At 72.1% G+C, this 57,671-nt stretch carries 47 protein-coding genes and 1 tRNA gene (1 of these 48 running past the window's edge); 36 read left to right on the top strand and 12 right to left on the bottom strand.

Features of this window, described 5'->3' with window-relative positions; all coding sequences use genetic code 11:
- A protein-coding gene (locus ACG2DA_RS02595) for a transglutaminase family protein (RefSeq protein WP_395253904.1) crosses the window boundary here: on the top strand, nt 1–199 show its end. Its footprint begins 1,376 nt before the window's first position; only the last 199 of its 1,575 coding nucleotides appear in the window; the start codon falls outside the window, past its left edge; it ends in the stop codon at nt 197–199.
- Nucleotides 196–801, top strand: a complete 606-nt coding sequence (locus ACG2DA_RS02590) for a Maf family protein (protein ID WP_395253903.1) — start codon at nt 196–198, stop codon at nt 799–801. The genes ACG2DA_RS02595 and ACG2DA_RS02590 overlap by 4 nt, the downstream gene beginning before the upstream one ends.
- 121 nt (nt 802–922) lie before the next feature.
- Here the strand turns inward: ACG2DA_RS02590 and ACG2DA_RS02585 are convergent, their stop codons facing one another.
- From ACG2DA_RS02585 to ACG2DA_RS02555, 7 genes are all read right to left on the bottom strand, one after another.
- Nucleotides 923–1,687 carry a DUF1080 domain-containing protein gene (locus ACG2DA_RS02585; protein ID WP_395253902.1) on the bottom strand — a complete coding sequence of 255 codons (765 nt, stop codon included), beginning with the start codon at nt 1,685–1,687 and terminating at the stop codon, nt 923–925.
- Between the two features lie 56 nt (nt 1,688–1,743).
- Nucleotides 1,744–2,496 carry a DUF1080 domain-containing protein gene (locus ACG2DA_RS02580; RefSeq protein ID WP_395253901.1) on the bottom strand — a complete coding sequence of 251 codons (753 nt, stop codon included), beginning with the start codon at nt 2,494–2,496 and terminating at the stop codon, nt 1,744–1,746.
- Between the two features lie 53 nt (nt 2,497–2,549).
- Complete coding sequence (locus ACG2DA_RS02575; protein ID WP_395253900.1) at nt 2,550–3,929, bottom strand: MATE family efflux transporter; 1,380 nt, start codon at nt 3,927–3,929, stop codon at nt 2,550–2,552.
- A gap of 108 nt (nt 3,930–4,037) precedes the next feature.
- Complete coding sequence (locus ACG2DA_RS02570; protein ID WP_395253899.1) at nt 4,038–5,336, bottom strand: hypothetical protein; 1,299 nt, start codon at nt 5,334–5,336, stop codon at nt 4,038–4,040.
- Nucleotides 5,326–6,570 carry a hypothetical protein gene (locus tag ACG2DA_RS02565; RefSeq protein ID WP_395253898.1) on the bottom strand — a complete coding sequence of 415 codons (1,245 nt, stop codon included), beginning with the start codon at nt 6,568–6,570 and terminating at the stop codon, nt 5,326–5,328. The genes ACG2DA_RS02570 and ACG2DA_RS02565 overlap by 11 nt, the downstream gene beginning before the upstream one ends.
- Nucleotides 6,567–7,658, bottom strand: coding sequence for a hypothetical protein (locus ACG2DA_RS02560; RefSeq protein WP_395253897.1), 1,092 nt, complete (start codon nt 7,656–7,658; stop codon nt 6,567–6,569). Before ACG2DA_RS02560 ends, ACG2DA_RS02565 begins: the two co-directional genes overlap by 4 nt.
- 4 nt (nt 7,659–7,662) lie before the next feature.
- A complete protein-coding gene (locus tag ACG2DA_RS02555) occupies nt 7,663–8,010 on the bottom strand; it encodes a histidine triad nucleotide-binding protein (RefSeq protein ID WP_395253896.1) in 348 nt (115 codons plus the stop codon).
- Nucleotides 8,011–8,160: 150 nt separating this feature from the next.
- Between ACG2DA_RS02555 and ACG2DA_RS02550 the strand changes: the two genes are divergently transcribed.
- The gene (locus ACG2DA_RS02550) at nt 8,161–8,613 is read left to right on the top strand and encodes a TadE/TadG family type IV pilus assembly protein (RefSeq protein WP_395253895.1); all 453 of its coding nucleotides are present in this window, start codon (nt 8,161–8,163) and stop codon (nt 8,611–8,613) included.
- A gap of 24 nt (nt 8,614–8,637) precedes the next feature.
- On the opposite strand, the gene ACG2DA_RS02545 is transcribed toward ACG2DA_RS02550, so the two are convergent.
- Nucleotides 8,638–10,092, bottom strand: coding sequence for an Nramp family divalent metal transporter (locus ACG2DA_RS02545; RefSeq protein WP_395253894.1), 1,455 nt, complete (start codon nt 10,090–10,092; stop codon nt 8,638–8,640).
- Nucleotides 10,093–10,109: 17 nt separating this feature from the next.
- Complete coding sequence (gene trpE / locus ACG2DA_RS02540; RefSeq protein ID WP_395253893.1) at nt 10,110–11,720, bottom strand: anthranilate synthase component I; 1,611 nt, start codon at nt 11,718–11,720, stop codon at nt 10,110–10,112.
- Nucleotides 11,721–11,919: 199 nt separating this feature from the next.
- Between trpE and ACG2DA_RS02535 the strand changes: the two genes are divergently transcribed.
- From ACG2DA_RS02535 to ACG2DA_RS02420, 24 genes are all read left to right on the top strand, one after another.
- Complete coding sequence (locus ACG2DA_RS02535; protein ID WP_395253892.1) at nt 11,920–12,990, top strand: protein arginine kinase; 1,071 nt, start codon at nt 11,920–11,922, stop codon at nt 12,988–12,990.
- 56 nt (nt 12,991–13,046) lie between these two features.
- Nucleotides 13,047–14,036, top strand: a complete 990-nt coding sequence (locus tag ACG2DA_RS02530; RefSeq protein WP_395253891.1) for a 2-hydroxyacid dehydrogenase — start codon at nt 13,047–13,049, stop codon at nt 14,034–14,036.
- Between the two features lie 39 nt (nt 14,037–14,075).
- On the top strand, nt 14,076–15,014 hold the full coding sequence (locus tag ACG2DA_RS02525) for a hypothetical protein (protein WP_395253890.1): 939 nt from the start codon (nt 14,076–14,078) through the stop codon (nt 15,012–15,014).
- A gap of 135 nt (nt 15,015–15,149) precedes the next feature.
- Nucleotides 15,150–15,503, top strand: a complete 354-nt coding sequence (locus ACG2DA_RS02520) for an STAS domain-containing protein (RefSeq protein WP_395253889.1) — start codon at nt 15,150–15,152, stop codon at nt 15,501–15,503.
- A 93-nt stretch (nt 15,504–15,596) separates the two neighbouring features.
- On the top strand, nt 15,597–16,019 hold the full coding sequence (locus ACG2DA_RS02515; protein WP_395253888.1) for an ATP-binding protein: 423 nt from the start codon (nt 15,597–15,599) through the stop codon (nt 16,017–16,019).
- 168 nt (nt 16,020–16,187) lie between these two features.
- Nucleotides 16,188–16,259: transfer RNA gene (locus tag ACG2DA_RS02510), tRNA-Asn, on the top strand.
- A 309-nt stretch (nt 16,260–16,568) separates the two neighbouring features.
- Nucleotides 16,569–17,804 (top strand): NRAMP family divalent metal transporter, encoded by a 1,236-nt coding sequence (locus ACG2DA_RS02505; RefSeq protein WP_395253887.1) that lies wholly within the window; start codon nt 16,569–16,571, stop codon nt 17,802–17,804.
- Nucleotides 17,805–17,829: 25 nt separating this feature from the next.
- Nucleotides 17,830–18,570: a glucosamine-6-phosphate deaminase gene (locus ACG2DA_RS02500; RefSeq protein WP_395253886.1), complete on the top strand. Its 741-nt coding sequence runs from the start codon at nt 17,830–17,832 to the stop codon at nt 18,568–18,570.
- Nucleotides 18,567–19,517 (top strand): N-acetylglucosamine-6-phosphate deacetylase, encoded by a 951-nt coding sequence (locus ACG2DA_RS02495; RefSeq protein WP_395253885.1) that lies wholly within the window; start codon nt 18,567–18,569, stop codon nt 19,515–19,517. Before ACG2DA_RS02500 ends, ACG2DA_RS02495 begins: the two co-directional genes overlap by 4 nt.
- A 71-nt stretch (nt 19,518–19,588) precedes the next feature.
- Nucleotides 19,589–22,444, top strand: coding sequence for an Hsp70 family protein (locus ACG2DA_RS02490; protein WP_395253884.1), 2,856 nt, complete (start codon nt 19,589–19,591; stop codon nt 22,442–22,444).
- 114 nt (nt 22,445–22,558) lie between these two features.
- Entirely contained in the window at nt 22,559–24,115 is a 1,557-nt protein-coding gene (locus tag ACG2DA_RS02485; RefSeq protein ID WP_395253883.1) for a hypothetical protein, read from the top strand.
- A gap of 113 nt (nt 24,116–24,228) precedes the next feature.
- On the top strand, nt 24,229–25,986 hold the full coding sequence (locus tag ACG2DA_RS02480; protein WP_395253882.1) for a hypothetical protein: 1,758 nt from the start codon (nt 24,229–24,231) through the stop codon (nt 25,984–25,986).
- Entirely contained in the window at nt 25,976–27,043 is a 1,068-nt protein-coding gene (locus ACG2DA_RS02475; RefSeq protein WP_395253881.1) for an extracellular solute-binding protein, read from the top strand. Before ACG2DA_RS02480 ends, ACG2DA_RS02475 begins: the two co-directional genes overlap by 11 nt.
- Complete coding sequence (locus tag ACG2DA_RS02470; protein WP_395253880.1) at nt 27,040–28,500, top strand: hypothetical protein; 1,461 nt, start codon at nt 27,040–27,042, stop codon at nt 28,498–28,500. Before ACG2DA_RS02475 ends, ACG2DA_RS02470 begins: the two co-directional genes overlap by 4 nt.
- Nucleotides 28,497–30,395, top strand: a complete 1,899-nt coding sequence (locus ACG2DA_RS02465) for an ATP-binding cassette domain-containing protein (protein ID WP_395253879.1) — start codon at nt 28,497–28,499, stop codon at nt 30,393–30,395. The genes ACG2DA_RS02470 and ACG2DA_RS02465 overlap by 4 nt, the downstream gene beginning before the upstream one ends.
- Before the next feature lie 105 nt (nt 30,396–30,500).
- Complete coding sequence (locus ACG2DA_RS02460) at nt 30,501–33,671, top strand: glutamine amidotransferase (protein ID WP_395253878.1); 3,171 nt, start codon at nt 30,501–30,503, stop codon at nt 33,669–33,671.
- A gap of 46 nt (nt 33,672–33,717) precedes the next feature.
- Nucleotides 33,718–34,797 carry an AAA family ATPase gene (locus ACG2DA_RS02455; protein ID WP_395253877.1) on the top strand — a complete coding sequence of 360 codons (1,080 nt, stop codon included), beginning with the start codon at nt 33,718–33,720 and terminating at the stop codon, nt 34,795–34,797.
- Nucleotides 34,794–35,696: a DUF58 domain-containing protein gene (locus tag ACG2DA_RS02450; RefSeq protein WP_395253876.1), complete on the top strand. Its 903-nt coding sequence runs from the start codon at nt 34,794–34,796 to the stop codon at nt 35,694–35,696. The genes ACG2DA_RS02455 and ACG2DA_RS02450 overlap by 4 nt, the downstream gene beginning before the upstream one ends.
- A gap of 118 nt (nt 35,697–35,814) precedes the next feature.
- Nucleotides 35,815–37,743, top strand: coding sequence for a VWA domain-containing protein (locus tag ACG2DA_RS02445; RefSeq protein ID WP_395253875.1), 1,929 nt, complete (start codon nt 35,815–35,817; stop codon nt 37,741–37,743).
- A 98-nt stretch (nt 37,744–37,841) separates the two neighbouring features.
- Nucleotides 37,842–39,815, top strand: coding sequence for a hypothetical protein (locus tag ACG2DA_RS02440; RefSeq protein WP_395253874.1), 1,974 nt, complete (start codon nt 37,842–37,844; stop codon nt 39,813–39,815).
- The gene (locus ACG2DA_RS02435) at nt 39,812–40,861 is read left to right on the top strand and encodes an ABC transporter ATP-binding protein (protein WP_395253873.1); all 1,050 of its coding nucleotides are present in this window, start codon (nt 39,812–39,814) and stop codon (nt 40,859–40,861) included. Before ACG2DA_RS02440 ends, ACG2DA_RS02435 begins: the two co-directional genes overlap by 4 nt.
- A 78-nt stretch (nt 40,862–40,939) precedes the next feature.
- Nucleotides 40,940–41,323, top strand: a complete 384-nt coding sequence (locus ACG2DA_RS02430; protein ID WP_395253872.1) for a four helix bundle protein — start codon at nt 40,940–40,942, stop codon at nt 41,321–41,323.
- Between the two features lie 51 nt (nt 41,324–41,374).
- Nucleotides 41,375–42,952: a hypothetical protein gene (locus ACG2DA_RS02425; protein ID WP_395253871.1), complete on the top strand. Its 1,578-nt coding sequence runs from the start codon at nt 41,375–41,377 to the stop codon at nt 42,950–42,952.
- A 72-nt stretch (nt 42,953–43,024) separates the two neighbouring features.
- A complete protein-coding gene (locus ACG2DA_RS02420) occupies nt 43,025–43,510 on the top strand; it encodes an ASCH domain-containing protein (protein WP_395253870.1) in 486 nt (161 codons plus the stop codon).
- 63 nt (nt 43,511–43,573) lie between these two features.
- Here the strand turns inward: ACG2DA_RS02420 and trpA are convergent, their stop codons facing one another.
- Together trpA and trpB are read right to left on the bottom strand one after the other, a co-directional pair.
- Complete coding sequence (gene trpA, locus ACG2DA_RS02415; protein ID WP_395253869.1) at nt 43,574–44,380, bottom strand: tryptophan synthase subunit alpha; 807 nt, start codon at nt 44,378–44,380, stop codon at nt 43,574–43,576.
- A 470-nt stretch (nt 44,381–44,850) separates the two neighbouring features.
- The gene (trpB, locus tag ACG2DA_RS02410) at nt 44,851–46,101 is read right to left on the bottom strand and encodes a tryptophan synthase subunit beta (RefSeq protein WP_395253868.1); all 1,251 of its coding nucleotides are present in this window, start codon (nt 46,099–46,101) and stop codon (nt 44,851–44,853) included.
- 205 nt (nt 46,102–46,306) lie between these two features.
- Between trpB and ACG2DA_RS02405 the strand changes: the two genes are divergently transcribed.
- From ACG2DA_RS02405 to pyk, 3 genes are all read left to right on the top strand, one after another.
- Nucleotides 46,307–47,260, top strand: a complete 954-nt coding sequence (locus ACG2DA_RS02405) for an AAA family ATPase (RefSeq protein ID WP_395253867.1) — start codon at nt 46,307–46,309, stop codon at nt 47,258–47,260.
- 113 nt (nt 47,261–47,373) lie between these two features.
- The gene (locus ACG2DA_RS02400) at nt 47,374–47,970 is read left to right on the top strand and encodes a hypothetical protein (protein WP_395253866.1); all 597 of its coding nucleotides are present in this window, start codon (nt 47,374–47,376) and stop codon (nt 47,968–47,970) included.
- Between the two features lie 47 nt (nt 47,971–48,017).
- Nucleotides 48,018–49,502 carry a pyruvate kinase gene (pyk, locus tag ACG2DA_RS02395; protein ID WP_395253865.1) on the top strand — a complete coding sequence of 495 codons (1,485 nt, stop codon included), beginning with the start codon at nt 48,018–48,020 and terminating at the stop codon, nt 49,500–49,502.
- Between the two features lie 94 nt (nt 49,503–49,596).
- On the opposite strand, the gene ACG2DA_RS02390 is transcribed toward pyk, so the two are convergent.
- Complete coding sequence (locus ACG2DA_RS02390) at nt 49,597–50,994, bottom strand: MBL fold metallo-hydrolase RNA specificity domain-containing protein (protein WP_395253864.1); 1,398 nt, start codon at nt 50,992–50,994, stop codon at nt 49,597–49,599.
- Between the two features lie 245 nt (nt 50,995–51,239).
- Here ACG2DA_RS02390 and ACG2DA_RS02385 point away from each other — a divergent pair, with 245 nt between their 5' ends.
- The 6 genes from ACG2DA_RS02385 to ACG2DA_RS02360 all read left to right on the top strand — a co-directional run.
- Complete coding sequence (locus ACG2DA_RS02385) at nt 51,240–51,896, top strand: RNA polymerase sigma factor (protein ID WP_395253863.1); 657 nt, start codon at nt 51,240–51,242, stop codon at nt 51,894–51,896.
- A gap of 69 nt (nt 51,897–51,965) precedes the next feature.
- A complete protein-coding gene (locus tag ACG2DA_RS02380; RefSeq protein ID WP_395253862.1) occupies nt 51,966–52,511 on the top strand; it encodes a hypothetical protein in 546 nt (181 codons plus the stop codon).
- A gap of 21 nt (nt 52,512–52,532) precedes the next feature.
- Entirely contained in the window at nt 52,533–52,769 is a 237-nt protein-coding gene (locus tag ACG2DA_RS02375; protein ID WP_395253861.1) for a zinc ribbon domain-containing protein, read from the top strand.
- Between the two features lie 38 nt (nt 52,770–52,807).
- Complete coding sequence (locus ACG2DA_RS02370; RefSeq protein ID WP_395253860.1) at nt 52,808–53,767, top strand: GNAT family N-acetyltransferase; 960 nt, start codon at nt 52,808–52,810, stop codon at nt 53,765–53,767.
- Between the two features lie 199 nt (nt 53,768–53,966).
- Nucleotides 53,967–55,460, top strand: coding sequence for a DnaA ATPase domain-containing protein (locus ACG2DA_RS02365; RefSeq protein ID WP_395253859.1), 1,494 nt, complete (start codon nt 53,967–53,969; stop codon nt 55,458–55,460).
- Between the two features lie 269 nt (nt 55,461–55,729).
- A partial coding sequence (locus ACG2DA_RS02360; RefSeq protein ID WP_395253858.1) for a PAS domain-containing protein occupies nt 55,730–57,671 on the top strand: 1,942 nt, incomplete at its 3' end.

Raw genomic sequence — 57,671 nt, 5'->3', positions numbered from 1 at the left:
CGCCGACGGCCCGGCCGGCCCCGCCGAGGCCCTGTGGGTGCCGCTGGACCCCACGATCACCGGCGGCGGCATCGGCGGCGGCCATCTGCTGCTGGGCCGGAGCGACCTGAGCGACGACGACGCCTCCCCGGTCGCCAGCTTCCTGCCGATGCTCGAAGTCATCGGCCGGCTGACCGTGACGGTCGTCGAGTCGAAATGAGCGGAGCCGAATCCCCCGCCCCGCCGTTGATCCTCGCCAGCACCTCGCCCTACCGGGCGATGCTGCTGGACCGCCTCGGCGTGCCGTACGCGCAGCAGTCGCCGGGGGTGGACGAGGAGGCGGTGACGGCGGTAATGACGGACCCCGCCGCCCTCGCCGAACGCCTCGCCGTGATGAAGGCGGCGGCCGTCGCGGAGCGGAACCCGCACGCGGCCTGCCTCGGCAGCGACCAGGTCGCGGTGGCGGGGGGCGAGATCGTCTCCAAGCCCGGCACGCCGGAGCGGGCGCTGGCCCAACTGATCGCCGCCCGCGACGGCGGGCTGAGCCTGTTCTGCGGCGTCGCCCTCGCCGGCCCGGGTGCCCGGCGGCGGGCGACCGTGGTGCGGTCCGACCTCACCCTGCACCCGCTCTCCGACGACCGTCTGCGGGCGTACGTGGCGAAGGTGAACCCGGTCGACTGCGCCGGCAGCTTCAAACTGGAGGAGCCCGGCGGGCTGGCGCTGTTCGAGCGGATCGACGCCGCCGACTGGACCGCCGTCATTGGCCTGCCCCTGCTGACCGTCGCCAAATGGCTGCGGGAAGCGGGGTACGAACTGCCGTAGCCGAGTCGGCGAGCCCCGACCGTGAGGGAGGGGCCTTTCACACGGGACCGACCGGCGTTGCAGGCGTCCCGATGTTCGCACACCGGCGTACGGCCCCTTCCTCACGGTCGGGGCTCAGCGGCTAGGCATCCGGGTAGGTCTCGCCGCGATCTAGTTCCAACTCCCGCACCCAGATGTTGCGGAAGCTGACCTTGTCGCCGTGCCACTGGAGGTTGAACGACTCCTTCAGCGGGTGGGCCTCGTAGACGTGTCGGCGGCCCAGCCGCGGGTTGCGGGCGGTGGCCCCGCGGAGCTGTTTGCGGACCTGCACCACGACGCCGTTGTGCAGCACCGTGGCATAGGCCGGGCGGACGACGACGCCGTTCTCGTCGAACCGCGGGGCCTCGAACAGCACGTCGTAGGTCTGCCAGGCGCCGGGCGGGCGGCAGGCGTTCACCAGCGGCGGGCTCTGCTTGTAGAGGGCCGCGGCCTGGCTGTCGTACGAGGTCTTATTCTCGTACGAGTCCATGATCTGCACCTCGTAGCGGTTCATCAGGTACAGCCCGCTGTTGCCGCGGCCCTGTCCCTGGCCCTCCACCTCGGCGGGGGTGCGGAACTCCAGGTGCACCTGGACGTCGCCGAACTTTTGCTTGGTGCGAATGCTCCCGCCGCCGGCGGTGGCGACGCCGTGCTTCACCTCCCACTTCTCGCCGCCGTGGAAGGCGTCGAGGTTCGTCCCGCCGAACAGGATGATCGCGTCCGAGGGCGGGTCCGCCGCGGTCTCGCCGGGCGTGACGAGCGGGGGCTCCCGCCACTCGATGCCGCTTTTCCACTCCTGAAAGCCGACCGCGGTGGCGGCGAGCGCCGGCAGACAGAAGCCGGCGAGCAACGTGGAGCGACGGATCATCGGGGCGAACTCGGCGAGGGCGGCGAAGCGGATCGGCAGTGAACGGGAACCGGGCGTCAGGCGTCCGGGTACTCCTCGCCGCGGTCGAGGTCCAATTCCCGCACCCAGATATTGCGGAAGCTGACCGGGTTGTTGTGCCACTGGAGGGTCATCGGGCCCTTCTCGGCCGTGCTGTCGTAGCTGGGCGGCTTGTGCCAGGCGGTCCCGCCGAGGATCTCCTGGTGCACCTGCGTGGCGACGCCGTTGTGCAGCACGGTGACGTACGCCGGGCGGACAAGGGCGCCGTTCTCGTCGAACCGCGGGGCCTCGAAGACGATGTCGTAGGTCTGCCAGGTACCGGGCGGGCGGGAGGCGTTCACCAGCGGCGGGCTCTGCTTGTAGATCGCCGAGGCTTGGCCGTCGTAGTAGGTGGTGTTGTCGTAGGAGTCGAGGATCTGCACCTCGTACTGACCCATCAGGTGCAGACCGCTGTTGCCGCGGCCCTGCCCGCTGCCCTTCACCTCGGCGGGGGTGCGGAACTCCAGGTGGACCTGGCAGTCGCCGAAGGACTGCTTCGTCTTGATCGTGCCGCCGTTCACCGTGGCGACGCCGTGTTCGATCTTCCACTTGTCGCCGCCCTCCCACGCCGACAGGTCGGTGCCGCCGAACAGGATGATCGCGTCCGAGGGCGGAGCGGCGGCGGTCTCGCCCGGGGTGACGATCTCCGGCTCCTGCCACTTGATGCCGCTTTTCCACTCCTGAAAGCCGGCCGCGGTGGCGGCGAGCAGCGGCACGCACAGGCCGGCGAGCAAAACGCGGGAACGGAGCATCGGGCGGAACCTCAAACGGCAACGGGAAGGGCGAACGCATCCAATGTGGCGACTCAGACCTCCTTCCGCCACCACCCGCCGACGCGGAACCAGATCCCGCCCGCCGTCGCCCGGAACAACACGTCCCCGAACATCCCCAGGTACGCCCCCGGCAAACCCCAGCCCAGCCACACGCCGCCGAGCCACGCCAGCGGCAACCGCAACCCGTACATCCCCGCCAGGGTGAGCAGCAGCGGCGCCCGCGTCTCGCCCGCCCCCCGCAGCGCCGTCACGTACACGATGCTGCCGGTCAGCGGGATCTGGCAGAGCCCCAGCGTCCGCAGGGCGGGGGCGGCCTCGGCCCGCACGGCGGGGTCGAGGTGCATGAAGGCGACCAGCGGCTCCGCCGCCAGCAGGAACAGGGCGCTGATGAGCGCCCCCAGCGCCGCGCACTGTCCCGCGGCCACGTGCCCGACGGCCTTCGCCCGCCGCAGCCGCTTCGCCCCGAGGCTCTGCCCCACGATCGTCGCCGCCGCGGCCCCCCAGGCGACCGAGGGCAAATAGGTGATCGCCTCCAGCCGCACCGCGACGATGTGGGCGGCGAAGGTCGTTTCCCCGCCGTCTTCGGTCCCCGAACCGCTCCCGGTCCCCGCCGCTGCGGTCAGCGGCAGGCCGGCGATCAGGGCGAGGAAGACGAAGTGTCCCGCCCAGCGGATCGCCCCGTCCACGGCCGCCGGCAGACCGATCTTCAGCACGCGGGCGGTCGTCGCCCGGTCCGGCAGCAATTCGGCGGCGAGCAGCCGCAGCCGGGTGCGGCCGCTGGCGAAGGTCGCCAGCAGGGCCAGCCCGCCGAACGTGCGGGCCGCGACGGTGCCGTACACGATGCCGTTCGCCCCGCAGGCCGGCAGGCCGACCGCCTCGATCCCGTAGACGAACGCCCAACTGGAGGCGGCGTTCAGCAGGTTCATTGCCGCCCCGATCAACAGCGGCGTGGTCATGTCGCCGGCTCCCCGCAGGGCCGCGAACCCGGCGAGGCTCATCGCCGTGACGATCTGCCCCAACCCGTCGATCCGCAGGTAGCGGACGGCGATGTCGAACGCCTCCCCCTCCAACCGCAGCCCCGCAGCGAAGGTCGGGGCCAGCGACCAGACGAGGGCGTAGTAGAGCCCCCCGGCGATCAGTCCCAGCCCGAGCACGCGATTGGCGACGGCGTTGGCGGCGCCGGTCTCCCCGGCGCCCCAGTGACGGGCGACGATCGCCGTCGCCCCGACGCTGACGACCCCGAACAGCATCGTCGCCAGCCAGGCGACGTACGCCGCCAGCCCCACCGCCGCCGTCGCCCCGGAGCCGATCCGCCCGCTGAGCCAGGTGTCGAACAGCCCCACGCCGAACCCGAGAATCTGCTCCCCCAACACCGGCCAGGCGAGCGTCAGCACCGCCGCGTGCAACGGCATCGCCCCCAGCCGCCGCCCGCGCCGCTCCCGCCGGGGCCGTGAGGAGCGGGAGGCGTCGGGCGGAGAACTCACGCGGGGATGGTAGGCGAGGGGCCGGCGGCGGCCGCGTCACGGGGCGGCGGGATCGTCCTCGAAGACGCCGAATCGCCAGTCTTGCCGGGGCTGCGGCTGCCAGCCCTCGGCGATCAGCATCGCCTTCACCGCTCCGGCCGCCGCGGCGGCGAACGCCTCGGGACGGTCCTGGGGGGCGCGGCCGGTCAGCGCCCGTTCCGTTCGCCCTGCGGGCGCCCAGCGGGCCGGGTGAACCAGAACCGCCCCCGGGTTCCGCCGGTATCGAAACGCTTCCAACCCGGAGATCTTCGTATGAGCCTCTGGCAATCCCCACGGCGCCGGCAGGTGGAGCGCCGTCGCCACGTCACGCACGGCGGAGGCTCGAACCGACCGGCCGAACCGCAGCCGGCCCCAGCCCGTGCGGACGAGCAGTCGGTCCTCCCCCCGCAGCCAGCGGGGGCCGACGCTGCGGGCCCGCCGGAACGCGACCTGCCTCGTGGCCCACGGAGCCGCCGCGATCGCGGCTCCCGTGATCAGCCCGGCCGCCGCCCAGACGGACCACCCGAGTGACGACCCAAGCGCGGCCGGCTCCCATTCCGACCGCCGCTCCCACCAGAAAGTCGGAATCGCAGACGCCAACGCCACACCGAGCGCCACAAAGACCCAACGCCCCCACCCCCGCCGGGCGTTCAGCGGCATGATGACGGCCGGTCGGCCCCTCCTATCATGGTGGACCCGCACCAACGGGTACGGCGGGGCCTGCGGATCGGCCGGCGCCAGCCACGGCCCGACCGGCCGGCCGGCGGGGAGCATGCCCAGGACCCCCGCCACGCCGGCCCGCACCCGGGCGCCGTCCTCGCCGCTCAGACGTCGGGTGAGGGGCGTCGTCTTGCCGCCGACGATCGCGGAGACCGCCGCCTTGGTTTCCTCCCCGAACCACGGGCCGGGTTCGTCCAGCAGCCCATCGCCCGGCAGGATCTCCACCGTCCCGAACCGCCGCACGCCCCACCAGACGCACTCCCATTCGAGCCTCTCCGGCGTGACGCGGAACCAACTGCGGGCCAGTTCGAGCCGGAACTCCCAGAGGTGAACGCTCAAGAGGAGTATCGGAACGGCTGAACAGGCCAACCCCTGCGCCAGTTCGCCCAGGGTTGCCAGCCCCCGCGCCCGCATCCCCAGTCCTGTCTCGATCAGAAACAGCAGCCCGACCCCCGCGGCCGCGAGGGCGGCGAGGGCCCCGCAGAACGCCAGCGGGCGTGAGGCCGGCGACGGGCCGAAAGACGCCTCGAAAACGGCGCCGTCCAGCGGTACCGCGGCGGGGCGAATCGGCGTCGGCGGGGCGGGCTCAGAGGCCATCGGGGACCGGCCTCCAGCCGGCCGATTCGAGGCGGTGTCGCACCAGTCCGGCGACGTCCTCAGCCACCTCGCGGCCCCCGCCGAGGCTCAGCGGTACGTGCGCTCCCAGTTTGACCGGCGGATCGACCCGGACGGCGGCGACCGGCACCGGCCGCCCGCCGCCGGCGTTGCGGATCGTGCCGAAGTTCTCCCAGACCACCACCTCTTCAATTTCAATACGCCCCCGCGGCACCTGATGCGTGTACCGCAGCGCTCCCGCCCCGTAGCGGATCGTCAGCCCCTCCTCCGCGACCGTCGTCCGCACCGCGGCCCGGCAGAGGAAAATCACCACGCTGATCAGCCCCAACCCGACCAGTACGAAGGGGGTCAGAACGAGCAGCCCGAGCGCCGCCCCCAGGCCCGGACCGCCCGCGGGCAGCCCCTGGGCGGCGACGAACCCCAGCGCCGCAAACCACGCCAGGGCGAACGCGGAGAGGAACCCCACCATCGTGACTTTGCTCGCCGGCCAACCGGGCCAGGCGCGGGCCTCCACGACCGCCCGGCCCCGGGCGTCGAGGTCCGCCCGAACGTGGGGGGAGTCGGCGTGCCCCTCGGCGGCCGCGGGCGCCGTGCGGGGCGGGGCCGCGGGACCGCTCAGCCCGACGTCCTCCGCCTCCGCGACGCCGAGAGTCCGGTTGATCTCCGCGGCGACCCACCGCACCTCCTCGTCGGTCCACGCCTCGCCGAAGACTGCCGTGCGATCCTCCCCCCACTTCGGCCCGACCCGCACCCGGTGTCGGGGACGGTCGTTTTCCTCGTAGGCGACCTCCAACGCCGCCCGGTCGCCGGGTTCGGGCCGGACGGTGCGGGTCGTCTCCCGGCCGAACCACTCCGTCCGCACCGCGACCGTGGCCGGTTCCCCGCCCGCGGCCGGGGCGGCGAACACCAGGGTGCGGGTGAACCGCAGCTTCGCCCACCAGATCAGCAGGCCGACGCCGATCGCCGGGAAGAGCCCGGTCAGCGGCAGCACGAACCACGGCACCGGATCGTTTTGCCCGCCGGCCGGCTTCAGGCTCCAGTCGACGCCGTTGGCGAACGCCACGCCCCAGAAGGCACCGGCCACCACCCAGGAGATCAGATTCCACAGCACGGCGAACAGCAGGAGCGATTTCGCCCGCGGCCCCCCGGCCGGGACCCGCAGGACGAGCCGCTCGCCGCGCTCGACCACTTCGATACGGGAGCCGGGCGGCGTCACGGGGCGTTCTCCCGCGGATGCGTCGCGGCGTTGATCGCCTCCGCGGCCCACTCGCGAGGGGCGCGATCGAAGCCGGTGGCGAAGGCGAGCGGGAAAGAGTCGTCCGCGGCGCCGTATTGCACCCGCCACAGCGTACGGTCGTTATAGCGGCCGCACTCGACGCAGGCGGCTCGTTCGTCCGGCTTCGGGGTGCGGGAGGCTTTGCCCGGCCCGAGCACGCCCTCCGTCTCCACCGTCACCCGCTCCGGCGACGCGGTGATGCGGTGCGAAACCTGTCGCAGTCGACCGCCGAGCCAAACGCCGCCCAGCCCGAACAGAAAGTTCAGCACGAACATCAGTAACCCGAGGGTCGGAAACGGATCGTTTCCGACCCCGTCAAACGCCCCGCCCCACGCAGCGACGCCGCCGACCACTGGAACCATCAGGCACCAGAGCAGAAAGAACTGCTGCACGCTCCTCCCGTGGGCGGGGTCCGGGGGGAACGCGATCACCAGCGGGGGACCGGTTTCAATCAGTCTCACGCCGGCCGGAGGGCCTTCGTCTGAAGGCGGCGGTTCATCCGTCTCGGCGAGTCCGCCGTTGATCGCCTCGACAAGCCAGATCGCTTCCCGTTCGCCCCAATGCTCGACCACGGTGCAGATCTCCGCCCCGCGTCCGATGTCGACCGCGTACGAGCCGCGACGCTCTGAACCGGTCAATTCTCGGATTCGCGCCCGCCCGCCCGCCGGAACTGCCATGACGCATGAGCCCGCCCCCGGCTTTCTCAACGTCACCTCGCGGCCAGCAACCAGCAGATGCGTGGTCTTCGACGAGTGCCAAGTGGCCGCCACGGCGGCGATCGTCCAGAGGCCGGTGAACAGGGACGTGAAGACGGCCAGAAACCACCGCTCTTGCCCGGGCGGTTGCCGAAACCACAGCGGAATCAGCAACAACGCGGAGCCGCCGGCGATCGCCCAGAGGATGATCGGCCAGCGGAGCCTGAGCGAACGAAATCGGATCACCCGGCCCCCGGGCCGGTCTTGCAGATGAAATCCGTAGCCGCTCGGAGCGTCGGGCGGGGCGGCGAAGGTTCCGCGGCGGGACGTCACCAGCTCACCCCGGCGGCCAACCCATGTCGCGGCCGCCCATCACGTGGAAGTGCAGGTGGAACACGCTCTGCCCGGCGCCGGCGCCGGTGTTCGTCACCACGCGGTAGGCGTCGCCGCAGCCCTCCTGCTGGGCGACCGCGTCGCAGACCCGCAGGCACTTGCCGAGCAGTTCGGCGTCCCCGTCGGTCGCGTCGGCGAGGTTGACCAGCGGCTTCTTCGGGATCACCAGGACGTGCACCGGGGCCTTCGGGTTCACGTCGCGGAAGGCGAGGCAGTCGTCCGTCTCGAGCACCACGTCCGCGGGAACTTCCCGGTCGAGAATCTTCTGGAAGATCGTGGGTTCGTGCGACATGCCGGGACGGTACCGGGGGGCGGCGCGACCCGCAAACTCGTTGCGGAGGGATCGGGCGGAGCCGGAACGCCGAGGCCCGGCCGGGCCTCGGCGTTCCAGGCGCGTCCTGCGACCTACGCTCCGGCGTCGACTCGTCCTGAAGCTATGCCCATGTTCCGCCTCCTGCATCGTCGTTCGGAGCGTCGCCGCCGCGGGGCGGCGCTGGTCGAGGCGGCGATCGCGCTGCCGATCTTCTTTCTGACGATCCTGGCGATCGTGGAGTTCGGCCGGGCGATGATGGTCGGCCAACTCGTCACGAACGCCGCCCGGGAGGGCGCCCGGCAGGGCATTCTCTACGGCAGCGCCGACGCCGAGGTGCGGGACCGCGTCGCCACGTTCCTGCAGAACGCGGCGGACATCGAGCCGGAGCACGTCGACGTGCAGATCGACGTGGCCCCCGGCCCGGATCGGGAGGACGCCGCCCCGGAGGGCGTCGTCGACGCCCAAAGCGGCGACCGCGTTACGGTGCGGGTGACGGTGCCCTGGGATCAGGCCAGTTGGGGCGTGCTCCGCTGGCTGGGCGGCGAAAGCTTCCAGGGCGAAGCGACGATGCGGCACGAGTGACGCCGGCCGGCGGGCGTTTCGCCCCTACGCCGGGGCGTTGAGCCACTCGATCAGTTTCGCCGCGGCGGAGTACCCGCCGAAGGCCCCCGCGAGCGCCAGCCCGGCGACGCTGAGGAACAGGCAGGACGTCCAAACCTCGCCCGGTCGCAGGCCCGGCGGGGCGACGCGGAACCGCAGCCACAGGGCGGAGACGCCGAGCACCGGCAGCAGCAGGCTCTGGGCGACCCCGCCGATCACGACCAGCAGCACCGGGTCGGAGCTGACGAACGCGAACAGCCCCACGCTGACCGCCGTCAGCAGCACGGACAGGATCTTCACGGCCGTGCGGTAGGTTCCCTCGTCGTTCCGCAGCCAGCCGGCGACGCGGAACCCGTCGGCCCACATCCGGGCGTTGGCGGCGGTGGCGATCAGCAGCGTGGAGTACAGCACCGCGACCGCCCCGGCGAGGAACAGCCAGCCGGCCTCCGCCCCGAACACCGGCTCGTAGGCGGCGGCGAGGACCGCGATCGTCTCGCTCCCCTGCGGGTTCAGCCCCGCCGGGTGCAGGACCGCCGAACCGATCAGGTAGAAGGCCACCGTGCTGACGGTGTAGACCAGCAGAGCCGCGAAGGCGTCCGCCCGCATCACCTTCATCCAGCCCCTCGCCCGGGCCGTCCAGGCCGACGCGTCGGCGGTCGCCCCCTCGGGGCGCGGGCCGGCGAAGCGGGCGTAGCCCTTCTCCAGACACCAGTACGGGTAGGCGACCAGCTCCGTCGCCCCCACGCCGATCAGCCCGAACGCGGCGAGGGCGATGAAGACGGCGTCCGGGGCGGCGACGAGGTCGTTCAACGGGTTCAAACCGGCCAGCAGATCGCCCGTCGGCAGGGCGAATTCTTCCGTGGTTTGCAGGGCGATGGCGTTGCCGACCGTCAGGGCGGTGAAGGCCGCCACCAGCACGGCGGAGAGGGCCTGAATCAGCCGGTAGCGACCGCCCCACAGCAGCGCCGCGGTGAGCAGCCCGGCGAGCGTCGCCCACAGGGCCGGGCCGTGTTCGCCGAAACCGGGCAGGGCGAGGTGCATGGCCTGCCCGACCCCGCCGGCGAGCCCGCCGACCTGCCCGAGTTGGGTGAGCATCATCAGGGCCCAGAGCAGCACGACCCAGTTCGCCCGCCGCCCCGGGGCCGTCGGCACGCGGGGGCCGGGGACCCGATTGAGCAGGTCGAGGGTCGTCCGCCCCGTCGCCACCGCCGCCCGGCCGAGTTCCACCTGGACGAACACCTTGATCGCGCAGCCCAGCAGGATGAGCCAGAGCAGCCCGATGCCGACCCGCGCCCCGGTGCCGGTCGTGGCGAACAACTCCCCGCTGCCCACGATCGCCCCGGCGATGATCACCCCCGGCCCGAGGTGCTTCAGCGTGCCGCCGAACGTGGCGGGAGGGTCCGTAGGGTCCGCTGTGCGGACCGCGTCCTGAGGTCCCAGGTCGCTCGGATCGGTCCGCACAGCGGACCCTACGGCGCTCACAACTGACCCTCCGCCACGTCGATCGCCCGGAGCAGGGCCCGGGCTTTGTGCACGGTCTCCTCGTATTCGAGAGCCGGGTCGCTGTCGGCGACGACGCCGCAGCCGGCCTGCACGTCGACGGTTTGGCCGATCATCACCATCGTCCGCAGGGCGATGCACACGTCCATGTCCCCGCCAAAGTCCACGTAGCCCACCGCCCCGCCGTACGGCCCGCGGCGGTGCGGTTCGAGTTCGTCGATGATCTCCATCGCCCGGACCTTCGGCGCCCCGGACACCGTCCCCGCCGGCAGGCCGCTGCGGAGGGCGTCCAGCGCCGTCAGGCCGGGCTTCAGCGTGCCGGTGACGTTGGAGGTGAGGTGCATCACGTGGCTGTAGCGCTCGACCTCCATCACGTCCGTCAGCCGGACCGAGCCGAACCGGCTGACCCGGCCGACGTCGTTGCGGGCGAGGTCGATCAGCATCACGTGCTCCGCCCGCTCCTTGGGGTCGGCCAGCAGCTCCGCGGCGAGGGCGTCGTCCTCCGCCGGGGTGGCGCCCCGGCGGCGGGTGCCGGCCAGCGGGCGGATCGTCACGTCCCGCTTGTGATCCTCCGGCGTGGCGTCGGCGGTCGTTTCGACCCGCACCATGATCTCCGGGCTGGCCCCGATCAGCGTGCAGTCCGGGCCGTCCAGCAGGAACATGAACGGGCTGGGGTTCACCACCCGCAGGGCCCGGTAGATGTCCAGCGGGCGGGCGTGCGTCTCCCGGCGGAACCGCTGGCTGGGCACGAACTGGAACACGTCGCCGGCGGCGATGTACTCCTTGCCCTTCCGTACCGCCTCCTCGAAGGCCTCGCGCGTCATGTTGCTTTCCGGCGCCGGCCCCGGGGCGGCCGCGACCGGGTCGATGTCCGTGATCGGCAGATCGACGGTTCCCTGCTGGAGTTGGCGGACGGCCTCGTCCACTTTCCGGCAGGCGGCGGCGTAGCTGGCCGCCGGGTCGTCGGCGCCGGCCTCGGCGTGGGCGACGACCACCACGGTTTTGGAGATGTGATCGAACACGACCAGCCGGTCGTACAGGCCGAACTGCATGTCCGGCAGCCCGCGGTCGTCCTCCGGGGCGTTCGGCAGGCGCTCGACGTAGCGGACGGTGTCGTACCCGGCGTAGCCGACCGCCCCGCCGCGGAACGCCGGCAGCGCCCCGGGCCGCAGGCCCGGCGGCGTGAGCACGCGGTACTCCGCCAGCAGGCTCTCCAACTTCGCGAGCGGGTCGGCGACGGTGACGGTCTGCTCGGAGGAAGAACCGTCCGCGTCCGTCCCGCGGTACGTCACTTCGTGCCGGCCGGGTTCGAGCTGCCGGGCCTCGATCGTCAGGAACGGGTCGGCGCCGACGAAGCTGTACCGGCCGACCTTCTCCCCGCCGACGACCGATTCGAACAGGAACCCCCGGCCGCCCCAGCGCAGCTTCTGGTACGCCGCGACCGGCGTGAGGGCGTCGGCGGTCAGCCGGCGGAAGACGGGGACGAGCGTCGTCCGGTCGCCTTCGTCCTCGACCGACTTCGCGTCGGCGGCGAGGGCGAGGAAGGCGTCGCGGGACGGCGTGTGGCGATCGGCGGGCGGGGCGGACATCGGGCGGGCATCGTCGGGACGAACCGCCCGGGACGCCAGCCCGCCCGCCCCTCGGGCCGTCCCCGATCCGCCGTCGGCCGCGCCGGACTGCGGGGCGCTCGCGTTGACCGTCCCCCCGGTCGATCTAGAATCCGTTTCCCCCGCAATCCCCGCGACGGGCGCTGACCGCGCGGACTGAAGTCGACGAAAGCTGGCCCCGGTGCATCTGGACACCCTGACCGCCAACAGCGGCGAGTGGCTCCGCGGCACCGGACCGGACAGCGACGTCGTCGTGTCCAGCCGCATCCGGCTGGCCCGGAACCTCTCTCAGTTCCCGTTTCCCGTCCGGGCCGAGGACGCCACAAAGGCGGAGGTGTATTCGCTGCTCTCCGGCACGCTGGGCGACCTGGACGCCAGCCCCACGCTGCACCCGTTCGATCTGGAAGAACTGGAGGAGCTGGACGCCCAACTCCTCGTCGAGCGCCAACTGATCAGCCGGGAGTTGGCCGAGGGCGACGGTCCCCGCGGCGTGGCCGTCAGCCGGGACGAAACCGTCTCGGTGATGATGAACGAGGAGGACCACCTCCGCATCCAGGTGCTCGCCAGCGGGTTCGACGTGAAGGGCGCCTGGGCGAAGGCGGACGCCGTCGACGACGCGATCGAGGCCCAACTGCCCTACGCCTTCGACGAGCAGTTCGGCTTCCTCACCGCCTGTCCGACCAACTGCGGCACCGGCCTGCGGGTCAGCGTGATGCTGCACCTCCCGGCGCTGGTGCTCACCAAGGAAATCCAGAAGGTTTTCCAGGCCCTGCAAAAAATCCGCCTCGCCGTCCGCGGCCTGTACGGCGAGGGCTCGCAGGCGATGGGCGACTTCTACCAGATCAGCAACCAGGTCACGCTCGGCCTCAGCGAGACGGAACTGGTGGAGAAGGTCGCCGAGGTCGTACCCAACATCATTTCCTACGAACGTCGGGTGCGGAAGGCTCTTGTCCGGCAGGACCGTCGCAGCCTGCACGACCAGATCGCCCGGGCCCACGGCGTGCTGAAGAGCGCCCAGACGATCAGCAGCGACGAGACGATGGGCCTGTTGAGTTCGCTCCGGCTGGGCGTGAACCTCGGACTGATCGACGAACTGGAGCCGGCCACGGTGAACGAGATGTTCATCCACACCCAGCCGGCCCACCTGCAGAAGCTCAAGGGCGAGGAACTGACCTCCCCGCAACGCAACGTGGCCCGCGCCGGCTACCTCCGCGAAAAGCTCGCCGACGCGGAACTCGACACGGACGCGTAACGCCGAGGCCTCGCGGGGCCTCCGCGTTACGCTCAATCAAGCTATTGGAGGCGCGGATGCAAGTCGCCCTGTTCAGTGCGAAGCCCTACGACCGGGAATTCTTCGACGCCGCCGCGGCGGGCGGCCCGCACTCGCTGCGGTACGTCGAGGCGACGCTGACCGCCGACAGCGCGCCGCTGGCGGAGGGGGCCGACGCGGTCTGCGCGTTCGTCAACGATCGGGTCGACGCCGCGGCGGTGCACGCGTTGGCGGACCTCGGCGTGAAGGCGATCGCGCTGCGGTGCGCGGGGTTCAACAACGTCGCTCTGGACGCCGCCGCGGAGCGGGGGCTTCCCGTGGTGCGGGTGCCGGCCTATTCGCCGCACGCCGTCGCGGAGCACACGCTCGGGCTGATCCTCTGCCTGAACCGCCGCATCCACCGGGCCTACAACCGGGTGCGGGAGCACAACTTCGCCCTCTCCGGGCTGCTGGGCTTTGATCTGTACGGGAAGACCTGCGGGGTCGTCGGCACCGGGGCGATCGGCGCCTGCGTGGTGCGGATCCTCCGCGGGTTCGGCTGCCGCGTGCTGGCCGTCGATCCGAAGGAGAACCCGGACGCCCTCGCCGCCGGGGCGGAGTACGTCGACCTGCCCCGCCTGTTGGCGGAGTCGGACGTCATCTCGCTGCACTGCCCTTTGAACGAGGCGACCCGCAAGCTGATCGACGCCGAGGCCCTCGCCGCGATGAAGCCGGGCGTAATGCTGGTGAACGTCTCCCGCGGGGCGGTCGTCGATCACGCCGCCGTCATCGAGGGATTGAAGAGCGGCCAGATCGGTTCGCTGGCCCTCGACGTCTATGAGGAGGAAGAGGTGTTCTTCCGCGACGTCAGCGACGAAGCCCTCGCCGATGACCAGCTCGCCCGGCTGCTGACCTTCCCGAACGTGCTGGTGACCGGTCATCAGGCGTTCTTCACCCGCGAAGCCCTCACCGCGATTGCGGAGACGACGCTGGCGAACCTGTCCGACCTCGAGGCGGGCCGGGAGTGCCCCAACCGGGTTTCCGCGTAACGCCGAGGCTCCGCGGGACCTCCGCGTTACGATGTCCGCATGACGGAGACGCCGCTCCCCCGCGAAGAGTATGTCGAGCAGCGGCACTTCTTCCGCACGCTCCGCGGCCGGCTGGCGGAGGGCGTGCCCACGCAGGAGGCGCTGACCCAGGTCCGCGAGGAGCTGCTCGCCACCACCCGCCTGCCGGTGGCGATCGACCTGCTCAACGACGAACTCCGCCAGTCCGGCCGGATGAGCCCGGCGATGGAGCGGCTGCACTTCTACTTCACCCCCTTCCAGACCTTCGTCACGGCGAAGGGGGAGGAGGACCGTACGAAGTTCGACAGCGCCACGGCGTTCCTGATCCTGGAGCGTCTCGCCGACTACATGACCGGCGACCGGCCGATCCGCTCGGAGGGACGGGAAGGGCGGGAGATCGCCGACGCTCCGTCCCGCCGCGGCCTGTTCCTGTACCAGTTCGAGACGCTGGCTCGCAGTCGGCTGGGATACTCCGCCGGGTTGACGGCCGTCGCCGCGGACCCGTTCTACGACGAGAAGTGGTCCGGCTGGATCCGGACGATGCGGCGGGCGATCGGCGAGGTCGACTTCGCCGAACTGCTCTACCGCCGCAGCGGGTGGTTCCTCGAACTGAAACGCCGGGCCGAGGGCGACCGGGAGGCGACGGTGCCCTTCGACCTGCTGTTCGGCGAGGCCGAGGGCCGCATCGCCTGGGCGAACCGCGGCAAGGACCCGCTGTATCTGTTCGCGGCGCTCCAGCGGCAACTGGGATATCCGGAGGTCCCCCGTCCCCCGCGGTCCGCCAAGGCCGCAGACATCCCCCCGGCGGTGCAGGCCCAGCTGCACAAACTGGAGCGCCGCCTGCAATTCCTGGAGGCGGAGCAGAAAGGCGGGCTGAACCTGGACGAGCTTGCGGTGCGGGCGGAGCGACCGACGTTTCGCGACGAACCGGACCGAATCCCGCCGTCGGCACGCCCCTGAGCGACCCGCACGCCGGCTGCGACTTCCCTGATCAGTCCCCGGCGTCTTCGCTTGTTCCAGGCGCCGCGGAATCGCTTGACCGCCTGCCGACGGGGCCGCAAGATTCCTGCCCCGCCCCGCTAGCCGAGAGTCCCGATGGCCGACCACCGCCGCATCAACGTCGAGGAGATCGGCGGGGTAACCGTCGCCCGGTTCGTCGACAAAAAGATTCTCGACGAGACAAATATTCAGCACATCGGCGACCAGTTGTTCAGCCTGGTGGACGACGACGGGCGGCAGAAGATCCTGCTCGACTTCGAGAACGTCGAGTACCTGTCCAGCGCCGCGTTGGGCAAATTGATCACGATGGACAAAAAGGTGAAGGCGGCGGGCGGCAAGCTGAAACTCTGCAGCGTGCGGCCGGAGATTTACGAGGTATTCGCGATCACGAAGCTCAACAAGCTGTTCGACATTCGCGAGGACCAGGAACGGGCCCTCGAGGGCTTCTGATCCTGCGTTGACGCTCTGAGGTCCCGGTCCGGCGGACGTCTCGCCGGCGGCTCGATCGGCGGCCTCGTTCCCGCTCCCAACGGTGACGATTTGATGGCGGCTGCAGCTGGCGAGAAGTTCGCGCTCACGATCCCCAGCGACACCGAAGCCGGGATGGCGGCGCAGAACCGGATCCTCAAATCGCTCGAGCGCTTCGGTTACACCGAACGCGACCTGTTCGGGATGCGGTTGGCCTTGGAGGAGGCGCTGGTCAACGCCATCAAGCACGGCAACAAGCAGTCCGACGACAAGGTCGTCCGCGTGGTCTGCGAGTTGGACGAGGAGTCCGCCCGCGTGGTGATCCGCGATCAGGGCGAGGGCTTCGACCCCGGCGGCGTGCCGGACCCGACCGCGGAGGAGAACCTCGACCGCCCCTGCGGGCGCGGCATCATGCTGATGCGGTCCTTCATGACCGAGGTGATCTACGCCGACAACGGCCGCGAGGTCACGCTGGTGAAAGACCGCACCGTCGGCTGAAGCGTTCGCCCCCGCACGCTCTCGGTCCCGAAACGAGGCCGATTCCGCGGAGGAATCGAACCGACGAGGAAGTGGACGTGTCAGGGCTTGCGAAACTTCGGCGAGAACCCTACCGTTCCGCCCCGCCGCATCAGTCGCCCCTCCGGGACGCTGCCGCGACGAATCCGATCCCCGATAGCTCAATGGTAGAGCGAGCGGCTGTTAACCGCTAGGTTGTAGGTTCGAGTCCTACTCGGGGAGCTTTTCTTCAACGCCGGGCCCGGGGGGCACCGGCGTTTCTTTTTGGGCAAGCGGGACGGTCGTCGTTTCCGGCGCCGGTCGAGCGACGGGGCCTTCAGTGCGGGGACGGTGGCGGCGGAAACGGGGGTCTCGATAGCGTATCCCGCGACGGGACCCACGGTTTGACGGGACGGCACGATCGCAACCGACGCTTCTGATTCCCCCGTTCCTCCCGCGGGGAGCCCGCCGAGCCAACTGTCGAGGGCCCACGAGCCCGGCCAGCGGTTCCGGCTGCGGGACCTCGGGCCGGCGATCATCGTCGCCAGCGTCGTGCTGGGGCCGGGCACGATTCTGTCCGCCTCCCGCGTGGGGGCGGGGCACGGGTACCGAATGTTGTGGGTGCCGCTGCTGTCCGCGGCCGTGCTGGGCGGAACCGCGGCCCTGTCGGCCCGGATCGGGGCGGCGCTGAAGGGGAGCCCGTGCGATGAACTCGCCGCGCGGCTGGGCCGGCCGCTGGCGGGGCTGGTCGGCGTGACGCTGTTTCTGGTCGTGGTCGGGTTTCAGTCCAGCAATAACTTCGCCGTCGTCGCGGCCCTCGAACCCCTGCTGGTCGGCACGGAGGGGACGCTCTCCACGGCGGCGTCGGCGGCAATTCTGGCGGGGCTGAACCTCGCGGTGATCGCGGCGGTCTGCGGGCTGCGGGGGCTGTACGCCAAGCTGGAAGGGTTGATGAAGGTTCTCGTCGCGGTGATGGCGGCGGCCTTCCTGTTCAACCTGCTCGCCGTGCAGCCCTCGCTCCGCGAGACGCTGTCCGGCCTGCTGCCGCGGGCGCCGATCGGCGAGGAGGTCGGGTTTCTGCCGCGTCGCGACGCCGCCGGGGAGATCGTCGTGCCGCTGCTCGCCCTGCAGGGGCTCGTGGCGACGACGTTCTCCGTCGCGGGGGCCTTTTATCAGGCGTATCTCGTGAAGGAGAAAGGCTGGGGGCCGGGCGACGGACGCAAGGCCGGCGGCGAGGCGGTCGTGGGCGCCGCGGCGCTGGGGGTGATGACCGCCATGATCCTGCTGACCGCCGCGGCCACGCTGCACGGCCGCGAGGGCGGGGAGAACTTCGGTTCGACGGCCGACCTCGCCGAGCAACTGCGGCCCTTCTTCGGCGAATGGGCGGTGGGCATTTTCGCGACCGGCATCTGCGCCGGGGCCCTTGGTTCGTTTTTGGGGAACGCGTTGATCGGCGGCACGTTGTTGGCGGACGGACTCGGGAAGGGCACCTCGCTGGACTCCCCGTGGGTGCGCGGGTTCACGGTCGCGGCGCTGCTCGCCGGGGGCGGCATCGCCGGGGCGGTGCTCGCCGGCGAGGCGGAGAAAGTCACCGCGATCCTCGCGGCGCAGGCCCTCACCGTGCTCGGCGGGCCGTTGTTGGCCGCGGCGTTGCTGTACCTCGGGGCGAAGACGACCCCCCGGCCGCCGGCGTGGACCTTTGCGGCGGCGGGCGTCGGCCTGCTGATCGTGCTCACGCTGGCCGTCCGCACCGCCTGGAGATTCAAACTGGACCTGTTTGCGGCCTGACGGCCCCTTGCGGAAGCTGTTCGTTATGCAGATCGAAATTCATCCCGACGCCGCCGCGATGGGGCGGGCCGCCGCGGCCCGCGGGGCCGACGTTCTCCGCAAGGCGATCGCGGAGCGGGGCGAGGCGGCCCTGATCGTCGCCACGGGCGCCAGTCAGTTCGAGGTGCTCGCGGCGCTGGTGAAGGAGCCGGACGTGGACTGGTCCAAGGTGACCGGCTTTCACCTCGACGAGTACCTCGGCCTGCCGCTGGACCACCCGGCCAGCTTCCGCGGGTATCTGCGGGAGCGGTTCGTCAGCAAGGTCCCGCTGAAGGCCTTCCATGAACTCAACGGCGAAGCCGACGACCCGGACGCCGAACGTCGCCGGGTGGGCGAACTGCTGACGGCCCAACCGATCGACGTGGCCTTCGTCGGCATCGGCGAGAACGGGCACCTCGCCTTCAACGACCCGCCGGCGGACTTCGAGACTCGCGATCCGTACCTGGTGGTCGATCTGGACGAGGCCTGCCGTCGGCAACAGCTCGGCGAAGGCTGGTTCGACTCGCTGGAGGCCGTACCGACGCAGGCCCTCAGCATGTCCGTGCGGCAGATTTTGGAGAGCCGCGTGATCGTCTGCTCGGTGCCGGACGAACGGAAGGCGACCGCGGTGCGGGCGGCGGTCGAGGGACCGGTGACCCCGGAGGTGCCGGCGTCCATCCTGCAGCAGCACGGCGACTGCACGCTGATGCTGGACGAAGCGGCCGCCTCCAAGCTCACGAAGCGATGAGCGGGCCGCACGACCCGCCGGCGTTCTTCGACCTGCAGGTGAACGGCTACGCCGGCGTCGACTTCAACCGCGACGGCCTGAGCGCCGACGATCTGCACGCCGCCTGCGAAGCGATTCAGCGGGACGGCGTGGCCGGGTTCCTGCCGACGGTCATCACGGACGACCTGGAGGCAATGGGCCGCCGGCTGGCCCGGCTGGCCGAGCTGCGGGAGGCCGACGAGCTGGCGCAGCGGCTGATCGTCGGGCTGCACGTCGAGGGGCCGTTCCTGAACGAAACGCCCGGCTACATCGGCGCCCACCCGACGCAGCACGCCCGACCGGCGGACCGGGAGTCGATGAACCGACTGTTGGACGCCGGCGGCGGGCTGGTGCGGCTCGTGACGCTCGCCCCGGAACGCGATCCGGGGTTCGCGGTGACCCGGCTGCTGGCGGACGCCGGGGTGACGGTCGCCGCGGGGCACTGCGACCCGTCGCGGGACGAACTCGCCGCCGCCTGCGACGCCGGGCTGAGCCTGTTCACGCACCTCGGCAACGGCTGCCCGGCGAGCCTGCCGCGGCACGACAACGTGATTCACCGGGCTCTCTCGCTGCGGGACCGGCTGCGGTTCACGCTGATCGCCGACGGCGTGCACCTGCCGTTCTGGTTCCTGCGGGACGTGATCGAACTGGCCGGCCTCGACCGCTGCGCGGTGGTCAGCGACGCCGTCACCGCGGCCGGGCTGGGGCCGGGGCGGTTTACGCTGGGGCGGTGGGAGTTGGAGGTGGGCGAGGACCTCGCCTGCCGGGCGCCGGATCGAGGCGACGGGGGCGGGCCGCACCTCGTCGGTTCGGCCTGCCCGCTGTCGGTCGCCTTCGAGCGGCTGCAAACCGACTGCGGCCTCAGCCGGGAGCAGGCGACGACCCTCACCGGCGGGAACCCCCGGGCGTTCCTCGGGGAGGCCGCCTAAGTCGGACGTCTGCGTCCGGCGGGGGGCGGCTGGGTTGTTCACGCTCCGCGGGACCGGATCATGCCCGCATCGTGACGAACGCCGACCCGACCACCGACGCCGCCGCTCCCCCCCGCTACGTCGTGGGGATCGACCTGGGCACGACGAACTGCGCCGTCGCCTTCGTGGATACGGAGGCCGGCGACGGCGACGCCGCCGACACGCGGGTGCGGACGTGGGCGATCCCCCAGTTCGTCGCTGCCGGGACGCTGGAGGGGCGGGAGAACCTGCCCTCCTTCCTCTACCGCCCGGCCGACGGCGAGTTCCCCCCGCACGCCCTGGCCCCGCCCTGGGGGGAGACGGGGGCGAAGGACGCCGCCCCCGGTTGGAGCGTGGGCACGTTTGCACGGGACCACGGGGCGAAGGTGCCGGGCCGGCAGGTGAGCAGTTCCAAGTCCTGGCTGTGCCACCCCGGCGTGGACCGCACCGCCCCGCTGCTGCCCTGGCACGCGGCCGAGGGCGTGGAGCGGCTCTCCCCCGTCGAGGCCTCCGCCGCCCTGCTGGCCCACCTGCGGGCGGCGTGGGATCACGCCCATCCGGACGCCCCGCTGGCCGAGCAGGACGTCGTCCTCACGCTGCCGGCGAGCTTCGACGAAGTCGCCCGGGAACTCACCGTGAAGGCCGCCCGGGCCGCCGGGCTGCCGCGGGTCGTGCTGATCGAAGAACCGCAGGCCGCCTTCTACGCCTGGCTCGCCAAGCACCCGGACAGCTGGCAGGACGAGGTCGCCCCGAACACGAACGTACTCGTCTGCGACATCGGCGGCGGTACCAGCGACTTCGCCCTGATCCGGGTGAAGCCGGGCGCTGGCGAAGAGGGGAAAGTCGAGTTCCACCGCGTCGCCGTCGGCGAGCACCTGATCCTCGGCGGGGACAACCTCGACCTCGCCCTCGCCCACCACTTGGAGGACCGGTTGAAGGCGGAGGGGACGGAGCTGTCCCCGAAGCAGTGGGACGTGCTGGTCCGGCAGAGCCGCCGGGCCAAGGAAACGCTGCTGGGCGAGGAGGCCCCGGCGACGGTCGGCGTGACGCTGCCGGGGGCCGGGCGCGGGCTGGTCGGCGGCGGGCTGAGCGTTTCCGCCGACGGCGACGCCGCCCGCACGGCCCTCCTCGACGGCTTCCTGCCGAGCGTCCCCGTCACCGCGGAGCCGGATCGCCGGGACGCCGGCTTCCGCGAGGTCGGCCTGCCGTACGCCCCGGACGCGGCGATCACCAAGCACCTCGCCCGCTTCCTCTCCACCCACGGGGCCGTCGCCGGGGCGGGCGAGGGCGAACCGGCCCGGCCGGACGCGGTGCTGTTCAACGGCGGCTTCTTCGCCTCCCCCGTGCTGCGGGAACGCTTGCTGGCGGCCGTCTCCGATTGGTTCCCGACCGGCGATCGGCCGACGGTGCTGGCGAACGACCGGCTCGACCTCGCCGTCTCCCGCGGGGCGGCCTACTTCGGGCTGGTCCGGCGGGGGCTGGGCGTGCGGGTCGAAGCCGGGCTCGCCCGCACCTACTACCTGGGGGCAGAGGACGGCGAGCAGGGCGAACCGCGGGCCGTCTGCGTGGTGCCGGCCGGCACCCGTCCCGGCGAGACGGTCCGCCTGCCGGACACCCCGGTACGAGTCCGCGTCGGCCGGCCGGTTGAGTTGCCGGTGTTCAGCAGCGGCGTGCGGCTGACCGACCCGGCCGGCTCCGTGCACCCGGTGGACGAGGGGCAGTTCGCCTCCCTGCCGCCGATTCGGACGGTGCTCAAGGCGAAGGGGAAGGAGGGCGACGAACTGCCCGCCCTGCTGGAGGCGGGGCTCAGCGAGATCGGCACCCTCGACCTCGCCGTGCGGGAGCGGACCGACGACGGCACGTCCGGCAAGCGCTGGCGGCTCTCGTTCGACGTCCGCAGCACGACTCGCACGGACCTCGCCGCCCACGCCGGCGCCGGGGAGGCCGCCGGCGTCGTGGACGACGAGGCCCTCGCCGCGATCGACGCCGTGCTGGACGAGGCCTTCGGCGCCCCCGACGGCTCGACCAAGCCCTCGCTCAAACCGCGGAACGTGAACGACGCCCTCGCCGAGGCCGCCGGTTCGCCCCGCTCCGACTGGCCGCCCACCCTGCTGCGGAGCCTGTGGGAAGGGCTGATGGACCGCGAAGCCGGCCGCCGGGAGTCCTCCGCCCGGGAGGCCCGCTGGCTGAACCTGCTCGGCTACGCCCTGCGACCCGGCTACGGCGTGGCCCTGGACGACTGGCGGGTCGCCGAAACCTGGCGCCGCCTGCACGGCCGGTTGGCCCACGCCGATCCGGCGGTGGTGAGCCAGTCGCACGTGCTCTGGCGCCGGATCGGCGGCGGACTGGAGGGCGGTCAGCAAAAAGCGCTGGCCGCCCCCCTCGCGGGGGCGGTCAAGGCCGGCGGGAAGAAGGCCGCCGCCGCCGACCCGGAACTGCTCCGGTTGCTCGCCTCCCTCGAACGCCTGCCGACCGGCGAGCGGGAAAGCCTTGGCCGGGCGCTGGTCAAGCTGGCCGCGAAGGAGGAGAACGCCGGCCGCCGGGAGACCCTGTGGTGGTGCGTCGGTCGCACCGGCGCCCGCGTGCCGCTGTACGGCCCGGCGAACAGCGTCGTCCCGGCCCGCGTCGCCGCCGACTGGGCCGATGCGCTCGTCAAACAGTACGAGTCGCTGCGGGACCCGGACGAGACCCGTCCGCCCCTCTGGCCGGTCGTGCAGCTCGCCCGCAAAACCGGCGACCGCTACCTCGACTTCGCCCGGGAGCCGCAGCTCCGGGCGATGCAGTGGCTCGCCGAGGAGGACGCCCCCGCGCACTGGGTGGCTCTCGTCCGCGACGGCGGCCGCCTCGACCACGAGGAAGAAGGCCTCGCCTTCGGCGAAAGCCTGCCGGCCGGTCTGCGGTTGGGCTGAGCGTTCCCCCGGTTCGCCGCCGCCGTGAGGCGGGGCACCCCTGCGGTTGCGCACGCAGCGGGCCCCGCCGCATATCCCCTTTCGCCGATGCGTCGTCTGCGGGATACTGAAATCATGCTTGCCCGCCTCGCCGCCGCCGTTCTCGCCTGCGGGCTGGCCGCAGAGGGGGCGAGCGCACAGGAGTCGCCGGAGCGGGTGGAGTTTCTGATCCTCGCCCCCCGCGGGCCGGTGCGGGTGGCGGCGGAGGTGACGGTCGATCGCCAGTCGTTCACCGACGCCGCCGAGCGCTACCGGGATTCGCTGCTGGCCTCCGTGGACGCCGACGGCGACGGCCGCGTCACCCGGGCGGAGGCCGCCCGCACGCCGACCCCCCGCTCACTGGGCGCCGGCGCGAACGCCGACGACGCCGTGACCGAACTGCTGGCCCTGTTCGACGCCGCCGGCGAGTCCGGGCTGCCGGCGGATCAGTTCCGGAGTTGGGTGGAGGGCGTGATGGGGCCTCCGCTGCGGGTCCGGCAGCGCTTCGCCGGCGGGGACGCCGCGGACGTGGTCCACGTGCTCGACGCCGACGGCGACGGCCGCCTCACCCCGGAGGAATTGCGGAACGACGACTCCCTCAGCCGCGGCGTCGCCGGGCCGTACGACTTCGACGCCGACGGCACGCTCTCCGCGGCGGAGCTGGCGCCCTTCCGCTCCGCCGCGCAGCGGGCCGAACGCCGGCACTTCCCCCCCGGCAGCCCCTTCCGGCTGCTCGCCCCCGCGGCGCCGCCGGGGCTGTCCGCGGAACTCGCCGCCCGCTACGGCACGTCCGAGGTTCCGCCGGAGCCGCACCTGGAACTGAGCGTGCGGCTGATCGCCCGCAGCTTCGGCCTGCCGCGGATCGCGGTCATCGAGAACCGGGCGCCGGACCGACTGACCGTCGCGCCGGACCGCCGCTCCCTCACGCTCACCGTGGACGCCGACGCAGCCGGCGGGGCGCCGGGACTGGAGGTCGAACTGGCCGCCGACCGGGCCGACCTGCTGGGCTCCGACGCGATCTCGCTGGGCCTGTTGGACATGGTCCGGGCCGACGCCGACGCCAACGACTACCTCGACGAAACGGAGTTCCCCGCCGCGAACCTCCCCGGCGCTCCGCAGTTCGAGGACGTGGATCGCGACGGCGACGGCCAGGCGACCCGGGAGGAGGTGCGGGTCTACCTGGAGGAGGACCAGCGGTTGGCGAACAGCCGGATCTACCTGCTCAGCGAGGCGGAGCGGTCGGAACTGTTCGGCCTGCTGGACGCGAACGGCGACGGCCGGCTGACCCCCGCCGAGCGGGTCGCCGCCGCGGGGGCCTTCGCGGCGTCCGGCCCGACCGTCGGGGCGTTGGCCTCGCTGGACCGCGACGGCGACGGGGCCGTCGTTCCGGAGGAGTTGATCGGCCGGTTCACCCTGCACCTCGGGCCCGGCCGCGCCCCGGACCGTCCGCCCAATGAGGAGGAACTGGAGATGATCCGCGGCCGCGAACCGGCCGTGGCCACGCAGGAGGGGCCGGAATGGTTCCGCCGCTCCGACCGCAACGGCGACGGGGCAGTGACCTGGGCGGAGTTCGTCGGCCCGCGGGAGGCGTTCGAGCGGTTCGACGCCGACGCCGACGGCTCCCTCACCCCGGCGGAGGCCGCCGCGAAGTGAGCATCGACCGCCCCCCGCCGCGTTGTTCCCCCGGGCGGAAACCGATCAAGAACTCCGCCGTGTCGGCGAATCGTTAAACTGTGAATCCCTCCCCCCGCACCGGACCCGCCGCGATGTCGCCGACCTCACCGTCCCGCGAGTTGGACCGGATGCTCGCCGCGATCCGCCGGCGCCTGGCCTGGGCGGCCTTCGGACGGGCCCTGCTGTGGGCCGCCGCGGCGGGCTGCGCGGCCGCGGCCGGCCTGGTGCCGCTGGCCTGGTGGCGTCCGGAGTGGCTGTCCACGCTGATCGCCGCCGCCGTGCCGGTCGCGGCCCTGCTGGCCCTGGGGCTGGCGTGGGCGTTCCGGGACCGCCCCACCCGGGAGGACGCCGCCAACCGGGCCGACCGCTTCGCCGGCACGAAGGATCTGTTCCTCACCGCCGCGGAACTGGAGCGCCAGGAGCGGGCGCCGGCGTTCGCCCCGCTGGTGTACGCCGACGCCGCCGCCCGGGTCCCGGCCGTGGACCCCGCGGCCGCGGTCCCGTTCGGCCTGCCGGGCCGGCGGCTGATCCCGGCCGGGGCGGCGCTGGCCGTGCTGGTCGGCGTGCTGTTCCTCGTCCCGCGGGTGGATCCGTTCGGGGCCGTCGCCGCCGCGCAAGAGGCCGAGAACGCGGCGAAAAAATCCGAACGCACCGCCGAGGAGGCCAAGCGGCGGACGGAGGAACTCAAGCGGTCGCGGCCGGAAAGCGAACTGTCCCCGGAGGTCGCCGCCGCCGTGGAGAAGCTCGCCGCGGATTTGAAGAAGACCAAGCGGGGCGAGGTGCAGGCGAACCGCAAAAAGCTGGCCGAACGCCGGGCCGATCTCAGCCGGGCGTGGCGGAACGTCAGCGCGGAGCAGGCCCGCGGGCTGCTCGCCGAGGAGGACGGCCGCCGCACGCTGGGCCTGAATCCGGACGCCGACGAGCGGAAAAAGTGGCTCCGCGATCTGAAGGAGGGCGACGCAGAAAGCCTGCGGGAGGCGTTGAACCGCATGGCCGCCGAGGCCGCCGAGGCGGCGAACGAGTCGGACCCCGCCGCCCGGGCCGAGAAGATGCAGGCCCTGCGGGAGCAGGCCCGCAAGCTGGAGAACTTCGCCCGCAACGACGTGGGCGACGACCGCCTCGCCGAGGCGATGCGGCAGGCGGGCGAGCAGCTTCGCAACGCCGCCGAGCAGGCCAAGGCCGAGGCGAACGGCGAGGGCTCCCCGGAGGCGACCCGCGAGGCGATGAACAAAGCGTCCGAGGCCGCCAAGGCGGTGCTCGAGCAGGCCGGGCTGGAGGCGGAGAAACTCGCCCAGGCGGCCCGCGACATGGCCGAGTTGGAGCAGGCCCTCGAAGCCGCCCGGCAGGCCGGTCAGCTCAACGAAATGGGGCAGTTGGACGGGCAGGAGGCGACCGACGCGGCCTCCATGGCGGAGTTCCTGGAGGTCTACGAGGAGATGCTCGCCGAGAGCGGCCAGCAGCCGGTCGCGGCGATCGAAGGCAGCGTCCGCGGCTCCGGCGAGGGTGAAGGGGACGGCGAAGGCGATGGGGACGGCGAAGACAGCGGCGGCGAGGGCCGCGGCGAGCGCGAGGAGGTCGACGGCCGGGCGATGGAGGAGGCGCCCGACGCCAAAACCGGCTTCCGCACGGAGGTCTCCCAGAGCCACCTCGTCGCCGGCAAGACGTTGATGAGCCTCAAATCCAAGGGCGACAGCGAACGCGGCGAACGCACGACGGAGTACATGGAGAACCTCGCCCGGGTGAAGGACGGCGTGGACGAGGCGATCGTCGCCGAGGACGTGCCCCCCGGTTACCGCGAAGGCATCCAGCGCTACTTCGACGCCCTTGGCCCGACGAACGATGACGAATAACGCCGTCGCCTCCCGTCGGGCGTTCCTCGGGGCGGCGTCGGCCGGCCTGTTCGTCGGCGCCGCCGGGTGCGGCGGCGGCGGCGGGGACGAGGTGGTGCTGTACTGCGCCGCGGACCGCCTACACGCCGAGCCGATCCTGCGGGAGTTCGAGGCCCGCACCGGCATCCGGGTGCGGCCGAAGTTCGACACGGAGGCCACGAAAAGCCTGTCGCTGGTCGGCTCGCTGATCCGCGAGGCCGACGCCCCCGTCTGCGATCTGTTCTGGAACAACGAACGCGGCGGCACGGAGGACCTCGCCGCCCGCGGCCTGCTGGCCCCGCACCGCGGGGAGGCGTGGGAGGCCACGCCGGAGCGACACCGCGACGACGAAGGCCTGTGGTGCGGCTTCGGCGGCCGGCTGCGGGTCTGGATCGTCAATACCGACCGCATGCCCGCGACCCGGGAAGCGCTCGACGCAGAGCTGGCCAAGGCGGGCGCCGGCGGGGCGGGCGACCTCAGCTTCGCCCACGCCAATCCCCGCTACGGCACGACGCTGACGCATTTTTCGTTGCTCCACCGGGAATTGGGCGACGAGGGGCTGCGGGCTTATTACGAACGGCTGGACGACGCCGGTCGGGTGATCGCCTCAGGCAATTCCGCGGTGAAGGATCTCGTCGCCGCCGGCACGGTCGCCTGCGGCTGGACGGACACCGACGACGCCTACCTCGCCCTCGAAGCCGGCGCCCCGGTGGAGACGTTGCCCGTGCTGCTCCCGGGCCCGGACGGGCCGGCGCCGGTCTGTATTCCGAACACCGTCGCCCTGATCCGCGGCGGCCCGAACCCGGGCCACGCCGCCCGGTTGGCGGACTACCTGCTCGGCAAGGAGGTCGCCGTGCGGCTGGCGAACGGGCCGTCCCGGCAGATTCCCCTCACCCCCGTCTCCGGCCCGCTGCCGGAGGACGTGCAGCGGTTCGCGGCGCTGGCCCGGGACGCGGTGCCGCTGGCGGGGCTCGACCCGCACCGGGCCGCCGTGCTGGCGTGGCTGTCGGGCGAACCGACAACGGGCGACGCGGCGTGAGTCTGTGGCCGAGCGTGCTGTTCTCGCTGGTTCGGGCGGCGCTGGTCGTCGGGCTGGCGCTGCCCGCGGCGGCGCCGATCGCCCGGCGGCTGCGAGAGGAGCGGGCCGGTCTGTGGTGGACGGCGACGCTCGCCCCGCTGCTGGTCCCCGAACTGCTGACCGGCTACGGGTGGAGCAATTTTTCGCTCTCCCTCGCCGCGCATCCCTGGGCGAACGAGGCGCTGACCGCCCTGTTGATCTGGGCCCGGTGCGTGTGCGCCGCGGCGGCCTTACTGGCCGTCGCCCCGCCCCCGACCCGCACGGCGTCCGCGGTATTTCTTCGCAAGCTCGTCGCCATAACGCCGAGGCCCCGCGGGGCCTCGGCGTTATGGGCTTGGCAGAGGGAAGCGGCGCTGCGAACGCTCGCCCGGTTCGGTCCCGCGGCGGGGGTCGCGGGACTGTACGCCTTCGGGCAATTCGAAACGCCCAGCCTCGCTGGGACGACGGCGTGGACCGTCACGCTGTTCGACGCCCACGCCCGGGCGATCGAACTGGCCGATTCGCTCCGCCTGGCGTGGCCGGCCGCGGCGGTGCAGCTTGTCGGGCTCGTGCCGCTGCTGATCTGGCTGCGGGGGGCGACGGGGCCGGGGCGGCGGGACGAACGGCGGGCGCCGGCCTCGCGGCGGTCGAACCTCGCCGCGGCGCTGGCCCTGACGGTCGCGGGCGGGCTGACGGTGATCGTGCCGGCGGCGATCGTCGCCGGGGAGACGGGAGCGGAGGGCTTTCGCACCCTATTGGAGAGCGGCTGGCGGGCGGAGCAGTTCGCCGCGGAGAGCGGCCGCTCGCTGGCGATCGGGGCCGCGGCCGCGGCATTGGCCTCCGGGGCGTTGTGGCTCGTCGGCCGCGTGCGGGGGCCGGCGGGGGCGCCGCTGCTGGCGGCGATGATCGCCCCGGGGCTGTGCGGGTCGCTGATCGTGGGGCTGGTCGTGCAGGCCGGGCTGACGGCCGCGGCGGCGGAGGGGCTGCCGGGCGCCCGAGCGGTGCGGGACTCGGCGGCGCCGCTGGTCGTCGCCCTCGCCGTGGTCCTGCTGCCGCGGGCGGCGGCGTTGCGGGCGTTCGCGGAAGGACGCACCGCCGGGCGGTTCCTCACCTCGCTGCTCCGGGGCGGGACGCGGGCGCAGCGGCGGGCCGGGGGGCGGGTGTGGTGGCGGCTGACCGGGCGGGCGGCGTGGGTGCGAGGGGGGTTGCTCACGCTGTGGGCCGCCGCGGACGTCGCCGCCGCCGCCGTGCTGCTCCCGCCGGGGCTGGAGACGGCCCCGCCGGGCCTCTACAACCTCATGCACTACGGTCACAACGCGGTGCTGGGGGCGCTCTGCCTGATCAACACCGTCGCCCCGGCCGCGTTGCTGGCGCTGGGGGCCTGGGCGGCGCCGCGGCTGGCGGCGGTCGGGGCGCCCGCGGGTATGGTGCAGCGATGACGGCCCCGCTGTTCCGACTGTCGCACGTCCGTTTGCCCGGCGCCCCCGGGCGGCCGCGGCTGGACGACGTTTCGCTGGAGATCCCCCCCGGCGTTACCGCGATCGTGGGGGCGAGCGGGGCGGGGAAGTCTTCGTTGTTGGAGGCGCTGGTGGGATTCGAGACGCCGAGCGCGGGAGCTGTCGAGCGGGGCGCGCCGCCTATCGGCGACGGCGAACCGGGGGCGGCGTGTGAGTTGTTCTGGGTTCCCTCAGACCTCGGACTGTGGCCGGGGGAGACGGCGCGGGGGCACCTGCTCGCGGTACAACCGGAACGGGACGACGCCGCGGCGGAGGAGCTGCTGGGCCGGATCGGACTCTCCGGTGTCGCGGAGAGCCGGCCGGGGACGCTATCGGCGGGGGAGCGGTCGCGGTTGGCCCTCGCCCGGGCCGTGGCGAGCGGGGCGGGCGTGCTGGTGTTGGACGAACCGCTGGCCCACGTCGATCCCGCGGCGCTGCCGGGGCTGTGGACCGTGCTGCGGGAGCATTGGGACGGAACCGCGGACGGCGTGCGGCGGTCGGTCGTCTTCGCCACCCACGACCCGGCCGCGGCGGTGCGGGAGTCGACCCACTGCGTGGCGCTGGCGGACGGTCGGGCGGCGTTCGCCGGGTCGACCGAAGAACTGCACGAGAACCCGCCGGACCGGGCGACCGGGGCGCTGCTGGGGCCGCTGAACGAACTGCCGCCGGACCCACGGCCGGGCGGCCCCCGGCGGTTCGTCCGGGCGGAGCGGCTGGAGTTGGCGCCGGCGGAGGACGGCCCGCTGACGGTCGTCCGCACCGCCCCCGCCGGGCCGGTGACGACCACCGAACTGACCGACGACGGCGGGAACCGCACCGTGCTGCACCACCGGCCCGGCCCGCCGCTGGCGGCGGGCGTCCGGGTGGCGACGCGGCTGGCGTTCGCCCTGCTGGCGGCGGTTCTGCTCGGGATCGCGGCGGGGTGCGACGGCGGGGGGGCGGACGGGCCAGCGCTGGAGTTCGCGGAGGTGCGGGTGCGAGCCCTGCCCAACGCCGGGCCGCAGTTGCCGGCCCCGCGGGGCGTGGGCATCGGGCCGGACGGAGTGGCCTACGTGCTGGACAACGCCGGCCGGGTGCTGGCGTTCTCGCCGGAGGGGGAGGAACTGCGACGCTGGGAGATGCCGGCGAACCACAACGGCAACCCGGAGGGGATCTGCGTCTACCGCCCGCCGGGGTTTGATCGCTGGCTCGTGGCGGTCGCGGACACGCACTATCACCGGGTCGTGCTGTTCACGACCGAGGGCGACGTCGTGACGATGTGGGGCGTCGAGGGGGACGAACCGGGCAATTTTCGATTCCCCGTCGCCGTGACCGCCGACGACGCCGGCCGGCTGTACGTCGGCGAATACGGCGGGAACGACCGCGTGCAGATCTTCAGCCCGCACCCGGAGAACGAGCCGCTGCGGTCGATCGGGGCGTTCGGCACCGGCCCGGGGCAGTTCAGCCGGGCCAGCGGCGTGGCGTGGGTCCCGCCAGCGCCCGCTCCGGGGAAGGCCGGGGGCGGGGAGGCGTTCGTACTGGTCGCGGACGCCTTCGGGGACCGCATCCAGCGATTCACGGAGGAGGGCGAGTACCGCGGCGTGCTCGGCGGGGACGCCGCCGTCCCGCTGCACAGCCCCTACGACCTGGCCCGCTCCGCGGACGGCACGTTGTGGGTGCCGGAGTACCACGGCGGCCGCGTCACGGCGCTTCGCGCCGACGGCACGCTGCTGGGCCGGTGGGAGAACTCAGGGGCGACCGGCCCGCTGGTCACGCCGTGGGGGCTCGACGTGGACCGTTCGGGCCGCGTTTGGGTCGCGGACACGGGGAATCGGCGGCTCGTGACGCTCCTGCCCTGACGCTCCCGCCCAGATTCACGTGAACCGGTTGTGCCCGCGGCGGCGTTGTTCCGTAAGCTGACTGCGTTCCCCTCATTCCCTCCTCCAATTCGGTCGCCTCGCTCGATGGCTCCCCCGCCGCCCCGCCGGCCCACGCTGACCGCCTCGGGGCGGCGGGAACCGGCGGGCTTCTGGGACCGGCTGGGGCGGTCGCTGTTCCCGCCGCCCCGCGGCCCGGTGCGGTGGCGGGACGGCTGGCCGCTGGCGGCGTTCGCCCTGCTGCTCGGCGGGCTGGCCGTTTGGCTGACCGTCGATCGGCGGGTGTTGTTCGCCCGGCCGGCGCTGTTCGGGCTGCTGGCCTTCGCCCCGTGGGTCTGGTGGCTGGCGGTGGCGAACCGCGGCGGGATGGGGACGACCCGGGCGGAAGCCTCCACCTTCCTGCGGCTCTGCCTGCTGGGCCTGTGCGTCGCGGCGTTGGCGGAGCCCCGGGCCGTGCGGGAGCGGGACGTTACCAGCGTGGTGTTCGCCCTGGACGTCTCCGACAGCGTCGGCCGCGGGGTGGAGAGCGAGGCGCTGGAGCTGTTCAGCGGCGCCGTCGCGCAGAAGCCGGCCACCGACGAGGCCGGCCTCGTCGTGTTCGGCCGCAACGCCGCGGTGGAGTTGCCGCCGAAGAAGAGCGTCGCCTTCGAGGGGGTCATCAACTCCCAGGTGGACCGCGACGCGACGAACCTGGAGCAGACCCTCAGCCTGTCCGCGGCGATGATTCCGGAGGAGAACGCCGGCCGGGTGGTGCTGATTTCCGACGGCACGGAGACCGAGGGCCGCATGGCCGCGGAGATCGACCAACTCCGCGGCCGGGGCATCAAGGTGGACGTGCTGCCGGTGGATTACGGCGGCGGGGCCGAAGTCTGGCTGGAACGGCTCGACCTGCCGCGGTTCGTCCGGCAGGGGGAGAGCTACGAGGCGAGCGTGGTGCTCTCCAGTTTGGAGGCCGGCTCCGGCACGCTGACCCTCACGGAAAACGGCGAGGAAATCGCCCGGGAGCGGGTTGAGTATCAGGCCGGCAAAAACCGCTACAGCTTCCCGATCCGCCTGCGCGGCCCCGGCTACTACGAGTACGCCGCCACGATCAAAGCGGACGACGCCTCCGACGGCTCCCCCGGCGACGGCGTGGAGGACAACAACACCGCCCTGAACTACCTCTACCTGGAGGGGGCAGGGAAGGTGTTGGTGGTCACCGACCCCGGCGGCGACCCGCGGGACGTGGAGGACTTCGTCGCCGCCGCCCGCGAGGGGGAACGGGAGGTCTCGGTGATGGACGGCTACGCCTTCCCGCGGGACGTGCTGAGCTTGATGCCCTACGACCTGATCGTGTTCGCCGGGGTGCCGGCGGACTCCTTCGACGCCCGCCAACTCGCCGCGGTGCGGACGGCGGTGTCGGATATGGGCGTCGGCTTCCTGATGCTCGGCGGCGAAAACAGCTTCGGGGCCGGCGGCTATCAGAACACGCCAATCGAGGAGGCGTTGCCGGTCGACTTGGACATCACCCGCCGCAAGGTGCTGCCCAAGGGGGCGCTGGTCATCATCCTGCACACCTGCGAGTTCCCGCAGGGGAACACCTGGGGCAAGCGGATCTGCAAGCGGGCGATCAAGGTCCTGGGCGATCAGGACGAGTGCGGCGTGCTGGTGGCGGACTACGTCGAGGGCGAGAGCTGGCTGTTCGAGCTTACCCCGGCGGCGAACTACCCGGAGCTCGTGCCCAAGATCAACGCGGCCCAGATCGGCGACATGCCGGACTTCGCCCAGACGATGAACGCCGGCCTGAAGGCGCTGAAGGAGAGCGACGCCAGCGCCAAGCACATGATCATCATCTCCGACGGCGACCCCAGCCCCCCGCCGCCGGCGCTGGTCAAGGACTTCGCGGACAATCAGATCGCGATCAGTACCGTCGCCGTCTTCCCGCACCCCGGCGACCGGCAGTCGCTGAACACGATGCGCGGCATCGCCGCGGGCACCGGCGGCCGGTTCTACCTGCCGGACGACCCCAACCAACTGCCCGGCATCTTCGTGAAGGAGGCGAAGACCCTCCGCCGAACGCTCATTCAGAACAAGACCGTCCAGCCGGAGGTCGCCCTCGGGCACCCGATCCTCAAAGGGCTGGGCGAACTGCCGCCGGTGCGGGGCTTCGTGCTGACCACGCCGAAGGAGGGGCTGACCGAACAGATCCTGCGCGTGCCCTCCGACGAGCAGGTCGCCCCCGGCGAGTTCGACCCGATCCTCGCCGTCCGCCAGTTCGGCCTCGGCCGGACCGGAGCCTTCACCGCGGACCTCGGCCCGAACTGGGGCGCCGACTGGGTGGCGTGGGACGGCTACGGCCCCTTCGTCCGACAACTCATCACGCACCTGGGCCGCGTCCGCAAGCAGGGGCACCTGCGGATGAGCACCTACACGGACGGCTCCGACGGGGTGATCGTCGTCGAGGACTTTTCGCCGAACGAGCGGTTTCTCGAAATCACCACCTCCGTCGCCGGGCCGCGGGACCGGACGGAGACCGTCCCGCTGGTGCAGGTCGGGCCGCGGCGGTATCAGGCCCGCGTGCCGCTGTGGGGGAAGGGGCGATACCAGGTCATCGGCCGCTCCACGACGGTCGGCGGCGGGGCGGTCGAACCGGCGGAGACCCCGGTTCCCGAAGGCCCCACGCCGCAGGGCACCGTCGCCGGGGCGAACGACGCGATCGTGGAAGAGCCGGTCGAGAACGACGGCACGGAGCAGGTCGCCGGCGGGTTCATCCTGCCCTACAGCGCCGAGTACCTGCGGTTCCGCAGCGATCCGATCGTGCTGAAACGCGTCGCCGAACGCACCGGCGGCCGGGAGCTGAATCTGACCCCGGAGACGCCCAAATCGCTGTTCACGGAGGACCGCCAGCCCAAGCGCAGCAGCCGGCCGATCTTCGACTGGCTGCTGATCCTCGTCGCCTGCCTGATCCCGCTGGACGTCGCCGTGCGACGGGTGCAGCTCGACTGGGCGTTGGTGAAGGGACTGTTCAAGAAGGAGAAGCTCGGCACGGCGACCGCGACCGCCGGCGGCCCGACGCTGGAGGGCCTGCTCGCCAAAAAGCGGGAGAGCTCGCCCCCCATGTCCGGGGCTGGCCGGGCTCTGGATCGCGGCAAGCTGCGTGCGGCTCCGCAGGCCGCGAAACCGCACGCGGACGCTCCGGCCCCGCCGAAGAAATCGGCCCCGCCGGCGAACACCACCGCGGCTCTGCTGGATTTGAAGAAGAAACGCGACCGGTCCTGACCCGCTCCCCCGGGCTCCCGGTTCTCACTTTTCCGACGCGCATCGCATGACCGACGTCCCCCCGCCCGACGCTTCGCTCCCCGACCCGGCCGCCGCGTCGGCCGCTCCGGCCCCCGTCGACCCGGACCGACTCCGGCAGGAGGCCGCGGAGTTCCGCACGATCTTCGAGCGGGTCCGCACGGAGGTCGGCCGCGTGATGGTCGGGCAGACGGAGGTGATCGAAGCCGTCCTCACCGCCCTGTTCGCCGGCGGCAACGTGCTGCTCGAAGGCGTTCCGGGGCTCGGCAAGACGGAGCTGGTCAAGGCGCTGTCGAAGGCGCTGGACCTCGACTTCAAGCGGATCCAGTTCACCCCGGACCTGATGCCGGCGGACATCGTCGGCACCCAGGTAATGAGCGCCGACGAGCACGGCCAGTACCGCTTCGAGTTCCGGCAGGGGCCGATCTTCACCCAGCTGCTGTTGGCCGACGAGATCAACCGGGCCAGCCCGAAGACGCAGTCCGCCCTGCTGGAAACGATGCAGGAGGGCAGCGTGACCACGTCCGGCACCCGGTACGTGCTCGAACAGCCGTTCTTCGTGATGGCGACGCAGAACCCGCTCGAACAGGAGGGCACCTACCCGCTGCCGGAGGCCCAGCTGGACCGGTTCCTGTTCAAGGTGAACGTGCCGCTGCCGGACCGGGCGGAACTGAACGAAATCGTCGGCCGCACCATCCTCAAACAGCCGATCGACCCGGAACAGGTGCTCGACAGCGCCGCGATCCTGCGGCACCGCAAAACGCTGGCGAACGTGGTCGTGACCGACGCCGTGCGGGACTACGCCGTGCGGCTGGTGCTGGCCACGCACCCCGGCACGGGCGTCGCCGGCGGCGACAGCGGGGAGGCCGTGAGCCGCTACGTCAAAGCCGGCGCCAGCCCGCGGGCCGCCCAGAGCCTCATCAAGGCCGCCCGGGTGCGGGCGCTGGCCGAGGGCCGGCCGCACGCGGCGTTCGAGGACGTCGCCCACTTCGCCCCCGCCGTGCTGCAGCACCGCGTGTTGCTGAACTACGACGGCCAAGCCGACGACGTGAGCGTGCCGGAGCTCATCGGCGACCTCACCAAGCAGCTGCCGGAGCGGGCGGCGTGAGCGGGTCGTCGCTCACCACGCTGCTGCCCAACGACGTGCTCGGCCGACTGGAACGGGTGCGGTTGCAGCCGGTCCGTCGGCTGACGAACCCCTCCCGCGGGGAGCACCTCGCCGGCAAGGGCGGCAGCAGCACGGAGTTCGCCGACTACCGCGACTACGCCCCCGGCGACGACGTCCGGTTCGTCGACTGGAACATCTTCAGTCGGCTCAACAAGCCGTACATGAAGCTCTACCGGCACGAGGAAGAGCTGCACGTCTGCCTGATCGTCGACGCCAGCGCTTCTATGAAATACGGCAGCGGCGAGACGAAGCTGATGCGGGCCTGCCGGCTGGCGGCGGCGTTCGGCGTTTGTGCGTTGACCAGCGTCGAGAAGGTGTCCGCGCACGTCTGCCACGCGGCCGGCACGGAGCCGGTGCGGCTGCCGCCCTGCACGGGGCGCAAATCGCTGCCCCGGCTGCTCAAGTTCCTCGAAACGGTGGAGCCCGGTGGGGACTACCCGATCGAGGACGCCGTGCGGGACGTGCTCAAGCGGCACCGCGGCCGGGGGATCGCGGTGATCGCCAGCGACTTCCTCACCTTCGGCGACGTGCCCGGCCTGTTCGGCCAGTTGCAGGCGGCGGGGCTGGAGCCGTGGGCCGTGCAGGTGCTCAGCCCGGAGGAGATCGACCCGGACCTCACCGGCGACCTGCGGTTGGTCGACTGCGAGAACGGCGCCGGGCTGGACGTCACCCGGGCCGGCGACCTGCTGGGCTACTACCACGACCACCGCCTCGCCCTGGAGGACGAACTCGCCGTGCAGTGCCGCCAGCGCGGCGGCCGGTTTCTGCCGGTCAGCACGGAGGAGCCGTTGAAGGACCTGCTGTTCGGCGACCTGCGACGCCGGGGGTGGCTGCGATGAACTCTCGTAGGGTCCGCTGTGCGGACCGCGATCAGAACGCACCCGCGTACGTGGCTCGTCGGCCGACCCCGGGCGGTCCACAGAGCGGACCCTACGCGAGCCGCCGGGGGGGGCTGCGATGAACGCCCTTTCCTCAATCGGGTTCGCGAACCTCGCCGCCGGGGCCCTGGCGGCGTTGGCGGCGCCGATCATCCTGTTTTACTTCCTCAAACTGCGGCGGCCGCGGGCGGAGGTGCCCAGCCTCGCCCTGTGGCGGCGGGTGGTGAACGACAAGCGGGTGAACAGCCCGTTCCAGAAGTTCCGCCGCAACCTGCTCCTCCTTCTCCAACTGCTGTTGTTGGCGGCGCTGACGTTCGCGGCGATGCAGCCGTTCCTGAACGCCGGGGCGGGGCGGGCGGAGTACCGGGTGATCCTGATCGACGCCTCCGCCAGTATGGCCGCGACCGACGCCGCCGGCCGGTCGCGGCTCGATCTGGCGAAGGAGAAAGCCGAGGAGCTAATCGAGGGCCTGCGGCCCGGGCAGCAGCTCGCCCTGATCGCCTTCGACCGCAACGCCCGCACGCTGCAGGAGTTCACGGACAACCCGAACCTGCTCAAACCGGCCCTTGATCGGCTGACGACGAAGGACGTGGAGAGCGACCTGGGCGACGCCCTGCGGCTGGCCGGGGCGCTGGCCCGCACGGCCCCGGTCGCGGAGGCGATTTTGCTGACCGACGGCAACCTCCCGCCGGCCGACGACGTGGACCTCGCCTTTCCCGTGAACTACCAGCGCCTGCCGGCAGCCGGGCCGAACGTCGGGATCGTGGCCCTCAACGCCCGCCGCAGCGGGGCCGGCGCCGCCGAGAACGCGGGGTGGGATCTGTTCGTGAAGCTCGCCGCCAGCGCCGCGACCGGGGCGACAGTGGAACTGTACGGCGAGGAGGGCCCGGACGGCGGCGACCCGTTGGCGACGGAGTCGGTCGGCTTCGACCGGGCCGAGGACTCGCCCCGGCTGGTGTTCGAGGTCCCCGCGGACGGCCCCCGGGCGGTGACGGTGCGGATCGTCGCCGAGGGGCCCGACAGCCTGCCGGCCGACGACACGGCCGGCCTGATCCTCCCCCCGCCGCGGCCGCTGACGGCGTACTGCCCGACCTCGCAGGGCCTATTCCGCCGGGCGATGGAACTCGAACCCGGCGCCGTCACGATCTTCCCCCGGCCGAGCGTCGAGGGGCCGCTGAGTTACGACCTGGCGATCGTCGACGAACCGGACACCGAGGAGAACCCCGCCCCGGAGGCGAACGTGCGAGCGTTCGTCGGCGTCGTTCCGCCGGACTTGAGCGACCTGATCGCCACAAAGGTGGGCTACGCAGAGGTGGTCGACTGGCGGCAGACGGCGCCGGTGCTGGAGCACGTTCAACTCCGCGAGGTGCAGATCACCGAGGAGCCGGAGTACCTCGAACAGCCCGACGGGGAGCCGGCCGGCGCCGCGGACCTGGAGCAGCTCGGCTACGAGGTGTTGATCGACGCCCGCACCGGGCCGCTGATGCTCCGCCGGCGGGAGGGCGCCCGGGTGGACTACTTCCTGCTGTTCGACCCGGCGACCAGCACGCTGCCCTACCGGGTGGCGTTCCCGATCCTCGTGCAAAACCTCGTCCGCGAGGCGACCCGGGCCGCGGCGTTGAGCGAGGTACGGGCGGAGCGGACCGGCACGCTGCCGGAGGTGGACCTGGGCGATCCGAATCGGGAGGCGACCGTCGCCGGCCCGGACGGGACCCGCACCGTGCGGGCCGACGCCGGCGGGATGCTGACCGCGGTTCCGGCGGAGACGGCCGGGCTCTACACCGTCAGCGCCGGGGGGGAGGAGGTCGCCGCGTTCACCGTGGGGACGCTCTCGCCGCTGGAAACGTCGCTGGTGGGCGCGGAGCAACTGGAGTTCAACGAGGTGGCGGTCGCCGCCTCCGGCGAGGAGGTCGCCGCCGATCGCCCGCTGTGGCGTTGGCTGGCCGCCGGGGCGCTGGTTCTGCTGCTCGCCGAATGGTGGGTCTTCCACCGTCGCCCCGTGACATGAGCCCCGATCCGCCCCCCGCCGGCCGATCCGCTACCGCTCGCCGCCGGTTCCGCCGCCCCGTTATCGTCGCCGTTCCCGCCCGCCCCGCCGGTTCGCCCATGTCTCCCCGCCGTTCGCTCGCCGCGCTGCTGCTGGCCGTCACGGCGTGCGGCCTGTTCCCGACCGCGGCCGCCGCCCAGGTGACGGTGCGGCAGGTGGACTGGGGGTTCGGCGGGAAGGCCGTGCCGGGGCTGTTCACGCCGGTGTCCATCCTGCTGGACAATCCCACGCAGGACACCTTCGACGGCGTGGTGAACCTCTACCGGGCGAACTTCGTCGGCGACCGGCGGGGCGCGGTGCTGACGGAGCCGGTGTTCCTGTCCGCGTTCGCCTCCCGGCGGGTGCAGTTCTACGTGATCCCGCTGGACAGCGGCGAATCCTGGCGGTTGCAGGCAATCCCCGAGGGGCTCTCCCCGGGGGACGACGGCGTGCTGACCGCCACGCTGCCGCGGCCCGGCCTGACGGACTCGGACGCCGCCGGGGTGGTGTTCCTCACCGGCACGGACGACTTCACCGCCCGCGTCCCCGGCCTGCCGCGGATGGACGAAACCCTGTTCCCCCCGCGGCCGGAAGCGACCGAGGGGCTGCGGGGCGTCGTGCTCGACCATGCGCCCGACTGGGAGGCGGTCCGGCAGGAGAGCTTCCTGGCCTGGCTGAACGGCGGCGGGACGGTGCACCTGCTGACCGGCCCGGACGGCTCGCCGGTGCGGTTCGGCGGGGCGCTGACGCCGCTGAACGACCCCTCCTCCCGCTTCGCCGTCGGCCGCGGCACGGTGCTGCGGCACGCCCAGAAGGCGAGCGCCGTCACCAAACTGTTCGCCGAAGGCGCCCTGCTGGCGGATCCGACGTTCGCCCGCATGACGGCGGACGATCTGGCGTTCGAGGAACGCCGCGAGCGGCAGACCGGCGCCTTCCCGGTCTCCTACTCCCCGACGCGGCTGGAGGAGGAAATCCTGCCCACGCTGCGCCGGATGGTGCGGCCGGAGCACAACTGGGGGCTCATTCACATCCTCTGCCTGGCCTACGTCGCGGCGCTGTTCCCGGGGGTGTTCCTCGTGGGACGGGAACGCCGCGGCTATCCGGCGACGCTGGGGCTGTTGATCGCGGTCACGCTGACCTTCGGGATCGCCCTGCGGACGGTCGGCCGGCGGGGCTACGGGGAGAGCCTGTCGGTGCGCACCACGGCGCTGGTGCGGGCGCTGCCGCCGGCGCCGGGGAGCGAGACGGGTGCCACGGAGGTCACCCAGTGGGCGGACGCGTTCGTGACCGACGGCGGCGACTACACCTTCGCCGTCTCGGGCGACACGCCGATCTACAGCACCGGCGAGGCGTCGGAGTCGGTGAAGGGGGTGATCCGCAACACCGGCTTCAACGGGGAGCCCGGCTCGCTGACGGCCGACGTGCCGCCGTTCTCCTCCCGGGCCTTCGTGGCGAAGGCCCGCCGGGACGAACCGGCCCCGCCGGTGGAACTGCTCGCCGGCGCCTCGGGCACGACGGCGGACGGCTCCGGCGTGCGGCTGACCGGCCTGCGGGTGAAGGTTCCTCCGGAACTCGAAAGCCGGGCCCGGCTGTTCGCCGTGCACCACCGGCATGTCTACCCGCTGAACGCCTCCGGCGGGGTCGCCACGATGAACACGAACGCCGAGCCGATCCCGCTGGGCAACCTGCTGGCCGGGTACGGGTTCGGGTTGGTCGGCAACGTCTCCGTGCAGGCGGCGCCGTACGGGGAGGGGAACGGTTACGGATACGGCTACGATCCCTACCAGCAGCAGTATTGGGGGGAGGACGACCTCGAACTGACCGACCGCGGCCTGGACCTCGCGGCCCGGCAGCTGATCGGCCGGGACCTTGGCTTCCGGGACGCCCGACAGCTGTTCCGCCTCGCCGCCCCGGCCGATCGGGTGCGGGTCTACGCCGTCACGCCGTTGCGGGAGGAGCACCGCATCCTCGGCGCCGCCGGCCGGGATCTGCCGACCGACCCGCTGCCGAACCAGAACGGCACCACGATTCTCTCCTACGAGTTCCCGCTGTGAGCGTCGCCACGCCGTCCGCCGAAGCCGCCGAGGCCCCCGCGCAGGCCCCGGCCGCCGCCCCGCCGGCCCCGGTCGCCGAACAGACGCCGGCGATCGAGGTCGTGCGGCTGTCGCACACCTACAAGAAGCACCGGGCGCTCCAGCGGATGGAGTTCACCGTCGAACCGGGCACGATTCACGGCTTCGTCGGTCCCAACGGCGCCGGCAAAACGACCACGTTGAAGATCATCTGCACCCTGATGAAGCCCCAGCAGGGCGCCGTGCGGGTGTTCGGCCGGGACGTCGTCCGGCAGGTCCATCAGGTGCGCAGCAGCATTGGCTTTATGCCGGACCACTTCAGCATGTACCGGCAGATGTCGGTGCACGAGTACCTGGATTTCTTCGGGGCCGCCTACGGCCTGCCGACGAAGGAACGCGACGGGGTCATCAAAAACGTTCTCGAGCTGACCGACATGGACGGCCGGCAGGACGACCTCATCAAGGGCCTCTCCCGCGGCATGACGCAGCGCGTCGGCCTGGCCCGCGTGCTGATCAACGATCCGTCCCTGTTGTTGTTGGACGAACCGGCCTCCGGCTTGGATCCGCGGGCCCGAATTGAGTTGATGGACATTCTCCGGGCCCTGCGGGGGATGGGCAAAACGATCTTCATCTCCTCACATATCCTTTCCGAACTGGCGGAGCTGTGCGACTCGGTGACGATCGTGGACCGCGGCACCACGAAGTTCAGCGGCTCGATCGACGAGCTGCTGTCGGCGGCCTCCGGGCTGGTGACCTACCGGGTGCTGCTCGACCCGCCCCGCGACGGCGCCCCGGAGCCGGAGGACCTCGGCAGCGACCTGATGGCGATCCCGGGCGTGACCGAAGCGAAAAAGGACGAGGAACGCCCCGGCTGGCTGATCACCTTCGATCGCGACGTGATCCCCGTGAACGACATCCTCGGCGGCGTCATCGCCCTCGGCCTGCCGGTGGTCGGCTTCTCCGAGGAGAAGAAGCACCTCAACCGGGCCTTTATGGAACTCACGGCGGGCGGGGTGCGCGAAGCGTGACGAGACGTCGGAGGTCGGATTTCGGAAGTCGGATGTGTCCCGCACGCGAGGGCGAAACGAGAGATGAAACCGGATGAGATGGTCCGCCGCACGAAAGCGTTCGCGGTGCGTGTCGTAAAACTCACGACGGCGTTGCCCAACAACCGGCAAGGGAATGCGATTGGAGGGCAACTCATTCGGTCCGGCACCTCCGTCGGCGCCAATTACCGCGCCGCCCGCCGGGCCCGATCGACGGCGGAATTCCGAGCGAAATTGGGGATCGTGGAGGAGGAAGCGGACGAGAGCGCGTTTTGGCTAGAGATGGTGATGGAGACCGGCCTGCTGCCCCGCGATCGCGTGCTTTCGCTTCACCGCGAGGCGGAGGAGATCACCGCGATCGTCGTGGCATCGATTCGCACGTCGAAGCGCAACGGCGGCAAAGGCCATCCCGCCGATCGCCCAATTAAAGAACGTCCGAGGTAAACCGGCGACTCGTTACATCCGAAATCCGACCTCCGACTTCCGACCTCCCCAATGCTCTCCGGCTCCCTCGCCCTTTTCGACCGCGCCCTCAAAACCGAGGCGTCCGGTCTGCGCGGGCACCTGTTGCGGTTGGGGTTCGCAGGGTTCATTGAGATCGCCCTGCTCATCGCCGCGGCGACGAGCCTCACGCTGGGGGCGCCGGGGTTGGCGTTTTTCGAGAATATCTGCTGGTTGAACGTTCTGTTCATCAGCCTCGCGGCGGTCAGCCTGTTCGCCACGGCCGTGACGGAGGAGAAGGAGGAGGGCACGCTGGGCCTCCTGCGGATGGCCAACGTCGGCCGGGCGGCGTTGATGCTGGGCAAGAGCACCAGCCGGCTGGTCGCGGCGTTGTTGCTGCTCGGCGTGCAGATGCCGTTCGTGCTGCTGGCGATCACGTTGGGGGGCGTGTTGCTGGGGCAGATCACGGCGGCGTTCGCCTGTCTGGCGGCCTACCTCGTGCTGGTGGCGAACCTCGGGCTGCTCTGGAGCGTGCTCTGTCGACGCAGCGCCACGGCGGCGTTCTGGACGGGGTTTTCGCTGCTGGTCTACTTCGCCCTGCCGCCGGTGGTGGGGTTCTTCGGGCAGGTGCTGGTCCAGATCGCCGGGCCGGTGGGCTGGGCGGTGGCGATCAAGGAGAACGGTGCCGATCGGGCGGCGGAGTTCGGCGTGCCGCACCGGCTGGGCGAGATCTTCGCCACCGGCTTCAGCGGAGGGCCGTGGTGCCCGCAGGTGGGCTTCTGCCTGGCGGCCGGCGCCGTCTGCTTCGCGGCGGCGTGGATCTGCTTCGAACGCTTCGCCGACGCCGACCGGGCCGCCGCGCCGGACCGCGGGCTCGCCGGGCGGGCCTCCTCCAAGAACCCCGGCTCCCGCTTCCGCCCCGGCCGGCGGCCGGTGGCCTGGAAGGAGTACCGCTTCCTGGTGGGCGGCGGCCGGGGGTTGGCCCTGCGGTTCGCCGGGCTGTTCGCCGCCTTCGGGATCATCGTCGGCATCGGCGCCTACGACGGGGCGGACCTCGGCGCCACGCGGGTGTGGGGCGAGATGTTCGCGATCTGGATGGTGGTCTGCGTGGCGGCGGCGATGGCCGACTCGCTGTTTCTCGCCACCCGGCTGCTCAATGAGGAGTTGAAGTGGAACACGCTCGGCAACCTGTTGTTGTTGCCGAAGAGCGCCGCGTCGCTGCTGCTGGGCAAGCTGCAGGGGGCGTCGGTGGCGCTCGTGCCGGCATTGGTGACGGGGGCGGGGGCGTTTGCCGGCTGCGTCGCGCTGGGCGACCCCCGTTTCGTGGAGGACACGGTCGCCGCGGCAGTCTCGCCCGTCACCTGGGCCATCGTGGCCGGGTGGTGCCTGTACCTGACGATCGTGGCCTACCTCAGCACGGTGGTGCGGTACGGGGCGACGGTGCTGGGGGTGATCGTCTACGGCGTGGGGGCCTACGCCCTGTCGCCGGTGTTCCTGGTGGCGGCGACGATGGGGGCGGCGGCGGACTCCGGAGAGGTCGCCGCGGTCCCGATCGCCGGCGTGCTGGCCGCCCTGACCGTCGGCGGGGCGATTCTGTGTGTGAAGCGGTTCGAGAGCCTCGGCGAACGCTGACCCTGGGACGATCGCGGAGGCCGAGCCGGCGGCGGTTGCGGTGGAGGCGAACGGCGGGTCGACTTAGCCGTTATGGACCCGCCTCCCGCCCCCCGAGACGCCGGCGCCCGCCCTGTCGGCGGAGTGAACGGCGGCGGTCTGGTCGCGCCCGCGCCGGAGCGGGACCGGATTGCCCTGGGCGTCCGGCAACCGTGGTGCGAACTGATCCTGCGGGGCCGCAAGACGCTGGAGATCCGCACCCGCCCCACGGAGGTGCGGGGGACGATCTACGTGTATTCCGCCAAAAAACTCAGTGACCTGCCGGAGCTGGACGTCGTCCTGCTCCGGGAGGAGGTGAACCCGGACCCGCTGCCCCGCGGGGCGCTGGTGGGGACGGTGGACCTCGTCGGCTGTCGGCGGGCGACGCCGGAGGACGCCGCCGCCTCCTGCGTGCCGCCGCGGGAGTTGGAGAACCGCTGGGCCTGGGAATTGGCGGATCCGGTGCGGTTCGCCGAGCCGCTGAAGCCGCGGTTCCTGCCCTACGGCGTGTGGTTCTACCCGTTCAAACGGCGTTCGTAGGGTCCGCTATGCGGACCGCGTCCCAAAGGCGCCGAGCCGAGATGACGGTCCGCGCAGCGGACCCTACGAACGACACGCGGCGACCATCTCACGTGTGAAGGCCGCCACGTCTTTCATGACCGCCTCCTTTGGCTGATCCGCCAGGGCTTCGAGCCGGCGGACCAGGGCGCTGCCGACGATCGCCCCGTCGGCGTGCCCTCGCAGGGCCTGCACGTGCTCCGGCTTGCTGACGCCGAAGCCGACGGCCAACGGGAGGTCCGTTTGCTGGCGGAGCCGGTCGAGGTGAGCCGTGAGTTCCGGCGGGAGCTGGTCCCGCTCCCCGGTCGTGCCGGCGACCGACAGGCAGTACACGAACCCGCTGCACGCCGCGAGAATTTTGCTCACGCGCTCCGCCGGGGTGAGGGGCGAGACGAGCTGCACCAGGTCCAGCCCCGCGGCGCCCGCGGCCTCGGCGAGGCCGGTCGCCTCGTCGCCCGGCACGTCCGGCACGATCAACCCGGCCAGCCCGACCGCCTTCGCTTTCTCGCAGAACGCCGCCGTCCCGACCCGCTGGACGATCGAGACGCTGACCATCCCCACGAGCGGCGGCAGAGAATCCGTGTCGAGCCCCTCCAGCATCGCCCAGAACTGCGACAGCTTGAACCCCCCGCCCAGCGCCCGCGTGTAACTGGCCTGAATGACCGGCCCGTCGGCGATCGGGTCGGAGAACGGCACCCCAAGTTCGATCAAATCCGCCCCGGCGTCGGCGAGGGTGCGCAGCACCTCCGCGGTGGTCCCGCAGTCCGGATCCCCGGCCGCGACGAACGGCATGAAGGCGAGACGATTCTCCGCCTTCGCGTTGTCAAAGGCGGCGGTGATGGGGGAGGTCATGAGCGTCGGCGTAAAGTTCCCGACGCGAAGGTCGGTCGGCGAAAGATTTGAGCGAAGACTACCCCATCCGCTTTCGATCCTCTCCCCGGGAGCTCCGATCTCCGCCGCGGCGGCGGACCGTTCCGGGACGGACTCCGCCCCCATCGGCCTCGATCATCGTGGGACCGGTGTGAACGGAGCCAGCATCAAGGCGGCCGTTCCGAGGTAGGCCACAATGGCGAGACATCCCGCGGCGATTCGCACCCGTCGCGGCGCCGGCAGAATGGAGGTTAGAGCCAAGGGCCCCACCGCTAGAAAGCCGGGGATCGTAAGCGGGTGCATTGCCTCGTCCCCGACGCCGAGCCCCGGGCCGAGCAGGCTGAGGAACGCATAGCCCGCGTCCCAGCAGCACAGCCCGATCAAACAGAGGCCCGCAGTCGCGGCGAACGGCGTCCACGGGAGCCCGTCCGTCGCTGTCGCGGGGGGCGTGGTCACAGCTCCTCGCCCAGGAGCCGCGCGACTTCGTAGACGTCCTTATCGCCGCGGCCGCTCAGGCAGATCACGACGTGATCGCTGGCCGGGCGGGCGCCGACGGTTTCGAGGACGTATTGGATCGCGTGGGCCGTTTCGACGGCGGGGATGATGCCCTCCAGTTCGCTGCACTTGCGGAAGGCCGACAGGGCGGCGTCGTCGCCGACGGCGACGTACTTCACCCGGCCGGTGTCCTTCCAATAGCTGTGCTCCGGGCCGACGCCGGGGTAGTCCAGGCCGGCTGAGACGCTGTGTACGGGGCTCGTCTGGCCGTCGTCGTCCTGCAGGACGTAGCTGAACGAGCCGTGCAGCACGCCGGGGCGGCCGAAGGAGAGCGTGCTGGCGTGGTCGCCGGCGGTCTGGCTGCGGCCGCCGGCCTCGACGCCGGTCAGCATGACGGATTCGTCCTCCACGAACGGATAGAAGATCCCCGCGGCGTTGGAGCCGCCGCCGACGCAGGCGACGACCTCGTCCGGCAGACCGCCGAAGTGCTCCGAGGCCTGCTGCTTCGTCTCGCGGCCGATGACGGACTGGAAGTCCCGCACCATCTTGGGGAACGGGGACGGTCCGACGACGCTGCCGATGATGTAGTGGGTACTCTCGACGCTGCCCATCCAGTCGCGCATCGCCTCGTTGGTGGCGTCCTTCAGCGTTTTGGAGCCGCTGGAGACCGGACGGACCTCCGCGCCCATCAGCTTCATCCGGAACACGTTGAGGGCCTGCCGGCGGATGTCCTCCTCGCCCATGTAGACGACGCACTCCAAGCCGAAGCGGGCGCAGGCGGTGGCCGTGGCGACGCCGTGCTGGCCGGCGCCGGTCTCCGCGATGATGCGCTTCTTGCCCATCTTGCGGGCCAGCAGGGCCTGCCCCAGCGAGTTGTTGATTTTGTGGGCGCCGGTGTGGTTCAGGTCCTCCCGCTTGAGCCACACGTTCGCCCCGCCGCAGTGGTCGGAGAGCCGATCGGCCCGGTACAGCGGCGTGGGGCGGCCGACATATTCGCGGAGCAGCGCCCGGAACTCCGCTTGGAAGTCGCCGTCGTCGGCGAGGGCGGCGTAGCCGTCGGCGAGCTCCTCCAGCGCCCGCATCAGCGTTTCGGGCACGTAGCGGCCGCCGTGGGCGCCGAAGCGACCGGCGGCGTCGGGCACCTGGGCGGACGCCCGGGCGGGAGCCTCGGACGGGGCGGCGGCGGAGGGATCGGTCAGAGCGGGCATGGGCGGATGATCGGGCGGCCGGGGCGGGGCGGCAAGCCGGCGGCGGGGCGGGAGCCGGCGGACGGGGACCGAGGCGGGGACTGAACGGTTCGATTGCGAGCGATCGGCGGCGGACGCTTGAAGCGGTCGGGACGCTCCGTCCACACTCCTGCCGCGTCCGCCGTCCCGGGGGAACCGCAGCCCGTCCCCGGAGCGAACCGCCGCCGTGCCCGACTCGTCCGACTCCCCCGAGTTCGCCGCCCTCGACCGGCTGAGGGACCAGGTGTCGCGGGTGCTTCTGGGCAAGCCGGAGCCGATCCGGCTGGCCCTCGTCGCCCTGCTGGGCGGCGGGCACGTGCTGATCGAGGACGCCCCCGGGGTGGGCAAGACGAGCCTCGCCAAGGCGATCGCCAAAAGCCTGGACGGTCAGTTCACCCGACTGCAGTTCACCCCGGACATGCTGCCGAGCGACATTCTCGGAGCCAGCCTGTTCAAGCCGGACATGGGGGAGTTCGAGTTCCGCCGCGGCCCGATCTTCACCAACGTCCTGCTGGCGGACGAGATCAACCGGACCACCCCCCGCACGCAGTCCGCGCTGCTGGAAGCGATGAGCGAGGGGCAGGTGAGCGCCGAGGGTGCCACGTTGCCGCTGGAGCCGCCGTTTTTCGTGATCGCCACGCAGAACCCGCTCGAAAGCGAAGGCACCTACCCGCTGCCGGACAACCAGCTGGACCGGTTCATGGTCTGCACGGGCATCGGCTATCCGGACCGGGAGCACGAACGGCGGGCGCTGATCGACCACGCCGGCCGGGAGCCGCTGGACGACGTGGGGCCGGTGATGAGCCGGGAGGAACTGAAGGCCCTGCGGACGCGGGTCGGGGCGGTGCGGGTGGACGATTCGCTGCGGGACTACCTGCTGGACGTGGTGGAGGCGACGCGGACCCACGCCGATCTGGTGCAGGGCGCCAGCACCCGCGGGGCGCTGACGTTCGACACCGCCGCCCGGGCCGCCGCGGTGCTGGACGGGCGGGACTACGTGACGCCCGACGACATCAAGGGGCTGGCGGTGCCGGTGCTGGCCCACCGGCTGGGCGTGCGGGGGACGATGCGGGAGGGCCGCCGCGAAAAGGCCGGGGCGGTGGTGCGGCAGATCCTCGCCGAGGTTTCGGTTCCGGACTGAGCGGGCGTCGGGCCGGACCCATGGGGCGGCCTCGGGACGGAGATTCGTCTCGCCCCGGTTCGGGGAAACCACTACACCCCCCGCGCCCGAACCATTTCCCCGGACCGCTCGCCGTGTTGAATCGTCTGCCGTTCGCCCTGCTCCTGACCGCCCTGTGCGTGAGCGTGCACGCCGCCCCGGCGGTCGCCCGCCGCGCCGCCGACCCGGGGGCCGAGCCGGCGAAGGTGCGGGCCCGGGCGTTTCTGAAGACGGACAAGCTGCCCGCCGGCGCCCGTACGGAGGTCGCCGTAGTGCTGGACGTGCAGCCCGGCTGGCACATCAACTCGAACCCGGCGCCGACGAAGTACGCGGTGCCGACGACCGTCTCCGTGACGACCAGCCGCGGCACCCAGGTGGGCGAGTTCGCCTTTCCCACGCTCCCGCCGGCGACGCCGGGCGGGCCGCGGCGGCCGGTCAAGGAACTGGCCGGCCGGGTCGTGCTGCGGGCGCCGGTGCAGGTGCCGGTCGAAGCGGCCGGGGGGAACGAACGGTTGACGGTCACCCTGAAATATCAGGCCTGCAACGCGAACAGCTGCCTGCGGCCGAAAACGTTGACGTTCGGCGGTATGCTGCCCGTCGCCGCCCCCGGCGCCCCGGTTCACCTCGCCAACGCGGAGTGGTTCGCCGACGACGCCGCGGGGGCGGACGCCACCCGTACCGCCGAACGTTAGAACGCTCGGGCGTTCGGCCCGACCCCCTAAGTCAAACTTTATCGCTGATGGACGTTGCTCCCCCGACCGGGAACGAGGCCGCGCTGGTCAAAACGAAGATCGTCGCCACCGTCGGCCCGGCCTGCTGGAGCCCTGAGGGGCTCCGCAGCCTGGTGCTCGCCGGGGTGGACGTGTTCCGATTGAATTTCGCCCACGGGGAGCACTCCCGGTTGGCGGAGGTCGTCGCCGAGGTCCGGCGGATCTCCGCGGACCTCGAACGCCCCGTCGCCCTGCTGGGCGACCTCTCCGGCCCGAAGATCCGCCTCGGCGAACTGCCGGACGAGGGGCTGGAGTGCGGCCTGGGCGAGACCTTCAAGTTCGCCCGGGAGCCGGTCGAGACCGATCCCCGCACGCTGACCTGCACCTACGAGCCGCTGCTGGACGACCTGCGGGTCGGCGACCGCGTGCTGCTGGCCGACGGCACCGTCGCTATGCGGGTGACCTCCGTAAAGGAGGACGGCGGCATGCCGGTGCTGGTCGAGTGCACCGTCGAACAGCCCGGCCTGATCCGCTCCAAGCAGGGCATCAACCTGCCGGGCGTGTCGCTGTCCACGCCCAGCCTGACGGAGAAGGACCGGGAGGACCTCGCCTTCGCCGTCCGGCAGGGGCTCGACTACGTCGGCCTGAGCTTCGTCCGCCGGGCCACGGACATCACCGAACTGCGGTCCGCGATCGCGGAGCACGGGGCGAACTGCCCGCCGCAGATCGTGGCGAAGATCGAAAAATTGGAGGCCGTCGCCGAGTTGGAGAAAATCGTGGCCGAGACCGACGCCGTGATGGTCGCCCGCGGCGACCTCGGCGTGGAGGCGGACATCGCCCGGGTCCCGGTGCTCCAGAAGCGGATCATTCGGCTTTGCAACCACCACCGCGTCCCGGTGATCACCGCGACGCAGATGCTGGACAGCATGCAGGAGTCCGAGCGCCCGACCCGGGCGGAGGCGACCGACGTGGCGAACGCGGTCCTGGACGGCTCCGACGCGGTGATGCTGTCCGGCGAGACGGCGATCGGCGCCCACCCCCGCGGGGCGGTGCGAATGATGAGCCGGATCGCCGTCGAGGCGGAAAGCGACCCGCACTTCCACGCCGCCGGCCTGCGGGCCGACGCCGACGAGGGCCGCCACCACGCCCACCCGATCACCGAGGCCGTCACCGAGGGCAGCGTCGCCGCGGCGGTGCAGCTCGGGGCGAAGCTGATCGTGGTCGCCACGCACAGCGGCAAAAGCGCCCTGGCGGTGTCGGCGAAGCGCTCCCCGATCCCGATCCTCGCCCTCACCGATCAGGCGGACGCCGCCCGGCGGATGGCCCTGTACTTCGGCGTCACCCCTGTCCGCACCGACGCCGTCGCCGGGGAGCCCCGCGAGGTGCTCAAGTTCGTCGTCGATTGGGGCCGCAAGCACGACGTGCTGCACGCCGGCGACCGCATCGTGCTCGTCGGCACCTCCAAGTGGAGCGCCAAGGGGCACGATTTGATGCTCGTCCATCAAATCGCCTAACGGCACGTTCCAGGAAGCTTGTGACAAGAACTAAAGGGGGAGCGACTGCCGCCCCCCTTTGGTTCTTGTTTCTTGTCCCTTGGAATTTCTCCCTCTAAAGCTGGAAGACCTCGCCGCGTTCCGGCGTCACCGGGTCTTCGTCGCAGCAGTCGCGGATCAGGCCGGCGAAGCTCTCGGCGACCTCCGGCTCGCCGTGGACGAGGAAGCATTCGCCGATGCCGCCCTCGTTCGCCATCGCCTCGAACCACCACTTCAGGTCGTCCGCCCCGGCGTGGGCGGACAGGCCGCCGAACTGCTCCACGTGGCAGCGGATCGGCACGCGGCGGTCGAAGATCTCGACCCACTCCCGTTTCTCCGCGATCGCCCGGCCGGTGGTGCCGCGGCCCTGGTAGCCGATCAGGGCGACGCAGTCGTTCTCGTTCGGCAGCGCCCGGGCGAGGTGGTGTCGCACCCGGCCGGCGTCGCACATTCCGCTGGCCGAAATCACCACGAACGGCGGCCCGACCTCGTTGATCGCCACGCTGTCCTGCCGGGAGGTCGTGTAGAGCAGCCCGCGGAAATCGAACAGGTCGTCGTCGATTTTGAGCATCTGGTGGGCCTCCTCGTCCATCAGATCCTGCCGGTCCCGGTAGACCTCCGTCAGTCGGGTCGCCAAGGGCGAATCCACGTAGACCGGCATCTCCGGCAACACGCCGAGTTCCGCCAGTTCGTTCAGGTAGTAGACGATCTGCTGGGTCCGCCCGAGGCTGAACGCCGGGATCACCACCCGGCCGCCGTCGACCGACGCGCGGGTGAGAATGCGGAGCAGTTCGTTGGCGATGTCCCCCGGCGGGGTGTGGATCTTGTCCCCGTAGGTGCACTCGGAGATCAGCACGTCGCAGCCCGGCAGCCTGGCCGGGTCCTTCAGGAGCGGCATGCCGCGTCGGCCGAGGTCCCCGGTGAACACCAGCCGGGTCGCGTTTGGGACCTTGCCGATCGACAACTCCGTGATCGCCGAGCCGAGGATGTGCCCGGCTTCCCGGAAGGTCAGCTTGAGGTTCGGGTTCAGCCGGGTCGGTTCGTTGTAGCCGATCGGCTGGAACAGCTTGATCGCCCGCCGGGCGTCCTCCTCCGTGTACAGCGGCCGGGCCCCGGGGTGGTCCGGGCCGAATCGCTTGTGACAGAAGGCGGCGTCTTCCTCCTGGATGTGGGCGCTGTCCCGCAGCATCACCCCGGCGATGCGGGCGGTGGCGGGGGTGCAGTAAATCTCCCCGTCGAACCCCTCCCGGACCAGCATCGGCAGACGGCCGCAGTGGTCGGCGTGGGCGTGGGACAGAACCACCGCGTCCAGATCGCGGGGGCGACAGTCCAGCCGGCGGTTGTCCGCGTGGGCGCTCGGCCCGCCCTGAAACAGCCCGCAATCCAGCAGGATGCGGAAGGAGCGATGCTCCAACAGGTGTTGGGACCCGGTGACCTCCCCGGCGGCGCCCAGGGCGGTGTAGGTCAGCGACATCGGCGGGCTTTCGGGAGGTTCGATTCGGGGGCGGCGGACCGGCGGACGGTGCAGGGTGGGGAACGCCCGCACCGCCCGCCAACGCGACGGCCCCCGCGTGCGGATCGGGGCGGCCCCTTCCGGCCCCGCACGCGGTTCGACAACAATGGAGCGTCGCCAAGAATGCCCGAAATCCGTCCGCTTTCCTCCAACGCCGTCCCTCTTCGCCTCGTATGAGGGGGAGAGGACCGCCCATGACCGTATCGATGGCCGACCCCCCGGCCCGCCCGCCCGCCGACCCCGACGACTCCGGATCTTTCCCGGCCGTCGACGCGTCGGCGGACGATTCGCCCGAGTCCGAGGACGCCCGGCACGCCGCCGGGGAGGCCAAGCTCGTGGCGATGGCCCGTCAGGGCGATCAGGCCGCCTACGGCGAACTGGTAAACCGCTACGAACGCCGGTTGCTCCGCGTGATCGGCCGCTTTGTCCGCGATCGCGAGATCGCCCGGGACCTGGCGCAGGAGACCTTCATCAAGGTCTACCGCCAGTTGGACAAGTTCGACGCCTCCCGTCGGTTCGGCCCCTGGCTGTTCCGCATCGGCGTGAACCTCACCCTGGATTACCTGAGAAAACAGAAGCGTCGCGGCCGCCGCCCGCTGTTCAGCGAGGTGTCGAAGGACCGCCCGATCGACCCGGAAACGGCGGACCCCCGCGGCGAACTGGACCTGTCCGAAGAGGTCGAGGCGGTGCTCGCCAAGATTCCGGAGAAATACCGCAAGGTGCTGATCCTGCGGGACCTGGAAAACTTTCCCACCTCGGAGATCGCCGCCATCGAAGGCCGGAAGGAGGCCACCATCCGCTGGCGGCTGGCCGAGGCCCGCAACATGTTCGCCGAGCACTGGACGAGCCGTTCGCCCGCCTAAAGCGCTCGTCGCCCGTTCTTTCCATATCGTCTTCCGTCCACCCCCGGCCGCGCCCGCGACCTCGTTCCGATGACCGTTCCTCCGTCCCCCCCCAGCCGTCTCACCGCCGACGCCCGGCGTTCGCTGGCGTTGCTGGCCGGCGACGACCTCGACGCCGCCGCCGCCGCGGACGCTCGCGCCCTCGCCAACGACTGCCCGCACTGCCGCGGCCACTACGAGTCCGTCCGCGAGGGGCTGGACGCGCTTCGCCGGTGCGAACCGATGGAGCAGGGGGGCGGCCTGTGGGCGTCGGTGCGGGAAGGTCTGACCGTCGCCGAGCCGGCGGCGCCGCCGTCCTCCGCGGCGTCGCGGCTGTGGATGCCCACGTTCGCCGTCACCGCGGCCACGTTGCTGATCGGCCTGTTCGCCTTCGCCCCCAACGCCGGTCAGGTGTTGCCGGGTTGGTTCGAACCCTCCGGCGTCGTCCGCCCGGTCGGCGAGGGGCTGGAGCCCGCCGAGCGGGAACGCTATCGTCCGCGGCGCCCGGCGTTCGACCGCTATCAGTCCGTCCCCTTCCACGGCGACCGGGTCCGCGGCACACTGGACGGCTCCCGCCTCCCGTACTCCTACCGCTGAGCGTCCCGCCGGAGCGCTGCCGTGCCGCTGTTCGAATACCGTTGCCGATCCTGCGACGCCCGCTTTGAGGCGTTGGTCCGCGGCGCCGCCCGCGATCGGGCGGAGGTCAGCTGCGAATCCTGCGACTCCGCCGAGGTGGAACGGCTGATGAGCGCCCCCGCGGCGCCGGCCAAGTCGGCGAGCCTTCCCATCGCCGGCGGGTGCCCGCCGCCGGAGGCCGGCCCCTGCGGGACCGGTTGCTGCCGACTGCCCGGGTGACCGTTCCCGGCCCCGGCACAGAGGGTTCCGACGTCGCCGTGCTCGTCCGCCCCGCCGCGACCCGGGACGAGCGCGTCGCCGCCCTCACCCTGTTGCTGGCGGAGACCTCTTCCCCCGACGACCTATCCGCGGATGTGGTTCAGGTCGTCGATTTGCATGCGCGGGGCGAATTGAACCTCGACGGGCTGCTGATCGCGGCGGACGAAGCCCGCGGGGCCGAACCGTGCGGGTCCACGCTGGTCACCCCGGGCGCCGGCGGAGCCGCCGACCTCTTTCCGCCGCGACTCCTGCCGGCGGCCCCCGCGGCCGCGGCGGCGGCGCTGCTCGCGGCCGCGGGGGACTTCGCCGCCGCCGCCGGGTGCGACCGCTTGCAGGCGTTTGCGGACCCCGTGCGAACCGACGATGCGGCCGTCTTCACCGCCGCCGGTTTCGACCGGATTGCGGAACTGCGGCTGCTCCGCCGGGACTGCGCCCGCCCGACCGAACCCGGTGCAACGCCGTGGGACTCTCTGCGGACTCTCGGACGGAAGTCAGAGCGCCTTTTTCGGGAGACAGCCCGGGCGTCCTACGCTGACAGCCGCGACGCCCCCGACGCCCGCGGGGCGGACGCCGACGAAGACTTTGACGCCCACGCCGCCGCCCCCGGGTTCCGGCCGGATCTTTGCCGGCTGGCCCTGCGCGGCGGGGAGCCGCTGGGGCTGGTTCTGATCTCCGCGTCCGGCGAGGGGGCCGCGGCGGAGTGGGACGTGTGCTACCTCGGCGTCACGCCGGCCGCCCGGCGTCGGGGCGTGGGGCGGGCGTTGCTGGCGGAGCGGCTGGCCGCGGCCCGGGACGCCGGGGCCGCCGCGGTCACCTGCGTGGTCGACGCCGACAACGCCCCGGCCCGCCGGCTGTACGCCGCGGCGGGCTTCGCGGAGACCGGTTCCCGGGCGCTGTTCCTGAAGCGACTTGAGCCTGAACCGGCGGGACGGCCGGCGGAACGGCGGTCCGGCGACTGAGGGCGCCGGCGGGAGCGGTCCGCGGGGCGGCGCCGGGTGGGCCGACGGCGCGCATGGCAGCGACGGCGCCGACGCGGGCCCCGCGGACCGCCGCAATCCGCGGTCCGGCGGGCGGGGAGCGCCGGCTGCGGTCGATGCGGGAGGTACGTTCGCCGGGCGCGTCCACGACGGGCCGCCGTCGAGCCTCGATTCCTCCCGCATGACGCACCCCGTTCCCCCCTTCGCCGCGGCGTCGCCCGATCTGCCCGGTCCCCCCGCGGCGGCGGAGGGCGGTTCGCCGGACCTCGCCGCCGTGGTGCGGCGGTGCGTGGGGGAACGGGCCTGGGGCGCCTGGTTCGAGGGGAAATCCGCCTTCGAGTTGGCGGGCGTGGAACTGACGGTGAAGGCCGGCAGTCCGTTCGTCCTCACCTATCTGCAACGCCGCTTCTCCGCCCCGCTGCGGGAAGCCGCCCGCGAGTTGGGCGGGCCGGCGGGGTGCGTGGGGTACGCGGTCGACGCCGGGCTGCTGGACGCGGCGCTGGTCCGCGGGGAGGCGAAACGGTCCGGCGGGGAGCCCGCCGCGGTGCTGCCGTTCCGCGCCCCCGGCGCCGACGTCCCCCGGCCGGCGGCCGAGCGGCGGGCCGCCGAGACGCCCGCGGAGCCCCCGGCCGTCACGCCGGCGACGCCGTCGCACCGGCCGCGTCGGCTGCGGGACTTCGGGTCGTTCGTGCCGGGGCCGGAGACGGAGCTGGCCCTCGCCGCCGCCGCCCGGTTCGCCGCGGGGGCGGCCCGGACGCTGTACCTGTACGGCCCCAGCGGGGTGGGCAAGACCCACCTGCTGGAGGGCGCCGTGCAGGCGATGCGGCGCCGCACCGCCGGCGGCCGCGTGCTGCTGATGACCGCCGAGGCGTTCGCCAACCTCTACACCGACGGTCTCCGCGGCGGGGGCCTGCCGGCGTTCCGTCAGAAGGTGCGGGCCGCCGACGCGCTCGTCATTGACGACGTCGACTTCCTCGACGGCAAAGACGGCTTCGCTGAGGAGTTCCTCCACACCCTCCAGGAGTACGAACGGCTGGGCCGGCCGGTGGCCGTCTCGGCGGACCGGCACCCGCGGTTGCTCACCAAAACGCCGGACGAGCTGCTGACCCGGCTGGCCTCCGGGGTGGTCACCCGGCTGGCCCCGCCGGACGCGGCGACCCGCACCGCAATCCTGAAGCGGAAGCTGGAGGGCAAAAACCTGCCCGTGACCGCCGACGCCCTGAAATGGGTTGCGGAACGGTTCCGCGGCAGCGTGCGGGAGTTGGAGGGCGCCCTCTGCTGTCTGGAGACGTGGCGGGAGATGACCGGCAAGTCCGTCACGCTGCCGGCCGCCCGCAAGGTGCTGAGCGATCTGGAACGGGATTGCGCCCGGCAGATTCGCCTGGACGACGTGGAGCGGGCGGTGTGCGACGCCGCGGGCCTCACCGTGGAGGAGCTGCGCTCGAAGAGCCGAGCGAAGCGGGTGACGCGACCGCGAATGGTGGCGATGCACCTGTGCCGCAAGCACACCGCCGCCGCCCTGCGGGAGATCGGCGGTCACTTCGGCGGGCGGAACCACAGCACGGTGCTGAGCGCCGACCGCAGCGTGAGCGGCTGGCTGGCCGGGTCGGACGCCGCCGCCGCGGACGCCGTCGCCCTGATCGACGCCGCCGAGGCCCGCCTGCTGGCCGGGTAGGGCGGCTGCTCGGTCACGTTCGCGGCCGGCCGCGGGACCGCGACGGGGTCGCTCGGCATGCGGGCCCGCGGCCGCAGCGGCAAGAAACGCTGCGGGGGCGAAGCGTTTTCGGCGGACTGCGGCATTCCGCGCCGGGTCCGGTCGGCACGATCGGCAGGGTCGAACGGGGGCGGCGGCGGGGGGCGTCGACCGGTCGGTCCCGTCCGGCCGGACGGGCGAACGGGGGGCATGTTTCCGAACCGCCCCCCGCCCTCAAAACCGTTCGTTCGATGGCCGTACCAGACTGTCCCGGCTGCGTCCCCGCCGCGGGCGCCCCCCTGCGGACGGAGTCCGCCGGGGCGTTCTTCGCCAACCTGTTCGACACCTCCGACTTCCCCGCCCGGTGGTACTGCGGGAGTTGGACCGAACCGCTCGGCTGGCTGCACGTCGTCAGCGATCTGGGGATCTGGTTCGCCTACATGACGATCCCGCTGGGCCTGCTGGCCCTGATGTGGCAGCGGTCCCGCCAGGTGCCGGGCACGCTGAAGCAGCGCTGGCGGCACGCGATCCCGTTCCCGGGGCTCATGGTGGCCTTCGCCACGTTCGTGCTGCTGTGCGGGCTCGGACACCTCGTGGAGGCGATCATCTTCTGGCACCCGGTGTACCGCTTCGCCGGGGTGTTGAAGGCGGTCACGGCGATCGTGTCGTTGGGGACCGCCGTCGGGGTGCTGCGGGCGGCGCCGCGGCTGCTGGCCCTGCCGCACCTGGAGGAGTTGAGCGACGAACTCCGCCGCGACCGCGCCCTGATGCGGGCGGTGATCGACGCCAGCCCGCACGCGCTGTTCTGGAAGGACGAACAGGGCCGGTACCTCGGCTGCAACAAGACCTTTTCGGACTTCATCTCCCACGGCTCGCCGGACGACGTGATCGGCCTGACCGACTACGAGATCGGTCTGCCCCGCGCAGACGCCGAGAAATACCGTCGCGACGACCGCCTGGTGATGGCGTCCGGTCAGCCGATGCTGGACATCGAGGAGACGATCGGCCACGGCGCCGATCAGCGGGAACTGCTGACCAGCAAGGTGCCGCTGCGCGACGGGAAGGGCGCCGTCCGCGGCGTCGTGGGCGTGTTCGCGGACGTGACGGAGGACCGCCTCGCCCAGCGGGAGCGGCAGGAATATCACGAGAAGCTTGCCGCGACCGCCGCCGAGAACCGCCGCCTCGGGCTGGTGGCGAAGGCGACCCGGCACAGCGTGATCATCGCCGACGCCCGCAAGAAGATCATCTGGGTCAACGACGCCTTCACGCGTCTGACCGGCTACTCGCGAGCCGAGGCGATCGGGCAGAAGCCCGGCCGTCTGCTCCAGGGGACGGCGACCGATCCGGAGACGAAGCGCCGCATCGGCGAGCGGCTTCACCGCGGCGAGCCGGTCAGCGAGGAGATCCTGAACTACGCGAAGGGGGGCGAGGCCTACCCGATCCGCCTGGAGATCGAGCCGGTTCGCGACGAGTCGGGGACGATCACGGAGTTCGTCGCCATCCAGACCGATCTGCGGGAACAGAAGGCCCACGAGGCGGAGCTGACGGCCGCCAAGGAGGCCGCCGAGGCCTCCAACCGGGCCAAAAGCGCCTTCCTGGCCCACATGAGCCACGAGATCCGCACCCCGCTGAACGGCATCCTCGGGTTCGCGGACCTCCTGCGAACCGGGGAGGCCGACCCCCGGCAGGCGGAGGAGTACCTCGACACGATCCGCAGCAGCGGCGATCACCTGCTGAGCCTGATCAACGACATTCTCGACCTGTCCAAGTTCGAGGCGGCCCGCGTCGAGTTCGAGATCGCCCCCTGCGACCCGCACGCGATTCTGTGCGACGTGCTGAGTCTGTTGCGGGTCCGGGCCCGGCAGAAGTGGATCGGGCTGGAACTGCGGTGGTCCGGCCCGGCGCCGGAGACGATCCGCACCGACGCCGGCCGCCTGCGCCAGTTGGTGACGAACCTCGTCGCCAACGCGGTGAAGTTCACGGAAACCGGCGCCGTGCGGGTGCTCGCCCGGATCGTCCCCGGCCCCTCCGGGCGCCCGGAGGACACGTTGCTGGAGATCGCCGTGCACGACAGCGGCGAGGGCATCTCCGCCGACAAGCTGGAGACGATCTTCGAACCCTTCGCCCAGGCCGACGCCAGCGTCACCCGGCGGCACGGCGGCACCGGGCTGGGCCTGCCGATCGCCCGGGCGA

The sequence above is a fragment of the Alienimonas sp. DA493 genome (assembly GCF_043951915.1).
Lineage (GTDB): Bacteria > Planctomycetota > Planctomycetia > Planctomycetales > Planctomycetaceae > Alienimonas.
Note: the sequence above shows the minus strand (reverse complement) of the source record. Positions and strands in the feature narration are given on the sequence as shown.

Coding starts and splice junctions, on each gene's coding strand:
- ACG2DA_RS02385 (WP_395253863.1), top strand. CDS start 51,240: ATGGCCGACCCCCCGGCCCGCCCGCCCGCCGACCCCGACGACTCCGGA.
- ACG2DA_RS02570 (WP_395253899.1), bottom strand. CDS start 5,336: ATGGCCTCTGAGCCCGCCCCGCCGACGCCGATTCGCCCCGCCGCGGTA.
- trpE (WP_395253893.1), bottom strand. CDS start 11,720: ATGTCCGCCCCGCCCGCCGATCGCCACACGCCGTCCCGCGACGCCTTC.
- ACG2DA_RS02445 (WP_395253875.1), top strand. CDS start 35,815: ATGAACGCCCTTTCCTCAATCGGGTTCGCGAACCTCGCCGCCGGGGCC.
- ACG2DA_RS02585 (WP_395253902.1), bottom strand. CDS start 1,687: ATGATCCGTCGCTCCACGTTGCTCGCCGGCTTCTGTCTGCCGGCGCTC.
- ACG2DA_RS02440 (WP_395253874.1), top strand. CDS start 37,842: ATGTCTCCCCGCCGTTCGCTCGCCGCGCTGCTGCTGGCCGTCACGGCG.
- ACG2DA_RS02380 (WP_395253862.1), top strand. CDS start 51,966: ATGACCGTTCCTCCGTCCCCCCCCAGCCGTCTCACCGCCGACGCCCGG.
- ACG2DA_RS02575 (WP_395253900.1), bottom strand. CDS start 3,929: ATGCCGTTGCACGCGGCGGTGCTGACGCTCGCCTGGCCGGTGTTGGGG.
- trpB (WP_395253868.1), bottom strand. CDS start 46,101: ATGCCCGCTCTGACCGATCCCTCCGCCGCCGCCCCGTCCGAGGCTCCC.
- ACG2DA_RS02515 (WP_395253888.1), top strand. CDS start 15,597: ATGGCGGCTGCAGCTGGCGAGAAGTTCGCGCTCACGATCCCCAGCGAC.
- ACG2DA_RS02455 (WP_395253877.1), top strand. CDS start 33,718: ATGACCGACGTCCCCCCGCCCGACGCTTCGCTCCCCGACCCGGCCGCC.
- ACG2DA_RS02425 (WP_395253871.1), top strand. CDS start 41,375: ATGCTCTCCGGCTCCCTCGCCCTTTTCGACCGCGCCCTCAAAACCGAG.
- trpA (WP_395253869.1), bottom strand. CDS start 44,380: ATGACCTCCCCCATCACCGCCGCCTTTGACAACGCGAAGGCGGAGAAT.
- ACG2DA_RS02465 (WP_395253879.1), top strand. CDS start 28,497: ATGACGGCCCCGCTGTTCCGACTGTCGCACGTCCGTTTGCCCGGCGCC.
- ACG2DA_RS02500 (WP_395253886.1), top strand. CDS start 17,830: ATGCAGATCGAAATTCATCCCGACGCCGCCGCGATGGGGCGGGCCGCC.
- ACG2DA_RS02555 (WP_395253896.1), bottom strand. CDS start 8,010: ATGTCGCACGAACCCACGATCTTCCAGAAGATTCTCGACCGGGAAGTT.
- ACG2DA_RS02550 (WP_395253895.1), top strand. CDS start 8,161: ATGTTCCGCCTCCTGCATCGTCGTTCGGAGCGTCGCCGCCGCGGGGCG.
- ACG2DA_RS02460 (WP_395253878.1), top strand. CDS start 30,501: ATGGCTCCCCCGCCGCCCCGCCGGCCCACGCTGACCGCCTCGGGGCGG.
- ACG2DA_RS02420 (WP_395253870.1), top strand. CDS start 43,025: ATGGACCCGCCTCCCGCCCCCCGAGACGCCGGCGCCCGCCCTGTCGGC.
- ACG2DA_RS02365 (WP_395253859.1), top strand. CDS start 53,967: ATGACGCACCCCGTTCCCCCCTTCGCCGCGGCGTCGCCCGATCTGCCC.
- ACG2DA_RS02520 (WP_395253889.1), top strand. CDS start 15,150: ATGGCCGACCACCGCCGCATCAACGTCGAGGAGATCGGCGGGGTAACC.
- ACG2DA_RS02390 (WP_395253864.1), bottom strand. CDS start 50,994: ATGTCGCTGACCTACACCGCCCTGGGCGCCGCCGGGGAGGTCACCGGG.
- ACG2DA_RS02430 (WP_395253872.1), top strand. CDS start 40,940: ATGGTCCGCCGCACGAAAGCGTTCGCGGTGCGTGTCGTAAAACTCACG.
- ACG2DA_RS02530 (WP_395253891.1), top strand. CDS start 13,047: ATGCAAGTCGCCCTGTTCAGTGCGAAGCCCTACGACCGGGAATTCTTC.
- ACG2DA_RS02495 (WP_395253885.1), top strand. CDS start 18,567: ATGAGCGGGCCGCACGACCCGCCGGCGTTCTTCGACCTGCAGGTGAAC.
- ACG2DA_RS02580 (WP_395253901.1), bottom strand. CDS start 2,496: ATGCTCCGTTCCCGCGTTTTGCTCGCCGGCCTGTGCGTGCCGCTGCTC.
- pyk (WP_395253865.1), top strand. CDS start 48,018: ATGGACGTTGCTCCCCCGACCGGGAACGAGGCCGCGCTGGTCAAAACG.
- ACG2DA_RS02485 (WP_395253883.1), top strand. CDS start 22,559: ATGCTTGCCCGCCTCGCCGCCGCCGTTCTCGCCTGCGGGCTGGCCGCA.
- ACG2DA_RS02525 (WP_395253890.1), top strand. CDS start 14,076: ATGACGGAGACGCCGCTCCCCCGCGAAGAGTATGTCGAGCAGCGGCAC.
- ACG2DA_RS02590 (WP_395253903.1), top strand. CDS start 196: ATGAGCGGAGCCGAATCCCCCGCCCCGCCGTTGATCCTCGCCAGCACC.
- ACG2DA_RS02480 (WP_395253882.1), top strand. CDS start 24,229: ATGTCGCCGACCTCACCGTCCCGCGAGTTGGACCGGATGCTCGCCGCG.
- ACG2DA_RS02475 (WP_395253881.1), top strand. CDS start 25,976: ATGACGAATAACGCCGTCGCCTCCCGTCGGGCGTTCCTCGGGGCGGCG.